The 56,124-nt window shown below is 66.6% G+C and carries 52 protein-coding genes and 2 pseudogenes (1 of these 54 only partly in view); 12 read left to right on the top strand and 42 right to left on the bottom strand.

The genetic code is table 11. From position 1 onward, the window contains the following. Both AC4D2R_RS12895 and AC4D2R_RS12900 read left to right on the top strand, forming a co-directional pair. Window positions 1-111: pseudogene (locus AC4D2R_RS12895) on the top strand (acyl-CoA desaturase); the annotation flags it as partial. A 114-nt stretch (window positions 112-225) separates the two neighbouring features. Further along, entirely contained in the window at window positions 226-474 is a 249-nt protein-coding gene (locus AC4D2R_RS12900) for a zinc-ribbon domain-containing protein (RefSeq protein WP_490940349.1), read from the top strand. Here the strand turns inward: AC4D2R_RS12900 and AC4D2R_RS12905 are convergent. From AC4D2R_RS12905 to AC4D2R_RS12925, 5 genes are all read right to left on the bottom strand, one after another. Beyond that, on the bottom strand, window positions 453-1,298 hold the full coding sequence (locus AC4D2R_RS12905) for an HpcH/HpaI aldolase/citrate lyase family protein (protein ID WP_490900512.1): 846 nt from the start codon (window positions 1,296-1,298) through the stop codon (window positions 453-455). The genes AC4D2R_RS12900 and AC4D2R_RS12905 overlap by 22 nt on opposite strands. A gap of 138 nt (window positions 1,299-1,436) precedes the next feature. Beyond that, the gene (locus AC4D2R_RS12910) at window positions 1,437-3,350 is read right to left on the bottom strand and encodes a Na+/H+ antiporter (protein WP_490940350.1); all 1,914 of its coding nucleotides are present in this window, start codon (window positions 3,348-3,350) and stop codon (window positions 1,437-1,439) included. After that, the gene (locus tag AC4D2R_RS12915) at window positions 3,347-4,819 is read right to left on the bottom strand and encodes an ATP-binding protein (RefSeq protein WP_490940351.1); all 1,473 of its coding nucleotides are present in this window, start codon (window positions 4,817-4,819) and stop codon (window positions 3,347-3,349) included. The genes AC4D2R_RS12910 and AC4D2R_RS12915 overlap by 4 nt, the downstream gene beginning before the upstream one ends. After that, window positions 4,816-6,516 carry an NAD(P)/FAD-dependent oxidoreductase gene (locus AC4D2R_RS12920; RefSeq protein WP_490940352.1) on the bottom strand — a complete coding sequence of 567 codons (1,701 nt, stop codon included), beginning with the start codon at window positions 6,514-6,516 and terminating at the stop codon, window positions 4,816-4,818. Before AC4D2R_RS12920 ends, AC4D2R_RS12915 begins: the two co-directional genes overlap by 4 nt. A gap of 268 nt (window positions 6,517-6,784) precedes the next feature. Beyond that, window positions 6,785-7,540 (bottom strand): MerR family transcriptional regulator, encoded by a 756-nt coding sequence (locus AC4D2R_RS12925; RefSeq protein ID WP_490940353.1) that lies wholly within the window; start codon window positions 7,538-7,540, stop codon window positions 6,785-6,787. 513 nt (window positions 7,541-8,053) lie between these two features. Between AC4D2R_RS12925 and AC4D2R_RS12930 the strand changes: the two genes are divergently transcribed. Next, window positions 8,054-8,434 carry a helix-turn-helix domain-containing protein gene (locus AC4D2R_RS12930; RefSeq protein ID WP_490940354.1) on the top strand — a complete coding sequence of 127 codons (381 nt, stop codon included), beginning with the start codon at window positions 8,054-8,056 and terminating at the stop codon, window positions 8,432-8,434. Here AC4D2R_RS12930 and AC4D2R_RS12935 read toward each other — a convergent pair. Then, on the bottom strand, window positions 8,431-9,645 hold the full coding sequence (locus AC4D2R_RS12935) for a PucR family transcriptional regulator (RefSeq protein ID WP_490940356.1): 1,215 nt from the start codon (window positions 9,643-9,645) through the stop codon (window positions 8,431-8,433). The two genes, AC4D2R_RS12930 and AC4D2R_RS12935, sit on opposite strands and share 4 nt — an antisense overlap. Window positions 9,646-9,974: 329 nt before the next feature. Here AC4D2R_RS12935 and ald point away from each other — a divergent pair, with 329 nt between their 5' ends. Continuing rightward, on the top strand, window positions 9,975-11,087 hold the full coding sequence (gene ald, locus AC4D2R_RS12940; protein WP_490940357.1) for an alanine dehydrogenase: 1,113 nt from the start codon (window positions 9,975-9,977) through the stop codon (window positions 11,085-11,087). A gap of 37 nt (window positions 11,088-11,124) precedes the next feature. Here the strand turns inward: ald and AC4D2R_RS12945 are convergent, their stop codons facing one another. The 5 genes from AC4D2R_RS12945 to AC4D2R_RS12965 all read right to left on the bottom strand — a co-directional run bounded on the left by AC4D2R_RS12945 (window position 11,125) and on the right by AC4D2R_RS12965 (window position 14,561). Continuing rightward, a complete protein-coding gene (locus AC4D2R_RS12945; RefSeq protein WP_490940359.1) occupies window positions 11,125-12,156 on the bottom strand; it encodes a Gfo/Idh/MocA family protein in 1,032 nt (343 codons plus the stop codon). A gap of 44 nt (window positions 12,157-12,200) precedes the next feature. After that, entirely contained in the window at window positions 12,201-12,884 is a 684-nt protein-coding gene (locus AC4D2R_RS12950) for a GAF and ANTAR domain-containing protein (RefSeq protein ID WP_490940360.1), read from the bottom strand. Between the two features lie 229 nt (window positions 12,885-13,113). Further along, window positions 13,114-13,305 carry a hypothetical protein gene (locus tag AC4D2R_RS12955; protein WP_490900501.1) on the bottom strand — a complete coding sequence of 64 codons (192 nt, stop codon included), beginning with the start codon at window positions 13,303-13,305 and terminating at the stop codon, window positions 13,114-13,116. 51 nt (window positions 13,306-13,356) lie between these two features. After that, window positions 13,357-14,319, bottom strand: a complete 963-nt coding sequence (locus AC4D2R_RS12960) for a lantibiotic dehydratase C-terminal domain-containing protein (protein WP_490940361.1) — start codon at window positions 14,317-14,319, stop codon at window positions 13,357-13,359. A 104-nt stretch (window positions 14,320-14,423) separates the two neighbouring features. Further along, window positions 14,424-14,561 carry a hypothetical protein gene (locus AC4D2R_RS12965; protein ID WP_490940362.1) on the bottom strand — a complete coding sequence of 46 codons (138 nt, stop codon included), beginning with the start codon at window positions 14,559-14,561 and terminating at the stop codon, window positions 14,424-14,426. A 428-nt stretch (window positions 14,562-14,989) separates the two neighbouring features. On the opposite strand from AC4D2R_RS12965, the gene AC4D2R_RS12970 reads away from it, so the two are divergent. Further along, complete coding sequence (locus tag AC4D2R_RS12970; protein WP_490940363.1) at window positions 14,990-15,958, top strand: helix-turn-helix transcriptional regulator; 969 nt, start codon at window positions 14,990-14,992, stop codon at window positions 15,956-15,958. A 46-nt stretch (window positions 15,959-16,004) separates the two neighbouring features. Continuing rightward, the gene (locus AC4D2R_RS12975) at window positions 16,005-17,318 is read left to right on the top strand and encodes an aminotransferase-like domain-containing protein (protein WP_490940365.1); all 1,314 of its coding nucleotides are present in this window, start codon (window positions 16,005-16,007) and stop codon (window positions 17,316-17,318) included. Between the two features lie 162 nt (window positions 17,319-17,480). Here AC4D2R_RS12975 and AC4D2R_RS12980 read toward each other — a convergent pair whose 3' ends face one another. The 5 genes from AC4D2R_RS12980 to AC4D2R_RS13000 are packed head-to-tail and all read right to left on the bottom strand — an operon-like array spanning window position 17,481 to window position 22,164. Next, a complete protein-coding gene (locus AC4D2R_RS12980; protein WP_490940367.1) occupies window positions 17,481-18,233 on the bottom strand; it encodes an ATP-binding cassette domain-containing protein in 753 nt (250 codons plus the stop codon). Then, the gene (locus AC4D2R_RS12985) at window positions 18,226-19,191 is read right to left on the bottom strand and encodes a PfkB family carbohydrate kinase (protein WP_490940368.1); all 966 of its coding nucleotides are present in this window, start codon (window positions 19,189-19,191) and stop codon (window positions 18,226-18,228) included. The genes AC4D2R_RS12980 and AC4D2R_RS12985 overlap by 8 nt, the downstream gene beginning before the upstream one ends. After that, the gene (locus tag AC4D2R_RS12990; protein WP_490940369.1) at window positions 19,167-20,153 is read right to left on the bottom strand and encodes a sugar phosphate isomerase/epimerase family protein; all 987 of its coding nucleotides are present in this window, start codon (window positions 20,151-20,153) and stop codon (window positions 19,167-19,169) included. Before AC4D2R_RS12990 ends, AC4D2R_RS12985 begins: the two co-directional genes overlap by 25 nt. Further along, complete coding sequence (locus AC4D2R_RS12995; RefSeq protein ID WP_490940370.1) at window positions 20,153-21,175, bottom strand: ABC transporter permease; 1,023 nt, start codon at window positions 21,173-21,175, stop codon at window positions 20,153-20,155. The genes AC4D2R_RS12990 and AC4D2R_RS12995 overlap by 1 nt, the downstream gene beginning before the upstream one ends. Before the next feature lie 44 nt (window positions 21,176-21,219). Next, window positions 21,220-22,164 (bottom strand): sugar ABC transporter substrate-binding protein, encoded by a 945-nt coding sequence (locus tag AC4D2R_RS13000; RefSeq protein WP_490940372.1) that lies wholly within the window; start codon window positions 22,162-22,164, stop codon window positions 21,220-21,222. Between the two features lie 455 nt (window positions 22,165-22,619). Between AC4D2R_RS13000 and AC4D2R_RS13005 the strand changes: the two genes are divergently transcribed. Then, window positions 22,620-23,621, top strand: coding sequence for a sugar-binding transcriptional regulator (locus AC4D2R_RS13005; protein ID WP_490940373.1), 1,002 nt, complete (start codon window positions 22,620-22,622; stop codon window positions 23,619-23,621). A gap of 18 nt (window positions 23,622-23,639) precedes the next feature. On the opposite strand, the gene AC4D2R_RS13010 is transcribed toward AC4D2R_RS13005, so the two are convergent. The 9 genes and pseudogenes from AC4D2R_RS13010 to AC4D2R_RS13050 form a co-directional block, all read right to left on the bottom strand. Continuing rightward, window positions 23,640-24,665 carry a hydroxyacid dehydrogenase gene (locus tag AC4D2R_RS13010; RefSeq protein ID WP_490940374.1) on the bottom strand — a complete coding sequence of 342 codons (1,026 nt, stop codon included), beginning with the start codon at window positions 24,663-24,665 and terminating at the stop codon, window positions 23,640-23,642. A 33-nt stretch (window positions 24,666-24,698) separates the two neighbouring features. Continuing rightward, window positions 24,699-25,340 carry an HAD family hydrolase gene (locus AC4D2R_RS13015; RefSeq protein ID WP_490940376.1) on the bottom strand — a complete coding sequence of 214 codons (642 nt, stop codon included), beginning with the start codon at window positions 25,338-25,340 and terminating at the stop codon, window positions 24,699-24,701. A 54-nt stretch (window positions 25,341-25,394) separates the two neighbouring features. Beyond that, entirely contained in the window at window positions 25,395-26,906 is a 1,512-nt protein-coding gene (locus tag AC4D2R_RS13020) for a dihydrolipoamide acetyltransferase family protein (protein WP_490940378.1), read from the bottom strand. Between the two features lie 9 nt (window positions 26,907-26,915). Then, a complete protein-coding gene (locus tag AC4D2R_RS13025) occupies window positions 26,916-27,890 on the bottom strand; it encodes an alpha-ketoacid dehydrogenase subunit beta (protein ID WP_490903295.1) in 975 nt (324 codons plus the stop codon). Then, entirely contained in the window at window positions 27,890-29,071 is a 1,182-nt protein-coding gene (pdhA, locus tag AC4D2R_RS13030) for a pyruvate dehydrogenase (acetyl-transferring) E1 component subunit alpha (protein WP_490940380.1), read from the bottom strand. Before pdhA ends, AC4D2R_RS13025 begins: the two co-directional genes overlap by 1 nt. 129 nt (window positions 29,072-29,200) lie before the next feature. Beyond that, on the bottom strand, window positions 29,201-30,346 hold the full coding sequence (locus AC4D2R_RS13035) for a histidinol-phosphate transaminase (protein ID WP_490940381.1): 1,146 nt from the start codon (window positions 30,344-30,346) through the stop codon (window positions 29,201-29,203). An 85-nt stretch (window positions 30,347-30,431) separates the two neighbouring features. Then, a pseudogene (locus AC4D2R_RS13040) lies at window positions 30,432-30,863 on the bottom strand (ABC transporter permease); the annotation flags it as partial. Window positions 30,864-31,020: 157 nt separating this feature from the next. After that, window positions 31,021-32,457 (bottom strand): hypothetical protein, encoded by a 1,437-nt coding sequence (locus tag AC4D2R_RS13045; RefSeq protein ID WP_490940382.1) that lies wholly within the window; start codon window positions 32,455-32,457, stop codon window positions 31,021-31,023. After that, the gene (locus AC4D2R_RS13050) at window positions 32,454-32,795 is read right to left on the bottom strand and encodes a hypothetical protein (RefSeq protein WP_490940383.1); all 342 of its coding nucleotides are present in this window, start codon (window positions 32,793-32,795) and stop codon (window positions 32,454-32,456) included. The genes AC4D2R_RS13045 and AC4D2R_RS13050 overlap by 4 nt, the downstream gene beginning before the upstream one ends. Window positions 32,796-32,962: 167 nt before the next feature. Between AC4D2R_RS13050 and purB the strand changes: the two genes are divergently transcribed. After that, the gene (gene purB / locus AC4D2R_RS13055) at window positions 32,963-34,393 is read left to right on the top strand and encodes an adenylosuccinate lyase (protein WP_490940384.1); all 1,431 of its coding nucleotides are present in this window, start codon (window positions 32,963-32,965) and stop codon (window positions 34,391-34,393) included. 68 nt (window positions 34,394-34,461) lie between these two features. Here purB and AC4D2R_RS13060 read toward each other — a convergent pair whose 3' ends face one another. From AC4D2R_RS13060 to AC4D2R_RS13075, 4 genes are all read right to left on the bottom strand, one after another. Further along, window positions 34,462-34,986: a 2'-5' RNA ligase family protein gene (locus AC4D2R_RS13060; RefSeq protein WP_490940386.1), complete on the bottom strand. Its 525-nt coding sequence runs from the start codon at window positions 34,984-34,986 to the stop codon at window positions 34,462-34,464. Between the two features lie 4 nt (window positions 34,987-34,990). Further along, window positions 34,991-35,908, bottom strand: coding sequence for an FHA domain-containing protein (locus tag AC4D2R_RS13065; RefSeq protein ID WP_490940387.1), 918 nt, complete (start codon window positions 35,906-35,908; stop codon window positions 34,991-34,993). A 9-nt stretch (window positions 35,909-35,917) separates the two neighbouring features. Continuing rightward, a complete protein-coding gene (locus AC4D2R_RS13070) occupies window positions 35,918-36,178 on the bottom strand; it encodes a hypothetical protein (RefSeq protein WP_490903282.1) in 261 nt (86 codons plus the stop codon). A gap of 117 nt (window positions 36,179-36,295) precedes the next feature. Further along, window positions 36,296-37,279, bottom strand: a complete 984-nt coding sequence (locus AC4D2R_RS13075) for an aldo/keto reductase (protein ID WP_490940389.1) — start codon at window positions 37,277-37,279, stop codon at window positions 36,296-36,298. A 111-nt stretch (window positions 37,280-37,390) separates the two neighbouring features. Between AC4D2R_RS13075 and AC4D2R_RS13080 the strand changes: the two genes are divergently transcribed. Beyond that, entirely contained in the window at window positions 37,391-38,902 is a 1,512-nt protein-coding gene (locus AC4D2R_RS13080; RefSeq protein ID WP_490940390.1) for an FAD-dependent oxidoreductase, read from the top strand. A 38-nt stretch (window positions 38,903-38,940) separates the two neighbouring features. Here AC4D2R_RS13080 and AC4D2R_RS13085 read toward each other — a convergent pair whose 3' ends face one another. From AC4D2R_RS13085 to AC4D2R_RS13095, 3 genes are all read right to left on the bottom strand, one after another. Beyond that, window positions 38,941-39,963, bottom strand: a complete 1,023-nt coding sequence (locus AC4D2R_RS13085) for a hypothetical protein (protein WP_490940391.1) — start codon at window positions 39,961-39,963, stop codon at window positions 38,941-38,943. A 293-nt stretch (window positions 39,964-40,256) separates the two neighbouring features. Further along, the gene (locus tag AC4D2R_RS13090) at window positions 40,257-41,612 is read right to left on the bottom strand and encodes an NAD(P)/FAD-dependent oxidoreductase (RefSeq protein WP_490940392.1); all 1,356 of its coding nucleotides are present in this window, start codon (window positions 41,610-41,612) and stop codon (window positions 40,257-40,259) included. Between the two features lie 419 nt (window positions 41,613-42,031). Then, the gene (locus AC4D2R_RS13095; RefSeq protein ID WP_490940393.1) at window positions 42,032-42,604 is read right to left on the bottom strand and encodes an NADPH-dependent FMN reductase; all 573 of its coding nucleotides are present in this window, start codon (window positions 42,602-42,604) and stop codon (window positions 42,032-42,034) included. A 675-nt stretch (window positions 42,605-43,279) separates the two neighbouring features. Here AC4D2R_RS13095 and AC4D2R_RS13100 point away from each other — a divergent pair. Beyond that, complete coding sequence (locus AC4D2R_RS13100; RefSeq protein ID WP_490903273.1) at window positions 43,280-43,693, top strand: winged helix-turn-helix transcriptional regulator; 414 nt, start codon at window positions 43,280-43,282, stop codon at window positions 43,691-43,693. Between the two features lie 39 nt (window positions 43,694-43,732). On the opposite strand, the gene mscL is transcribed toward AC4D2R_RS13100, so the two are convergent. Continuing rightward, window positions 43,733-44,149 carry a large conductance mechanosensitive channel protein MscL gene (gene mscL, locus AC4D2R_RS13105; protein WP_490940394.1) on the bottom strand — a complete coding sequence of 139 codons (417 nt, stop codon included), beginning with the start codon at window positions 44,147-44,149 and terminating at the stop codon, window positions 43,733-43,735. Then, window positions 44,142-44,708, bottom strand: coding sequence for a TetR/AcrR family transcriptional regulator (locus AC4D2R_RS13110; protein WP_490940395.1), 567 nt, complete (start codon window positions 44,706-44,708; stop codon window positions 44,142-44,144). The genes mscL and AC4D2R_RS13110 overlap by 8 nt, the downstream gene beginning before the upstream one ends. 62 nt (window positions 44,709-44,770) lie before the next feature. On the opposite strand from AC4D2R_RS13110, the gene AC4D2R_RS13115 reads away from it, so the two are divergent. Beyond that, a complete protein-coding gene (locus AC4D2R_RS13115; protein ID WP_490940397.1) occupies window positions 44,771-46,327 on the top strand; it encodes an MFS transporter in 1,557 nt (518 codons plus the stop codon). A 64-nt stretch (window positions 46,328-46,391) separates the two neighbouring features. After that, window positions 46,392-48,002: a peptide chain release factor 3 gene (locus AC4D2R_RS13120; protein ID WP_490940399.1), complete on the top strand. Its 1,611-nt coding sequence runs from the start codon at window positions 46,392-46,394 to the stop codon at window positions 48,000-48,002. A gap of 128 nt (window positions 48,003-48,130) precedes the next feature. Here AC4D2R_RS13120 and AC4D2R_RS13125 read toward each other — a convergent pair whose 3' ends face one another. The 8 genes from AC4D2R_RS13125 to AC4D2R_RS13160 all read right to left on the bottom strand — a co-directional run. Next, window positions 48,131-48,721 (bottom strand): hypothetical protein, encoded by a 591-nt coding sequence (locus AC4D2R_RS13125; RefSeq protein WP_490940401.1) that lies wholly within the window; start codon window positions 48,719-48,721, stop codon window positions 48,131-48,133. A gap of 198 nt (window positions 48,722-48,919) precedes the next feature. After that, on the bottom strand, window positions 48,920-49,888 hold the full coding sequence (locus AC4D2R_RS13130; protein ID WP_490940403.1) for a PQQ-dependent sugar dehydrogenase: 969 nt from the start codon (window positions 49,886-49,888) through the stop codon (window positions 48,920-48,922). A 292-nt stretch (window positions 49,889-50,180) separates the two neighbouring features. After that, window positions 50,181-50,837 (bottom strand): thioredoxin-like domain-containing protein, encoded by a 657-nt coding sequence (locus tag AC4D2R_RS13135; RefSeq protein ID WP_490903264.1) that lies wholly within the window; start codon window positions 50,835-50,837, stop codon window positions 50,181-50,183. 79 nt (window positions 50,838-50,916) lie between these two features. After that, on the bottom strand, window positions 50,917-51,567 hold the full coding sequence (locus AC4D2R_RS13140; protein WP_490940405.1) for a DUF305 domain-containing protein: 651 nt from the start codon (window positions 51,565-51,567) through the stop codon (window positions 50,917-50,919). A gap of 226 nt (window positions 51,568-51,793) precedes the next feature. After that, complete coding sequence (locus tag AC4D2R_RS13145; protein ID WP_490940407.1) at window positions 51,794-53,092, bottom strand: ADP-ribosylglycohydrolase family protein; 1,299 nt, start codon at window positions 53,090-53,092, stop codon at window positions 51,794-51,796. 104 nt (window positions 53,093-53,196) lie between these two features. Beyond that, complete coding sequence (locus tag AC4D2R_RS13150) at window positions 53,197-54,474, bottom strand: ABC transporter substrate-binding protein (RefSeq protein ID WP_490940408.1); 1,278 nt, start codon at window positions 54,472-54,474, stop codon at window positions 53,197-53,199. A gap of 76 nt (window positions 54,475-54,550) precedes the next feature. Further along, window positions 54,551-55,312 carry a ThuA domain-containing protein gene (locus tag AC4D2R_RS13155; RefSeq protein ID WP_490940410.1) on the bottom strand — a complete coding sequence of 254 codons (762 nt, stop codon included), beginning with the start codon at window positions 55,310-55,312 and terminating at the stop codon, window positions 54,551-54,553. 26 nt (window positions 55,313-55,338) lie between these two features. Continuing rightward, window positions 55,339-56,124, bottom strand: the 3' portion of a protein-coding gene (locus tag AC4D2R_RS13160) for a TIM barrel protein (protein WP_490940412.1). The gene runs 9 nt beyond the window's last position; only the last 786 of its 795 coding nucleotides appear in the window; the start codon falls outside the window, past its right edge — the gene reads right to left on this strand; the stop codon is at window positions 55,339-55,341.

Below are 56,124 nucleotides of genomic sequence, written 5' to 3' on the forward strand. Positions count from 1 at the left end.
GTCGGCGTCGGCGCTTCTTACGCCGCCGTGGTCACCTACCTCAACCGGGTCGGCCTTGCCGCCCGCGATCCGTTCGACTGCCCCATGGTCAACCGGTTCCGCAGGCAATAGCCGTAACGCCCGCCCGGCACATCGGCAGGTCGCGCGTCCGCCCCCGATCCATCCCGATGGCCACTCGTTAGTAAGCATGCTGTCTAATTCCCGCCAAACGGGTTACTGTGAAGTATGTTCTTCCTCTTTGGCCTATCAACCCGTGAAAACCTCCGCTTCACGAGCCCGGCATCCTGCCGCTACTGCGGCATGCACGCCCCCCAGCAGGTGATCGAACGGAAAACGAAGCTGTCGGTGTTCTTTATCCCGCTGTTGACGGTGAGCAGGAAGCGCCTTCAGGTGTGCACCAACTGCGGCGGGGCCTCAGGCATCAGCGGCGCTGAGGAACGCGCCCTCGCGGGTCAGGCGTTCCAGAGCCCGTAGGAGTCGGCGAGCGAGGAAATCTTCTGCGCACGCGCCAGGCGGGGCAGGTAGGAGCCATCGCCCACCACGGCGCCTGCGGCATGGGCGTCGAGGAGCTCGACGGCCCACTGGATCTCCGAGTCGCTGGGCGAGAGCCCCTTGTTGATCGTGTCGGCCGCTTCGGGCATAAGGCACAGTTTCCCGGTCATGCCCATCGACGCGGTCACCCGGCAGGCCTCGAGGAGTTTCTCACCCAGCGCCCCCACGGTCGGCCCGTCGATGGGGCCGGGGAGCTTCCCCACGCGTGAGGCAACAACAAGCTTGGACCGGGCGTAGGCCAGCGCCATCGGGTCGTCCGAGGCGCCCGTGTCCCTCCGGAAATCACCGACCCCGAATGCAAGGCGGAAGGTCCCGGGAGCGCTTGCGATCGCGGTTGCGTTCTCGATGCCCAGTGCCGATTCGACGAGCGCCAGGACTGGGGTTCCGGCCTTCAGCCGCATTGCCGTATGGGTGACCTGTTCGGGTTTCTCGGTCATGGCGAGCATGACGCCGCGCAGCCCCGGCGCCCCCGACAGCGCCGCAAGGTCATCGGCCCAGTACTCGGTTTCGATTCCATTGACGCGCACCCATGCGGTCATGCCGGTGGACAGCGCATTGACAACGCGGTCGCGGGCTTCCGCCTTGCCGTCGGCGGGCACGGCGTCCTCCATGTCGAAGATCACCGAGTCCGCTTCCGAGGTCAGCGCCGGAACGAAGTTGGCCTCGGATGCCGCCGAGGCAAGCAGCCAGGAACGGGAGAGCTTGGCGGGGAGCGCGGCGGCGCGGCTGTTTCTAAGTGAGGCCATAGGGAAACAGTACTTAGGGGGGCGGCCCATTATCCAACGGGGATGCCCCAAGCCGCCCAATTCGGGCGCCCGGCGCCCGATCCGCTACAGACTCGGTGGCATCATTACGCACCGATCTACAAGGGCGTCGGCCGAGGATCAGCCGAGCACCTCATCCATGTAGCACCAGCGCCACGATTCACCGGGCTCGACGCTGCGCATCAGCGGATGCCCGGTGTTGCGGAAGTGCCGGTCGGCGTGGAGGCCGGGCGAGGACTCGCAGCACCCCACTTCACCGCACTCGAGGCACATGCGCAGGTGCACCGGCGTTGTCCCTTCCCGGATGCAGCCGAGGCACTGGGGATCCTCCGGCGCGCTCCGCTGCGGCGCGACCAGCAGGTGTGCGCATCCATCAAGCGCGGGGCCGCTACGGCGCAGGGGTTCTCCCCGTGCCGAGGGCAGCCCCATCAGGTCGTCCGCGTCGTTGAAGTCGTCTGCTTCGTCGGCAAGGAAGGTCTCAAGCATCGCCTCCTCCGAGTCAAGGCGCTCGAGGACCTCATCCACCACCTCGGGGGCATACAGCCCGTTGCGGCGCAGGTTCAGCACCTCCCGCCGCTCGGCGTCGAGCATTTCCATCCGTAGTTCGAAATACCGCTGGCTCGGGGTCTGCATTAGATGCTCCGGCCGGCCGAGCCGCTCCCATGCCGCGCTGCTCCACTCCCTCGTGCGTCGGCGGAGCATCACCAGTATTTCGGGGGGATCCTCGGCACTGACGCGCCCCTCGAGTGCATGAAGGCCGGCTCCCGTGGATTGCCGGACCAGCAGCGCCCGCTGCAGGGCGTCCTCCCGCCGGTCCGGGCCGCGCAGTTTCAGCCTGCGCACCACCCAGGGCAGGCTGAAGCCCTGGATGGCCAGAGTCCCGGCGGCCACAACGAGCGCGGCAAGGATGAGCACCGGCCGGTGCTGGATGTCCTCGGGAAGCACAAACACAGCCGCGAGGGTCACCACGCCCCGCATCCCTGCCCAGGAGACGACGGCGGGCAATTGCCACGGCAGTGGCGGCTCGGATCTCTTGATCCGTGGCAGAAGCCGCGGCAGGTAGCTTGCCGGGAACACCCAGACCGGGCGCAGGAGGATCACCGCGAGCAGGATCGCACCGCAGACAATCCAGACCCGCTGTGGGCCGAGCGGGTCCTTCATGGCGGCGTCGATGATCGAGCGCACCTGGAGCCCGATCAACAGGAACACCGCGTTCTCCAGGAGGAACTGCACCGTTGCCCAGTTGGTGCGCTGGCTCAGCCGGGAGGCGCTTCCGGGCATCGCCGGGGTCCGGGTGCCGATGATGAGGCCGGCCACGACGACGGCGAGCACCCCCGAGGCGTGGACCGCTTCGGCCGGGAGGAATGCCACGAAGGGCGCCGCAAGCGAGATGGCGGTGTTGATTGAGACGTTCCGCACCCGCTTGCGGATGTGCAGCAGCAACAGTGCAGCACCGGTGCCGATGAGCGCTCCGCCGGCTGCCGCCACCACCAGTTCGAGGGCCACCTCCAGAAGGCTGAAACCTCCCGCGAGCGCGGCGATTGAGGAGCGCAGGAGCACCAGCGCCGTGGCGTCGTTGACGAGGGACTCGCCTTCAAGCAGCGCGACCGCGCGGCGGGGCATCCCGACGCGGCGGGCGATCGAGGTTGCGGCCACGGCGTCGGGGGGCGCGACGACGGCCCCAAGGGCGAACGCCGCGGGCAGGGGCACTTCGGGGATGAGCCAGGCGACGAGGAATCCCACGGCGACCGTCCCGAAGATGATGTAGCCGACGGACAGCATTGCGATCTGCCGTTTGAGGGTGCGGAACTGGACGACGGAGCTGCGCAGGGCGGCCGCGTAAAGCAACGGCGGCAGGATCCCGATCAGCACCAGTTCCGGAATGAGGCGCACCGGAGGGATGAAGGGAAGGTAGGACCCGATGACCCCGACCACAACGAGCAGGAGCGGGGCCGACATCCTCCACCGGCTGGCCAGGGCGCTGCCGGCGCAGATGACGGCAACGATCGTGAGCAGGCCCAGGGCGAGGTTCACCTGTCCGCGACCTCGGGACCCTCCACCCCCGCCCCCGGGGGCGGGACCTCCACCGCCTGGTTCAGCGGCAGCCGCACCTGGAAGCGGGTGGGTCCGGGGCCGGGGACCAGCTTCAGAGACCCGTGGTGCTTGTTGACGACAATCCGCCAGGAGATATCGAGGCCCAGCCCGGTTCCGCTTCCCACGGGTTTGGTGGTGAAAAACGGTTCGAAGATCCGGTCCTGGATGTCCTTGGGCACGCCCGGCCCGGTGTCCCCGATCTCCACCATGACCGTCTCGCGTTCGCGGACGGCGGTGACTATCAACGTCCCGTGCCCGTCCATTGCGGCAACCGCATTGTCGATGAGGTTGGTCCACACCTGGTTGAGCTCCGCCGGATAGCACTGGACCAGGGGCAGGTCCGGGTCATAGGTCCGCTCGACCGTGATTCCGCTGCCGATCCGCCGGTTGAGCATGACGAGCGTGCTGTCGAGCAGCGTCCGCACGTCCGCCTCCTGGTAGGGGGCCCGGTCGAGCTGCGAGTACTGTGAGGCGGCCACAAGCAGGGACGAGATGCGCGACGTCGAGTCCTGGATCTCGTCCATCAGCTGCTCGGTGGCGATGACGTTCGCGAGCCAATGGAGCACCCCGCTGACGTCGCCGTCCGGGGACCACCGCGCCGCTTCCGCCAGCCAGTCCACTTCGATGCCCGCCTGGACGAATGTCGCAGCCAGGTCCCAGCTCCCTTCGACGCCCTGGTCCTCGAGCCAGTCGGCCAAGGCGTCTTCCTTGTCGGAAACCTCGAGCGGGCCCAGATCCGACCTGTGGTGTGCCCGCTTGAGGATTTCATCCTGCAGTTCAACGAGCCGGGCCAGCACCTCCGGGGAGACGGTCAGGCCCCCCGCGAAGTGGATGGTGTCGCGGAGGTCCGCCACCCGCTCCCTGAGGATTGAGGTGGCCCGCAGCGCCGACGCCGCAGGGTTGTTAAGCTCGTGCGTGAGGCTGGCGGAAAGGGAGCCCAGGGCGATCAGGCGCTCCCGCTGGCCGATGACCTCGCGGGTGTTTTCCATCCCCAGGAACAGCCCTTCAAGCAGGTGCAGCGCCATCGGGAACCAGTCGGCGATCAGATTCCCGAAGTCCGCGGCATCGATCTCAAGGAACGTGCTGGGAACCGCGGCAAGGAACGACGTCGGATACTTCTGCGGAACCCGGTCTCGGAGGTACGCCTGCGTTGCGCCGGCGTACACCCCGCGCTGGCTGGTGCGCACGAGTTCGACGTCGTCCTCGCCAACACGCCGGGTCAGGACCACCTCGCCCTCGAGCAGGACGTAGAACCGGACCGCCGGTGTGTTCTCGCGGTAGATGGTCTCGGCCCCGTAGGAGTGGACGCTGCCGATTTCGCAAATCCAGGCCAGCTGCTCGTCGGTGAGTTTTTCGAAGAGGAAGAGGGTGCGCAGCTCCTCGGGGCTGCAGCGCCGGGACCCGTTCACTGCGGAGCCAGGTAGCGGTGAGCGAGGGTGACCGCCATGGCACCTTCCCCGACGGCGGAGGCGACGCGCTTGACCGATCCTGCCCGCACGTCGCCGGCGACGAACACCCCGGGGATGCTGGTTTCCAGGGGGAAGGGCATGCGGTCCAGCGGCCAGCCCGGCGGCGGCTTGCCGTCGATGAGGAGATCGTTGCCGGTCACGATGAACCCGCGGCTGTCACGCACGAGGACCCCTTCGAGGTTCTCGGTGTGCGGGTCGGCGCCGATGAAGACGAAAAGCCAGTTGGTTGCGACGTCCTCGGTGCCGCCGGTCGCGCGGCTCCGCAGCGTCAGCCCCTCGAGGTGTTCCTCGCCGCGGGCCGAAACTACCTCCGCCTCAAGGAGGACTTCGATGTTTTCTGTGGCCTCGATCTGGTCGATGAGGTAGGAGGACATCGAGGTGCGCAGGGTCGAGGAACGGATGAGCACCTTGACGGAGCGGGCAGTGCGCGCGAAGAAGATGGCGGCCTGGCCCGCGGAATTCGCTCCGCCCACGATGTAGACGTCCTCGCCGGCGCATTCGGCCGCCGACGACGTGGCCGCACCGTAGAACACGCCCCGGTCGGTGAGGTTCGCGAGTCCTTCTCCGGCCAGGGTCTTGTAGGCGACGCCCATGGCGAGGACGATGGCGTGGCCTGCGATCTCCGTCCCATCGGCGAAGGTGACAACGCGCGCACCGCCGCGGGCCTGGAGGCCGGTCATGTTGCGGGTGGTCAGCACCTCGGCGCCGAACTTCGAGGCCTGGCGCCTCGCCCGGTCCGCGAGCTGTGCTCCGGACACGCCGTCGGGGAACCCCAGGTAGTTCTCGATGCGTGAGCTCTGCCCGGCCTGGCCGCCGGTGGCGCTCTTCTCGATCAGGACGGTCCGCAGCCCCTCGGAGGCACCGTAGACGGCGGCCCCCAGCCCGGCCGGCCCGCCGCCCACCACGACGAGGTCGTAAAACTCCTCGAGCGGGGCGGTGCTGAGGCCGACGCGTGCCGCGAGTTCGGCGTCGCTCGGGGCGATAAGCGCTTCGCCGGTGTCGGTGACCACCACCGGGAGCACCGAGGCATCGGCGCCGGCCGCCGCAAGCACGCGCAGCCCCTCCGGTTCGGTGGAGGACAGCCACCGGTACGACACCTGGTTCCTTGCGAGGAATTCACGCACTTCGACGGAGCGGGCCGACCAGCGGTGCCCGATGATGGTTGTGGTGCGCACCGGACGGCGTTCGGCGGTGCGCCAGGACTCAAGAAGCGAATCGACAACCGGATACAGTTTCTGCTCGGGCGGGTCCCAGGGCTTGAGCAGGTAGTGGTCGAGGTCGACAACGTTGATGGCGTCAATGGCGGCGCTGGTGTCGGCGTAGGCCGTCAGCAGCATGCGGCGTGCGGCCGGGTAGATGTCGAGCGCTGCTTCAAGGAACTGGATGCCGTTCATTTCGGGCATCCGGTGGTCGGCGATCAGCAGGGCCACCTCATCGCCGCGGAGCTTGAGCTCCCGCAGCGCGGTGAGCGCCTCGGCACCCGAATCGGCGCGTACTATCCGGTATTCCTCACCGAAGCGCCGTCGGAGATCCCTTGCGACGGCGCGGGACACGCTTGGCTCGTCGTCGACGGTGAGGATCGCGACAAGCCCCCTCGCGCCGGTTCCCTGGCGCTGGCCGTTAGACAAGGCAGTCACGGCGCTCCAGAAGACAACGGCCCGCTGGTCCGGCACCTAATACTTCGGCAGCTTTTCTGCTCCCGCCCCCTGAAACAACAGCTGATCCCGTCACAGGGCCTCCTGCATTCGGTGCGCGTCGAAGCACACGCGCTTATCGAATCACCTGTTTCAACCGGGGGTCAATACCCCCCTCCTCCGGTGGGAAGCGGGGTCAGGGTTCCGGGGCTCCGGCGGGCGAACCCGGGCGGGCACGGATCGTCGCTCCACGGGTCCGCCCGGTACCGGCTCAGAGGTTGGCGTCGGCGAAGGTCCGCAGCGCGTCGCGGACGAATCCGGCACCGGCGGCACCGCCGTAGACGGCGCTGAAACGGGGATCTGCGACGTACATCTCACCGAGGCCGATGACGTAATCCTTGGCCGGCATGCCACCCTCACGCGGAATGCCCGGCGCCTCCGCCAGCCACCGGTAGTGCTCGTCGGCGAGCGCCTGGGCGTGGACGCCGTCGGGCCGCTCCCCGGATGATGCAGCGGTGATCCATCGATCGGCGAGCCGCTTGGCCGCCGCGGAGTACTCCTTGCGTTCGGTATCGCTCTTGGCCCTCCACCAGGCATCGGCCGACGCGTAGGCGTCTGCACCCCACCGCTGCTCCACCTCCTCCTTGTACTGGGTGTGGTCGAAGCCCTCGAACATGTTCTCCGCCATGAGCGGTTCTCCTCTCTCTAGATTGCGCACGGTGCCAAGCACCGATTCGATCTGCTTGCCGATCCGCTGTTGTTCGCGGCGCAGCTGCCCGAGATGGGCACGCAGCGCCGCGGCGGGCTGTTCACCGCCATCGAGGATGTTCCTGATGGCGGGCAGCGCAAGCCCGAATCCGCGCAGGAGGAGGATACGTTGGAGGCGCACCAAGGCGTCGTCGTCGTAGTAGCGGTAACCGTTGGCGCCTACCCGTGAAGGATTGAGCAGGCCCATCGCGCCATAGTGGCGGAGGGTCCTGCTCGTCGTCCCTGCAAGGCGGGCGACATCGTGAATCGACCTTTCCACAGCGTTTCTCCCTGTTCCTTTTTCCTGCGGAATTCAGTCTAGGAATTGACGCTGCGTCAAGGTCAAACGCTCATTCAGGCCCTCCGGGCCTGCGGCGTCAGCTGTACCAGAACCAGTGCGGCGGCCGCCAGGTAGAGGGCACGGCGTGCGCGTTGAAGCTCCCGCACTCTGAGCAGGAGTATCCGGCGCTTGCGGAAAGGAAATTGCCGGCATCCGGCTGGCGCGCTGGAATGAACTCTTCGAAGATCAGGAACTGGTCGGTGTTGCAGACGGGGCACCACGGCATTTCGCCGGGATCGCCGGGCCGAACCGCTGGCCGTGCTGAGCCCAGCGCGGCACCATGATTGATTGTTGTCATTGTCTTCACCATTTCAAACCTTGGCGGAGCCTACGCTGGCTTCGCGCGACGGTAAGGGTACTTCCAATATCCAGAATAGGCCCGTCTATACCACGTGGAAACCCTGCTGCGTGCAAGTAGTCGGGCGCGGCGCGGATGTTTGGCACAATGTCCTCATGCCGCCGAACGCTCCACGCATAACCGGACCGCTGCCAACAAAGGAAGCGGGCGCCCTCAACCGAGCGCTGGCGGACAGTGCCGACGTCACCGTGTTCGTGGACGGGACGGCGTACCGGCTCCCGCCGGCGGCCCGCGACGGCGTCCTTGACCTGCTTCAGCGGCTGGCCGCCGGAAGCACGGTGCAGTGCTCGTCGGTGGCCGATTTCCTCACCACCTCCCAGGCCGCCGAGCTTGCGGGCATTTCGCCGACCTACCTCCGCAACCTGACCGACGCCGGGGACATCCCCGTCGAATACCGGGGCTCCCACCGGCGCTTCCGGCGCGGGGATATCGAGGAGTGGCTGCGGCACCAGGGCAGGAGCGCCGCGGGCAGCTAGAAGCGGGGCCGGAGCATCCAGCGGCGGGCCTTCAGCGCCAGGTGCAGCTCAAGGCGCACTCCACCGGCCAGCGGATCGGCTCCGATGATCGAGCGCATCCGGGCCAGCCGGTTGTAGACACTGCTGCGGTGAAGGTGCAGCTGGGTTGCAACGTCCTGGACTGATCCGTTCTTGTCGTAAAGCAGTTCAAGGACGGGCAGCAGTTCGCCGTCGCCGTCCTGCTCCTCGAGTTCGGTGAAGTAGACGCTGTGCGCCGCCGAGAGCTGCCATCCCATCGCCGCCAGGAACTGGTAGGCGCCGATTGCCCGGTATTCGACAACTTCGCCCAGTTGCTGGTCGACCGCGCCGGCCTGGGCCGCCTGCCCGGCCTGGGAGTATGCACCGGGCAGTCCGCGGAGGTCGGTGAAGGTCTCACTGATGCCCAGCACGAGCCTCCCGGGGTGCCTGCCGGTGCGCTGGGCAAGGCCCTGGCGGTAGCGCTCCAATACCGTCGCATGGGTGGCCCGGCCGATTCCCGTTGCGAGGAACACCGCGTGGGAGGCGGCACCCGCGCTGAAGAGGACCGGCACCACGCCCACCGTCGCCTGGAGTGCGACGGTGCTGTGCTTCAGGGTGTCGGCCTGCGGGTCGGGATCGACCCGGCGCAGGCCGCCGGTCTCGACCACGACGGCGAGATGCCAGGGGCCCGCGGCGTCGTCGATATCCCGCCAGCCGCGCAGCTCCTCGACGGCGGGGACGACGCCGCTGCAGGCGGCGAGAAAGGTCGCCTCGCGTCCGCTGCGGTGCTGGGAGTCGGCGGTGTTGCCTTCAAGGAGCAGCTCGGCGAGCCGGTCGAGGCCTGGACGGACAGTGCGCAGCGCTGCGAGGATCGCTCCGGCCGAATCCTCCTCGGCATCCTGCTGGACCCAAAGGTAACCCACCCGGAACCCGCGCACGAGCAGCGGGACGCACACCCGCCCAAGCATGCCGAGCTCGGCATTGGCCGGAACGGCGACGGGCCGGACGGCGCTTCCGACCCCGTGCCGCATCTGCCATGCGTGAACGTCCGCCGGGACCTTCTTGCTCAGGAGGAAGTTCACCCTCACCCGGTCCGCGGCACCCTGGTGCCGACTGTAGGCGATCAACACTCCGTCCAGGTCCTCAAGGGAGAGCCCCCTGCCGAGGGCGGTCGCGATGTCCTCGACGGCGTCTTCAATGGCGGGGGTCTGCACCGATCCAGCTTAGGGTGTGGGTGCGGGGACGGCGACAATTGCCGTCCCCGGACTCGACACCTGTCGATTGCAACAGGGGGGCGGCACTGCTAGTGAGCGCGGTCACAACAGCGGACCGCAGAATCCGGATCCGGGGAAACGTCCCCGGCTGCCCCGGCGCTGCGCATCCAAGGTGGCGGCCACGCGCGTTCCCGGCTCCGCGGGGGACCAGCAGCCCTCTCCGCGTGCCGCCGCCGGCGTTGTTCCACCGGAGACAGCACCGCCATTGAGCGGCCATACTGTGGAGAAGCCTGATCGGCGCCTTTCCCTTATGTGCTCTGGAGAACCCCATGATCATCGGTGTCCCTAAAGAAGTTAAGAACAACGAGTTCCGCGTGGCCATCACCGCCTCCGGTGTTCACGAATTCAAGGCACACGGCCACACCGTGCTGGTGGAGCGCGGCGCCGGTGCCGGCTCGAATATCACTGATGTGGAATATGGATCCGCTGGCGCGGAGATCGTTGATGCAGCCGACGAGGTGTGGGCCCGCGCGGACATGGTGATGAAGGTGAAGGAGCCGATCGCACAGGAGTACCCGCGCTTCCGCAGCGGGCTCATCCTTTTCACCTACCTTCACCTTGCTGCAGAGCCCGCGCTCACGAGGGCCCTCCTGGAATCGGGAGTGACGGCCATCGCCTACGAGACCGTCCAGGACGGGCGTTCCCTCCCCTTGCTCGCCCCCATGTCGGAGGTCGCGGGCCGGCTCTCCGTGCAGGTCGGAGCGCAGGTCATGACCGCGCCCGCCGGCGGCCCGGGCCTGCTCCTGGGAGGAGTCGCGGGCGTGCGCCCGGCGAAGGTCACCGTGTTGGGCGCCGGCGTTGCCGGGACGAACGCCACGGCGATGGCAGTGGGAACCGGCGCCGACGTGACGATCCTCGACATCAACATTGCACGTCTGCGCGAGCTCGACGCCCTCTACTCCGGGCGGGTCAAGACCGTCGCCTCGAACGCCTTCGAGATCGAGAAATCGGTGCTTGAGGCCGACCTCGTGATCGGATCGGTCCTGATCCCGGGCGCGAAGGCACCCAAGCTTGTCACCAACGACCTCGTGGCGCGGATGAAGCCCGGGAGCGTGCTGGTGGACATCGCAGTCGACCAGGGCGGCTGCTTCGAGGACTCCCGGGTCACAACCCACGAAGACCCAACCTTCCGGGTGCACAACTCCCTGTTCTACTGCGTCGGCAACATGCCCGGGGCCGTGCCCAACACGTCGACCTACGCATTGACCAACGTCACCCTGCGCTACGCAGCGGCGCTTGCCAACAAGGGCGTGCGCGCGGCCTTCGAGGCGGATCCCGCCCTGGCGCGCGGACTCAACATCGCCGCCGGGCAGGTGGCACACTCGTCGATCTCCGAGGCGCACGGGCTTGAGCTGGCCGAGGACTGGCGCGAGCTGGTTTAGGGACGGGTGTCCTTCGGCGGGATGCTAGGGGTTCGCCCTAGAACCGCGAGGCAACCCGGTGGGCCCGCTCGATGAGCCGCAGGCCCGCCAGCGATTCCTGGGGATCGACCGGCGCTGGGCCGCCCTCGAGCAGGGCGGCCGCCAGCCCCCGGTAGAACTCCGCGTAGTCGCCTTTTTCGGTGGTGACGGGGACCGTTGCGCCGTCATGGCCAAGACGTCCCTCCCGGCCCTGCGGCTCCACCCCGTAGTCGGCATCCGTGGGGCGGGCACCGGAAACGATTGAGGCCTCCTGCGGATCCATCCCCCACTTCGTGAAAGATGAGCTTGTCCCGGTTACCCGGAAACGGGGACCAGCCTGCGGCGCCAGCGAGTTCATGGCCAGATGGGAAACCACTCCCTCCCCGTGGAGCAGGACAAGGAACGCATCGTCGTCGGGGCCGCCCCCTGCCCTGCCCGTGGAAATTTCGGCGTGCAGCAGGTCGGCCGGCCCAAACAGCCGCAGCGCCTGATCGATGAGGTGGGGGCCGAGGTCATAGAGGATGCCGCCGCCCTCGGCGGCCCCTGCACTGGCCTTCCAGGGTTTGGAAACGGCCGGCTTGAAAGACTCGATGCGGGATTCAAACCGCCGAATCCGCCCAAGGGCGCCGTCGCGCACCAGCTTTTCGACGGTGAGGAAGTCACCGTCCCAGCGCCGGTTCTGGAACACGCTCAGGGCCTGCCCCTTGGAGGCGGCAAGGGCGACGAGCCGCTCACCGGCCGCGCTTTCGACGACGAAGGGCTTGTCGACGACGACATGGTGCGATGCAAGGAGTGCCCCCTCCGCCAGTTCCGCGTGGGTGGCCGGCGGAGTGCTGATCACGGCGAGGTCGGCCTGGCCCGCGGTCAGCGCCTCCCCCGCGGAGGAAATGACCGAGGCCCCCGGATGGTCCCGGCGGGCGGCCGCGGCCCGCTCCGGATCGGCGGTGACGATCGCGGTGAGTTCGTAGCGCGGGTCGGCGGCAATGAATGGGGCATGGAAGACCCTGCCGCCCAGACCGTACCCCAGGAGGACCACTCGGATTTTCTGCATTGCCCCAGCCTACCGGGCGGGGTCAGCGTGCCGGCGGCGCCCGGTCAGGAGTGGTCGAAGTGGGTGTCGGGGGTTGACCCGTTCAGGGTCCGGACGATGTCCGCCGCGAGGCTGCGCACCTTGATGTTCCGATCGTTCGATTGCTTGCGCAGCAGGTCGAATGCCTCCTCTTGGGAACAGTTGTTGCGTCCCATGAGGATGCCGACGGCGAGGTCGATTTCGGTGCGGGTTTCGAGGACCGCCCGCAGGTCTTCGGCGGCGGCCGCGTGGTGGGCGACGCGCACTGTCATGCGCAGGGCCTGCGACGCCTGGAGGGCGAAGGAGCGCGCCAGAACCTTGAAGGGGCCGGTGAACACCGCGGCGTCGTCAGCGTAGAGGTTCAGCGCAGCGCGGGCGGAGCCCTCGAGCCGCAGCGGAAGGCAGAACATCGCACCAACACCGTGCTGGGCGATGTGGGTCATGAATTCGGGCCAGCGCCCGTCCCGGGTCACGTCGGCGATGAAGACTTCGCGGTCGGTCCGCAGGGCGCTGAGGCAGGGGCCGTCGTCGTGGTCGTACTGCACCTCGTCCATGTGCCGGGCCAGATCGTCGCTGCTGGCCACGGTGAACTGCTGGCTGCGGTTGCGCTGCAGCGTTATTCCGCAGTAGGTGGTGCCGTAGGCACTCAGCGTTGACCCGGCCAGCTCGGCGAGTTCCTGGAGGAAGGTGCGCACGTCCGGCTGGTCCACCAGCAGATCCTGCAGCTGCGCCGCGGTTTCCGGATCGCTCCGCGACCCGTCATCGTCCGCAGAGCCCAAGGAGCGGGCGGGGTGCCGCGCTGACCCGTGCCCTGTTTGAACTACTTCCCGCATTCCTGCACTTTCCCGAGATATCCGACCGGGCGGCGCACCCGGATTCTCGCAAAAGTCTACCGGGGCGGGAAGTCTCCGCCGCGCTTGTCGGGCCGGGCCTGCGGGCCTAGTGCCAGAGGTTGTCGGCCCACGCCGCATCCCGAAGGTAGTCCCGGGCAGGGCCGACCTCCCAGAGTTCGCCATGGCGCGCAAGGACCCCCCGGTCGTGAAGATCCTCGATCACCGCCGGCGTGCAGCCCAGCGCGATGGAGAGCTCATCGCTATCAGAAGCAAGCACGATGTCCTTACGAGTGCTCATGATGTTCCTCATCCTGGTGTTGAAGGAACGCCGTGGGATGGCGCATTCCAGTCAGATCGAGCTTCGGCTTCGGACGCCGCGGCTGGGGGGCTGCCAGGTGCGTGCGTAAAGCCCGAGGGCGGCTTCCTCCCGCGGCAGGAAGCCAAGGCGGTTGATGGTGCCGTGCGCCTGATGGACGGTCAGGTGCTGGGCGGTGCGGCTGACTCTGGCCTTTTCCGCCCTTTCCAAATAGGAGTCGAGGCCGCGGAACCACCGGCGCCGCCACGCTTGGACGGCGGCCTCGGCGGTCGTTGCGCCCATCAAGGCGTGGAAAGGCGGGGTTTTCACGCTCACCTGCTGCCGCATTGCTTCACGCACCGAACCGGCCCGTGGCCCCACCTCGGTTGTGCAGATCTCGAGATGGTTGTCCCAGTAGGCTTCCCACGTCTGCCTGCGCCGCTGCGGCCACGAACCGGAGCGGGGGCCGCGCATCATGCTCTGGGCCGCGTCGAAAAGCAGCAGCGCTCCAAGTGCGGACCGGCTCTGTGTCTTGGTGAACCGCTGGGTGGCCCACGCAGCGAGTTCGGAGCTCAACTCGAAGACCTCTTCGGCAAGTTCGAGTCCTTCGATTCCCCCGTAACGGAGGACATCGGATTCAAGCTGGGGATCGGTGGGCAGCGGGCTGCCAAAGGAATAGAGGGTGCTGACCGGGCTTGAGAGGTGCTGCACGACCGTGATTTTCGGGAGCACGCCGCCCCTCCGTGACTGGAGGGCGCGTTGGAACATGCGCAGGCGCTCAATGACGCGGGGATGGGCCTGGATGTTCAGGCGGACCTGGTCACCGCTTTGGGTTTTGGCGCGCGTGAAGTACCACCGCTTCGCTCCGAGAGCGTGCGCCTGCGCCACCAGGGGGGTAACCAGCTCATCAACGATGCCGTCCGCTACGTCGAAGCCACCCGTTGAGAGGGAGAGATGCCACCATTGAGTGCTTCCGACCGTTCGTGAGGCGGTTCGAACGGCGGTCAGCTGACTCATTGGCCCTCTCCTTCAGGGTTTGTGGTTACCCCCACTGGGGGCGGGATCTGGGGGAGCAGCGCCGGCGCTTCCTGCCGGGCCGCTCCGTTTTGTGGAGAACGGCCCTACTTGGGCCAGTCCCAACTGCTTGTCACGACCCGACCGGTGGAGTCCGCGCCTGCCGCTGCCATCGCCGGCGTTGCCGGTGCGGCCATTGCGAGCAGTACAAGTGCTCCGGCGGTCGCGCCCAATATTCTCTTCATGAATGTCACCTCTCGAACTCAGCCAGTCCCCCACAGGAGCGGCGGGCATTGGATCGTGTCTATCAACGGGGCCGCCTGCGCTCTCCCACTGCGGCTCCGGCTCTCTTAGAATGGACGCCCCGGAGATTCGGTGTCCACTCCCTCGGATGACCGCTTCAGGACATGGCCGTTTACTGACGTGGCGCCCTGAAGCGATAGGCGTGGGGCCGGTGGGCATTACCCTCCCCGCCGCGTGATCGCGCTTTTTCCAGCCGTTTTCGATGCTCAAGATTGCTCATTTGCGGGCCGTGTCATTAACTGGACATGTCCTATTTTTCCCGAGGCTGCGGCATTACGCCTCTATTTTTTTCAGAGGTGCCGAAGGTCGGGTCGGAGGCTCTGTAGTCTGTGGAGGAGTGCTGTCCGGTATGCACCTACAAGGAGGCCCAATGCTCGACGGCACGTGTCTGGAGCTGTACCGCTTCGCCGTGGAGAACCCGGGATGGACACGCAGCCAGGCATCGGAGGCGCTGGGCTACACCCTGCGGGATATCGACGAGGCGGTGCTTGAACTGTCGAGCCGGAGGCTGATCAGCCCCCGCACCTTCGGAAGCGACGGCTATGTCGCGGTCTCCCCCGATGTCGCCCTCGCCGACCTCGTCGATGCGGATGAGCGTGCGCTGCAGGAGCTCAAGACCAGGATCAGTGCCCGGCGCAGGGAACTCTCGAGCCTTGTCCCCACCTTCCTCGAAGCACGGAAGCACAGCGCATCGAGCACCTCGGTCGAGACCCTTGAGGATCCGCACCTGATCCACCGTGTCCTGATCGACTACGGCCGTGACGTTTCGGAGAAGGTCCTCATCGCCCAGCCGGGCCAGGGGTCGACGGCCGACGTGCACGAGGAGAGCATCCGCAAGGACCTCGAACTGCTGGCCCGGGGCGTGCGCCGCAAGACCCTCTACGACGTGAGCACGCGCGACCATGTGCCCACCCGGAAGGCGGTGGTGGCGATCCAGGCCGGGGGCGGGGAATTCGGCGCCCTGCCGTTCGTGCCGCTGCGGATGATGATCTTCGACCAGAAGCTCGCGCTTGTGGCGCGGCAGCTCGACGCCAAGGACAAAGCGGCACTGGTCATCCGCGACCCCAACCTGATCCACATCTTCACGCTGCTGTTCGATGTGGCGTGGGAGCTGAGCACCCCGTTCCTCGACGCGGAGCCGAGCCCCTCGCCCCTGAACAGCATCCAGCGCTCCATCCTCCAGGGCCTCGCCGCCGGACTCTCCGACGAGTCGATCGCACGGCGGCTGGACATCAACGTGCGCACCTGCCGGCGGCACATCGCTTGGATGCTCGAGACGCTGCATGCGGAAAGCCGCTTCCAGGCGGGCCTCAAGGCTCGCGACGCTGGGTGGCTTTAGGCAACAATTGTTGCCTACCGGTGAACGCGCCGCCTACACTCGGGATGTGACGTTTTCAAGTGATCCAGCCCACGAAGTAATCCCGGCCGAGACCGAAGCCGCGCTGGAGCGCGTTGCCGAGTACGCCGCGCGCCACGATGTCCTGTATTCGGCCCGCGCCGCGAACATCAAGCAGTCGGCCGTCCGCGACGTCTTCGACATCTCGATCCGCCCCGGCCTCGTCTCCCTGGCCGGAGGGAGTCCCTACCTCCGTTCCCTGCCCCTTGAGGACCTCGGCCGGACCGCGCAGAAGATCATTGCCGAGCACGGCCTCGAAGCCCTCCAGTACGGCGGCGGCCAGGGCATGGAGGAGCTGCGGGAACTGATCTGCGAGGTGATGGCCGCCGAGGGCATCACCGATGCGGATCCGGCCGACATCGTCGTCACCACCGGCTCCCAGTCGGCGCAGGACGTCGCGGCCAAGGTCTTCTGCAATCCCGGTGACGTGATCCTGTGTGAGGACCCGACCTATGTCGGCGCCCTCAATACCTTCGAGGCGTATGAGGTCGACGTCGTCACGGTCCCCATGGACGAGCAGGGCCTGATTCCCGACGAACTTGAACGCACCATCCTCCGGCTGAAGGAGGAGGGACGGGCTATCAAGCTGCTCTATACGATCCCCAGCTTCAACAACCCCAGCGGGATCACCATGGAGGCGGGCCGGCGCCAGCGGGTCGTTGACCTCTGCAGGGAACACAACATCCTGGTGCTCGAGGACAACCCCTACGGCATGCTCCGGTTCGACGGCCACCCGCTCGCCCCGATGCGTGCCGGGAACCCCAACGACGTGATCTACCTCGGCTCCTTCTCCAAGATCTTCGCCCCGGGCGTGCGCCTGGGCTGGGCGCTGGTTCCGCGCCACCTGCACCGCCGGTTCTACCTCGCCTGCGAGGCCGTTGTCCTGTGCCCATCGCCGCTGACCCAGATGCTGGTGAGCGCCTACCTGACCGAGTACGACTGGCGCGGACACCTGGACACCATGCGGGTGCTGTACCGGGAGCGGTGCGAGGCGATGCTTGCCGCGCTCGCCGAGCACCTTCCGGAAGGCGCGCACTGGACCACCCCGGACGGCGGGTTCTTCGTCTGGGTCACGCTCCCCGAGGGGATCGACACCTATCCCCTGCTCTATGAAGCGATCGACGCCGGTGTTGTGTTCATCCCGGGGGCGGCCTTCACCCCGTCGGACGACGCGTCGAACAAGCTCCGGCTGGCTTTCAGCGCGGTGTCGCCCGAGGACATCGCCGAAGGCGTGCGCAGGCTCGCGCCGATCCTGCAGCGCGCCATCGGTGCCGCGGATCTGGCCAGCACGGTCAACCAGTAACTGCATCTATCACCGTTGTTAACGGTGATAGATGCTGCCGGCCGGTTCATCCCCGCCGGCTGATGCTTTGACCGGTTAGTCCTCGAAGTGGAAATGCGGAGGTGCCGGGCCCGTTGCGGGCCCGGCACCTCCGCGTTTTGTCTGCTCAGTGCCGCGGTGCTGCTATTGGGCTGCGATGTCGGCTCCGGTCAGGAGCGCCACGAGTTCCCTCCCTGAGGTTTCTGTTGCCTTGCGGCTGGCGATGGCGCGCCCCTGCCGCATGACCCAGATGAGGTCGGCCAGGCCCATCACTTCCTCGAAGTTGTGGCTGATGAGGATGACCGTGATGCCCTGGTCCCGCAGGGAGGAGATGAGCCGATGGACTTCGGCGCTCTCATTGGGTCCGAGTGCCGCGGTGGGCTCATCGAAGATGACAGTCTTGGCGCCCCAGGCAACGGCGCGGCAGATCGCCACTGCCTGCCGTTGTCCCCCCGACATGCCGCCTACTTCCTGGGTGAGGGACAGCGTTGTGTTGCCGATACGGGCGAGCATCTCCCTGGCTCCGCTCTTCATCTTTCGCCGATTGAGCAGCCGGAACGGCCACGGCCCCATGCGGAGTTCACGCGACAGGTAAAGGTTCTGCATCACGTTGAGTGTGTCGATGACGGCGAGGTCCTGGTACACGGTCTCGATGCCGAGTTCGCGCGATGCGTGTGGTGAGGGAATTTCCGCAGGAACCCCGTCAACGAGGATCCTGCCGCTTGTGGGCTGGTGGATCCCGGACAGGCATTTGATCAGGGTGCTCTTGCCGGCACCGTTGTCACCGATGATCGCGGTGACCTGCCCGGCAGGAATGTGCATTGAGACGCCGCGGAGGGCGTGGACTCCGCCGAAATACTTCTCGACGTCGATGAGTTCGATCATGTTCTCAGCCATGAGTTGATTCCGATACTTTCGAGGTGGAAGAGGGACGCCGTTGGGGAACGGCGGTGAGGTGTTCAAGTTCCTGACGGTCCGAGTCCGTCAGGTAGGAGGACGCTTTGCCGCAGACGATCCGCCCCGCGGCGTCGGCGTAGGCCAGTGCGTCATGGAAGCCGCGTCCTGATGCAAGGGCGGCAACGAGACCGCCGAGGAAGGTGTCGCCCGCCCCGATGGTGTTGACGACCGGAGCCGGCTTGCCGGAAATCAGGCCCGCCCTGCCCTCATCGTCGATGTAGGCGGCACCATCTGGGCCGAGCGTCAACACGGTAGCTGCGGCCCCCGCCTCCCTCAGTCCCGCAAGGAGGGAATCCGGATCCTGCGGGTGCGGCCGTCCCAGCACAAGCTGGGCTTCCTCCTGGTTGAGGACGACCACGTCCACGAGGGGGAGCAGTTCCTTCGCCCCGTCCTGTACTGGTGAGAGGTTCAGGACCACCGTCGTGCCGAGTGCCCGGAACCGCCGGGCCGCATGGAGTGTTGCGGGAAGCGGCACCTCGAGGTTGAGCACCGCATAGTCGGGCGCGCCGCCGGTCTCAAGGAACCGGTCGACGTCAACAGGGGAGAAGTTGCCGTTCGCACCCGGGATGACGACGGTGTCGTACTCTCCCGCCGCACTGACCCTGACATGTCCGACGCCGGTTCCGGCTTCCTGGTCAACCACAAGCCCCGCTGCGTCGATCCCCGCAGCAGTGAGGGTGCGGGAGATGAAGGCACCGAAGTCATCATTCCCGACCCTGCCCAGCAGCTGGACTGGTCCGAGGGCGGCGATGGTCATTGCGGTGTTGAGGCTTTTCCCGCCGGCTGACATTTGGAAGCCGCGGCCGCCTCCGTATCTAGCGGCATCCTGGGATGCGTTGAGATAGGCGACCAGGTCGACGTTGATCGAGCCGGCTACGCAGATACGGTGTGGACGCACTTGTCCCCCAGAACTGTCTCCCACAGGATGGGAGCGGAATCCATGGCGTGTCCGGTCGGCAGGTCGGGGTGGTCCCTGACCAGCTGGCGGGCCATGTCGATGATGGCACCCATGCGCGTGATGTTCATGCCGCATTCCTGGACCGGGTTCTCGCGCACTGGGTCGGTATCGAAATAGTACGTGCCGGCGTAGCCTTCGCGGACGAGGTAGTAGGCCAGTTCGACGGTTTCGGCGAGATGGATGCTTCCCACCATGAGGCCGTCGTCGGCCGCCCCGTGGGAGTCGTTGAGCTGCAGGCCGAACAGTTTGCCGCCGCGCAGGCACATCGCTGCCGACTGTGCCGGGTTCTCTCTTGCCATGAGCAGGTGTCCGAAGTCGAGGGTCACGCCCAGGTTCGCCCTGTCGCAGTCATTGATGAGGTTCATGACCGCGCCGGTCGTATTAAGGATCGTGCGCCCCCGGGGATCGGCTGGCTTGTATTCGATCGATACCCGCACCTCGGGATTGAAGTCGGCCACAGCCTGCAGGCTTTCGACCATCCAGGACCAGGACTTGGTGTAGTCCATCTGCAGGGGGTATTCGTAGCCGTCGTGTGCAGGCCAGAGCAGGACGTGGTCCGCTCCGAACACCGAGCACAGCTCGATCGCTTCGATGACCATCTGCACTGCTTCGGCCCGGATCTCGGGGTCGGCGTTGGTGAAGGCCCCGTTGGCGAAGCGGGGTGAGGGCCAGCGCAGCTGAATGGCCGGCACGTCCAGCCCTGCCTGGGCGAGGGCGTCCTTGATGTCTTCAATGGAGTCCCGCTTGAAGTGCTCCGGGTAGTTCAGTTCAAGCGAGGTGAGGCCGGGAACGGTGCCGGCCGTGGCAATGAGATCCAGGACGGGCTCGTCTCCGGTAGGCAGTTTCCTTCCCTGGCCAAGGGCGAAGGAGTTCAGGCGGGTTGAGAATTTGATCGGGGGCATTAGCGTTTCGCTTTCGTTCGTGAGGCGAACCGGTCCACAAGGACTGCGAGCAGGATGATGAGGCCGGTAATGAGGAGCTGGAAGAAGGGGTTCACGTTGAGCAGGGTGAGTCCGGTCCGGATGGAGCCCAGGAGGAGGGCTCCGAGGACGGTGCCGATGATTGAGGCCCGGCCGCCCATGAGGCTCGTGCCGCCCACCACCACGGCGGCGATCACCGTCAGTTCGTAGCCGGTGCCGGAGATGGGTTCGGCGGCGCCGATGCGGCTGATCAGGAGGATCGCTGCGAGACCGGCGAGCCCACCGGAGATGACGAAAGCAGTCACCTTCGTGCGTTTGACCGCAATACCGCTCTTCAGTGAGGCGTCAGCGTTCGTGCCGACCGCCTTCAGGTGCACGCCAAGGCGGGATCGGTTGAGGAGGAGGTAGCAGAGGACGGTAACGATGACGAGCAGGATGATTGGGTTGGGAATCGGCCCGAGGGTGCCGCTGAGGATGTTCCGGAAGCCCTGGTCCAATCCGAAGATGGGCAGTCCGTCGGTGTAGAGGAAGGCAAGCCCCCGGTACACGTTCAAGGTCGCCAGGGTCACCACGAACGACTCGAGGGAAAACACCGCGGAGAACGAACCATTGATCAGTCCCAAGAACGCGCCGAGGAGGATTCCAATGATGATCGTGGGGATGGCCCCCCAGGTGTCGAGGTTTGCCGCGCAGACCACGCTTACCAGGCCAACGATGGACCCGACGGAGAGATCGATGCCGCCGGTCACGATCACAAGGGTCATACCCAGGGCGATGATCGCGATGATGGCCGACTGGACTCCCATTTCGAGAAGGTTCGTGATGCTCAGGAAGGAGGGAACAAGTGCTGTGAAGACTGCGAAGGTCACTACCAGGGCGCCGATGACGCCCAGGATCCGGTGGTTCGCGAAATCGGGAAGGGATGGGGAACGCCGCTTGGCAGGAACCGCACCGCTGGGACTATCCGCAGTGACGGGCGGGGGTTGCTTGATCGGAAGAGTCACGCCGGGAACTTTCTGCTGGGAATGGGCGGGGGGCATGGAATGCATCAGTCAAGGGTCGGCGGAGCATCGTCGACGTTCTCCGACGTGATCAGCGCCTGCGGGGTGTAGACGGCCCGCGGCACGTCCTGCCCGCCGAGGAGGCGCAGGGCAACGTTCACCGACACCTGGCCGGTGAGGTAGGGGTAGGAGTCGACCGTCGCGGTGAGGTCGCCGGCACGGATGGCGTCGTAGGCGGCTTCGATGCCGTCGGTGCCAATGACAAGGATCTCGCCCTTCTTGCCGGCCGCGTTGACTGCTTCTGCAACGCCGAGGGCCATGCCGTCATTGTTCGCGTAGATGGCCGTCAGGTCTGGATACTGATCGATGATCGTTGTGGCGGCGTCGCGGGCCTTGGCGATGTCCCAGTCCCCGGGGACGCTGGCAACCACCTCAAGTCCGCCCTTTTCCGCGGTATCGGTGAAGCCGGCGGTGCGCTGCTTGGCCGCGTAGACACCGGCCTGCCCTTCGATGACGGCGACCTGCGCACCTTCATCGGCGGATTCGAGGACGAACTCCGCCGCGCTGACGCCGTTCTGGATCTGGTTCGGCCCCACCCACTGCCGGGCTCCCGGAAGGACCGCGTCATTGACGTTGATGACCAGAAGATCGGACTGCTCGGCCTTCTCGACGGCGGGGCACAGGTTCGTGTCCGTCTGCGGCGATACAAGCATCGTGTACTTTTTCTGCAGCATGGTCTCTGCAGCGTTCAACTGGCCTACCTGGTCGGACTCGGTGGCGGCAGCCTGAACTTCCACCTTCACGCCGTAGGTTTCCGCGGCAGCGCTCTGGCCTTCGGAGAGGGCAAGCCAGTACTGGTTGCCGAGGAACTTCATGATGGAGCCGATCTGCGTTCCCTCAGCCGGCTCAGGAACGGCTCCAAGGGTACTTTCGAGCTCGGTGTACTCGACGCTGTCTTCGGCATCGTCGGTGCTGAACGGCTCGCCGTCCACTGAACATGATGTGCCTTCCGCTCCGCCCGCGGAGGAACCACCCGCGGAGGGTGGAGCTGCCGGGCCACAGCCTGAAACACCAAGTGTGAGAGCAAGGAGGGATAGGACGCCTGCGAGCTTGGGCGCGGATGCTGCTGTCTTCGTTGACTTCATTTTCTCTCCCAGGATCGGGTTGATCAGCCGAGGAAGTTCTATGCGGAACTTCGGCGCTGAAGTTGGATGAGTGCTTGGAGTCTAGGAGCCGAAACGCCCAAAAATGGGCGTGAAAGAAAATATTGATAACGATTAGTCGGGCCTGAATCTCCATTCAAAAGCCGTAAATCGGCGTAGAGTCGAGGTGCCGCGCGGCACCGTTGGCATCCTGCGCCTTCGGCGAAGCGGCTGGAAAAACGCCGTTCAATCAGCCTTGGATATATATTCAGTAGGACGACGCCCGTATGGAAAGGTAATGGTCTATGACACCTTCTGTGGACCCCGTATCACTCTCCACAGCGAGCCCGGATCAGCTTCGCCTGCTGACGAAGATTGCTGTCCTGTACCACGAGGAAGGACTCGCGCAGTCGGAGATTTCCGGCCGGTTGAATCTTTCACAGGCCCGGGTGTCCCGCTGCCTGAAGCTTGCAGCCGATCTCGGCATCGTGCGGACCTCCGTCGTGCAGCCGCCGGGTATCTATGTCGGTCTTGAGAAGGCTCTGGAGGAGAAGTACGGGCTGCAGGAGGTTGTCGTGGCCGACATGGTGGACGACGCCTCCCTGGGTATGCGGTTGGGATCGTGTGCCGCAACCTACCTTGAAACGACGATCGAGGTGAACGACGTCGTGGGGATCTCATCGTGGAGCACCACCCTGCTGCAGACCGTTGAGGCGATGCGCTCGCGGCCCCGGAAAATCCTCAGCGAGGTGATCCAGATGATCGGAGGAGTCGGCAGCCCCCAGGCGCAGATCCAGGCAACCCGGCTGGTGTCGCACCTCGCTGAGCTCACTTCGGCAAAGCCGTTCTACATGGCGGCACCGGGACTGGTGGCCAACCATGGGATCCGACAGGCGTTCCTCGATGACCCAGCCGTGGCCAGCACCGCGGAAGCGTGGCAGCGGGTGAACACCTCCCTTGTCGGCATCGGTACCTTTCCCGCCTCCCCGCTCTGGCAGGCCAGCGGGAACGCCCTGACCCGGGCGGAGGAAAAAGCCCTGCTCGATTCCGGGGCTGTGGGCGAGATCTGCCTCCGCTACTTCGACATCGACGGTGCACCGATGAATTCGGAGATCGAGGAACGGATGATCTCCATCGACTCGGAGGCGATGCTGCGCATTCCGAGAAGGATCGGGGTGGCCGGCGGCATGCGCAAGTTGGCAGCCATACGAGGAGCGATCAACGGTGGCTGGATCAACGTCCTCATCACCGATTCCGAGGTGGCCCGCCAGCTCCTCGAACCTCCCCGGCTTGGCGCTCTGGGCTGAGGGCGGTCAGAAGGCAGGTCAGGTGACGGGCTTGTTGCGGTATCGGCCGACGAGTTCGGGGGCTGCTGCCTGAAGCCGGACCGGGGCCAGCCCCCGGGCCATCAGCGCCAGGTCATCGACGACCATCTCTCCGATCGAGTGGAACGCTTGGGCAATTCCGCCCGCCCTGTGGGGCGAAAGCACGGTATTGCCGAGGGTCCGGAACGGACTGTCGTGGGGCAGGGGTTCAGTCGGCCAGACATCGATGGCCGCGAAGAATCTGCCCTGTGAAAGCCGCTCGAGGAGCGCATCGTAGTCTACGACCGCTGCCCTGCTCACGAGGATCAACCGGGCGCCGTGCGGCAGGAGGTCGAGCGCCCGGCCGTCGAGAAGGTGGGCACTGTCAGCGGTTGCCGTCGCGAAAACGAAGACGAACTGGCTGGAGGACAGGGTCTCTTCAAGTCCGGCAGCCCTACCGCCTGTGTCTTCGATGACGGCGGCGGGCAGCCAGGGATCGTAGATCCGTACCGTGTTGTGGAAGGGCTGGAGCAGCCGGTGCATGCTTCGCCCCAGATTCCCGTACCCGAGGATTCCTACAGATGCGCGGTGCAGCAGCACCGCGTCGGTGTTGGACTCGCTGACGTACTTCTCGTTTCCGGCGCGCATCGCGCCGTCCTGATTGCTGATGCCGCGGGCGAGGTCGATCGCCAGCCCCAGAGAGTACTCGGCGACCGCCTGTGAGTAGGCGGATCCGCTGCCCAGCACGCGCACGCCCTGGGCGAAGGCGGCGGGATAGTCCACGTTCGGGAAGAAATTGCCCTCCACGTTGATCAGCGCCTTGAGCCGCCGTGCCTTGCCCAGCCTTCCCGCGTCCAGGTCGGGCTGCCCGATGATCGCGAAGGCGTCCGGCAGGTACTTCTCGAATGCCTCGTCATCCGGTGCGTCTTCAAGATCGATCACGGTGAACAGGTCATTGAGGGCGGCGAGGGCTTCGGCGGTGAAGATGCGGTCGCGCTTTTGGGGCGCGGGTCGAAGCAGTACAACCGGTTTCGTCAAGGGCGCCATCAACATGTCCTCGCTAGGAGCTGCCGGATTCGGTCACAGGTGTGTGGTCAGGTCTGCGTCAAGTGCGGCCCGGGGATTATGGGAGTGGCGGACCCCCACCGTGAAAGCACCCAGCTCCTTGCCAAGCTCGAGGTAGGTGTCGCTGTCCTCAAGCACGACGCACGGCGGTATGCACGCCGCCCGAAACAGCGCTTCCTTGTCCCGGCCGGGGGCCCTCCGTGCAACGCTGACGAAGGAGTCGAGCTTCCACGAGGCCAGGAGCGCCGTGATCAAGTCCGGGTCCCCGTTGGAGACGACGACCTGCTCGACGGCGACGCCCGCCAATTCCGGCATGAGGCGGGCTGCGAGCCATGAGGGCTGCAGGCTGCGCAGGGCAACCGCTGAAACAACTTCTCCCCGCTCGCGGTGCAGGTCCTGAATGTCGGCCACCGTCGAGGGAAACCCCTGGGAGATGAGGCGCTCCCAGATCCACTTCTCGGTGTGCCCCACAAGATCGTCGAAGAAGCCCTCGCCCAGACCGTAGCTGCGACGCTCCGCCAGCTCGCGGTAACTGGCCTCGTGAAGTGGTTCGGTGTGCCCGACAACGCCGTCAAAATCCCAGATGACCCGCGCTCCCGCTGCTTCCTGAAGCAGCCGGGCGGACACCCGGGCTGATTCTTCCTCGCCATCAACCATGTTTTCCCCTCGTTCCGGTGTCGGTCCCGCGGTCAAAGGCACGTGCGCCCGGTTTCAGTCGAGCAACAGTGCTGGTTCCTCAAGGATCGACGCGACGTCGGCCATGAAGCGCGCGCTGAGGTCGCCGTCGACGACGCGGTGGTCGAACGACCCACCAAGGGTTGTGATCCAGCGGGGAATGACCTCGCCGTCAAGGACCCAGGGCTTCTGCTTGATCGTGCCGAAGGCAACGATCGCCACCTCGCCCGGATTGATGATCGGCGTTCCCGTATCGATGCCCAGGGCGCCGATGTTGGTGATGGTGAGGGTTCCGCCCTGCATTTCGGCCGGCTGTGTGCGCCCGGCCCGCGCCGTGGTTGCGAGCTCGTTCAAGGCGACAGCCAGCTCCTTCAGCGAAAGGTTCTGGGCGTCCTTGATGTTGGGCACCATCAGTCCGCGCGGCGTCGCCGCGGCGATGCCGAGGTTCATGAAGTGTTTGACGAGGATCTCCTCATCGGTCCAGGTGGCGTTGACCGAGGGGTTGCGGGCCGCGGCCCAGATGACGGCCTTGGCAAGGATCAGCAGCGGGGACACCTTGATGCCCTCGAAGTCCCGCGATGCCTTGAGCCGCTTGACGAATTCCATGGTGCGGGAGGCATCGACGTCAACGAAGATGCTCACGTGCGGCGCCGAGAACGCGCTCTGAACCATCGCCTTGGCGGTGGCCTTGCGCACTCCCTTGACGGGGATCCGCTCGATCCGGCCCGCGCCGTACTTTTTCTTGTCGGACCAGAACGTGTCGGCGCCGTCCTGCTCGGCGTCGCGCTGGGCCTGGTAGCTGATCAGGTCCTGTTTGGTCACTTCGCCGGAGGAACCCGTTGCGGGAACGTCGGCGAGGTTGATCCCGAGGTCGCGCGCCGCCTTGCGCACCGGCGGTTTGGCAAGGACCCGGTGGAGCAGCTGGTTGAGGGTGCCCGGCCGGGCTCCTGCGGCCCCCGCTGCCCCCGGCGCGGGGCTGCCGGACACTCCATCGTCCTGATGGGCGCGCACCGGTCCGGGCGCGGCCGCGGGCTGTGCGGGGGCTGCTGCCTGGGCCGGCGCTTGCGGCCGGACGGGCGCGGCGGCGCCGTTCGAGCCCGGCCCGGTTTCCACGGTGCGGCGCTGCCTGCGTTTGACGGCATCGGGCTTGGGGCCGGTGCCGACGAGCGGGCCCCCGGCCTCCGGACCGGCGGCCGGCGCGTTGGGCCGGGGCGGGGTCGAGAGCTCTCCGGGCATGTCGGGTGCCGGGACTTCGCCGTCGGCACCGGCGGGCGGCTCGGTCCCCGGCGCCGTTGCCGCATCGGCGACCGCGTCTTCGACCGAGATGATCGGGGTTCCCACCTCGACGGTCTCGCCCTCCTTCACCAGCAGCGCCGAGACGACGCCCGCGAAGGGTGAGGGCAGCTCCACGAGGGATTTCGCCGTCTCGATTTCGACGATCGTGTCATTGAGGGCAACAGTCTCGCCGGGCTTGACCTTCCACTCGACGATCTCGGCTTCGGTGAGACCTTCGCCGACGTCGGGAAGATGGAAAGTATTGAGGGTCATTCGAATTCCTTAGTAGGCGAGGGACCGGTCGAGGGCCTCAAGGACGCGGTCGATGTCTGGCAGGTAGTGCTCCTCGACCTTCGCCACGGGATAGGGCATGTGAAACCCGCCTACGCGGATCACCGGCGCCTCAAGGGAAAGGAAGGCCCGCTCCGAGATCCGGGCCGCGATTTCCCCGCCGATGCCGCCGAACGTCGGGGCTTCGTGGGCCACGATGAGGCGGCCGGTCTTCGCCACGGAGGTGGTGACGGTGTCGAAGTCGATCGGCGAGATCGAGCGCAGGTCGATCACCTCGACACTGTGTCCGTCCTCTTCGGCCGCATTGGCCGCGGCAAGGGCGACGGGCACGAGGGGACCGTAGGCGACGATTGTCGCGTCGGTTCCGGCGCGCACCACCTGGGCCGTGAAGGGATCGGCCGACGGCGCCGTCGTGTCCACCTCGCCCTTGAGCCAGTAGCGGCGCTTGGGCTCGAAAACGATGACCGGGTCCTGGCTGTCGATGGCCTGCTGGATCATCCAGTAGGCGTCCTGCGGGTTGGACGGGGTGATGATGCGCAGGCCCGCGGTGTGCGCGAACAGCGCTTCCGGGGACTCGGAGTGGTGTTCGACGCTGCCGATGCCGCCCCCGTAGGGGATGCGGATGACAACAGGGGCGCTGAGCATTCCATCGCTGCGGGTGTGAAGCTTGGCGAGCTGGGTGGTGATCTGGTTGAACCCGGGGAAGACGAATCCGTCGAACTGGATCTCGCAGACGGGCCGGTACCCGCGCAGCGCCAGCCCGATGGCGGTGCCGATGATTCCCGACTCCGCCAGGGGCGAGTCGACAACCCGGTCTTCGCCGAAGTCGCGCTTGAGCCCGTCGGTGACCCGGTACACGCCGCCGAGGTCGCCGATGTCCTCACCCATGAGCAGGGTCTTGGGGTTATTGGTGAGCGCGGCGCGCAGGCCCTCATTGATCGCCTTGGCGATTGTCATAACGGCCATCAGAGTGCTTCTCCGTTCCCGGCGAAGCCGGCTTCATAATCCCGCCAGGCCTGGAGTTCCTCCTGCACGAGCGGGTGCGGCTCGGCGTACACAGTGTTGAAGCGCGACTCCATGCCGGGTGACTGCATTGCCTTGACGTCGCGGCGCAGATCGGCCGCCATCGCGTTCCCCGCACTCGTCAGTTCCTCGAAGAAGGTGTCGTCGGCCTTGCCCGTGTCGCGCAGGTGCCGTTCGAGGCGCGCCAGGGGATCCCGCGGATGCCAGTCCTCCTCCTCCCGGGCGAGCCGGTATTTGGTGGGATCGTCGGCGGTGGTGTGGGCGCTCATCCGGTAGGTGAACGCCTCGATCAGCACCGGGCCCTTGCCGCTGCGGGCGTGTTCGAGCGCCCAGTTGGTCACCGCTTCGACGGCGACGACGTCGTTTCCATCAACCCGGATGCCCGGGAAGCCGTAGCCCTCGGCGCGCTTGGCGAGGGGGATGCGGGTCTGCACCGAGGAGGGAACGGAGATGGCCCAGTGGTTGTTCTGGCAGAAGAAGACAACGGGCGCGTTGAAGGACGATGCGAACACCATTGCTTCATGCACATCGCCCTCGGAGCTCGCACCGTCTCCGAAGTAGGCAACGGATGCGGCGCCCGGGAGCTCGGGATCCGCGGCGCGGTCGCGCTGGATGCCCATCGCGTACCCGACCGCGTGCAGGGTCTGGGCCGCGAGCACGAGCGTGTAGAGGTGGAAGTTCCGCTCCCGCGGATCCCATCCGCCGTTGGTGATGCCGCGGAACAGGCCCATGATCTGTGAGAGTTCGACGCCGCGGGTCAGGGCTACCCCGTGTTCCCGGTAGGTGGGGAAGGCGTAGTCCTGCGGCTGCATGGCACGTCCCGAGCCGATTTGTGCCGCCTCCTGGCCGGTCAGCGGCACCCACAGTGCCAGCTGTCCTTGGCGCTGGAGGGCGGTTCCCTCCTGATCCAGGCGGCGGACCAGGAACATATCGCGGTACAGGGTCTTCAGGTGGGCCGCATCGGTGCCGCCGGAAAAGGCGGAATACTCGGAGTTGTCGGTCAGGACGCCGTCCTCGTTGAGGAACTGCACCATCGCCGGCCCTGGTGAAGGGTCGGGCTGCTGAAGGGACAGCGCGATTTCCTCCGACTCGAACTCGGCTGCGGGCAAACGGGCGCCACTCATGTCCACTCCTAATTCGACGCATGCTCCCTTCGGCATATTTCGAGGAGGCATACACCGGGATACATATGTTCGTTAAACGTTCGCTCCCCAGCGTAGCCAGTGGTACCGCTCGAACCTATTTAAGTCTTCCTAGCAGGGGCCGGGCGCGTGCCGGTATCCTGCGCACAACTCAAGGAACCGGCTGTTGGCCTCGGGCTCGCCGATGCTCACCCGTACCCCCTCGGACCCGAAGGCCCGGACTGAAAGCGCCTGCTGTTCGGCCAGCAGGGCGAACTCCCCCGACTGTTCTCCGAGGGAGAGCCAGATGAAGTTTCCTGCAGGTTCGGGGACGGTCCAGCCGAGCCCGCGCAGGCCCGTGAGCACCCGCTCACGCTCGGCCACGATGTTCTCCACGCGGTCCGCCACCTCGTCGAAGTGCTGCAGGGAGGTCACTGCGGCCGCCTCGGCGATCTGGGAAACAGCGAACGGCACGGCACTGACCCGCAGGTGCTCCGTGAGCACCGGGTTCGACACCGAGTAGCCGACGCGCAGGCCGGCGAGCCCGTGGGCTTTGGAGAACGTCCGCAGCACGATGACGTTGTCGTGGCGCCGGTAGACCGAGATGCCGTCCACCGCCCCGGGCGTCCGCACGAACTCCTGGTAGGCCTCGTCAATGACGACCACAACCGATGCCGGCACGCGATCGAGGAACCGCTCGACCTCCTCCTCGGTGAGGGCCGGCCCGGTCGGGTTGTTGGGGGTGCAGAGCAGGATGACGCGGGTCTTGTCGGTCACGGCATCGGCCATCGCGTCGAGGTCGTGGGTGCCATCCTCCTTCACGGGGATCTGGCGGCCCACTGCGCCGGCGAGCCCGACGCAGATCGGGTACGCCTCGAAGGAGCGCCAGGCGTAAATCACCTCGTCGGGGGCGTCGAAGTCGTTCTGGCCCGCGAAGGCCGCGAGGATCTGATTGAGCGCGCCGAGGCTGCCGGCGCCCGTGACGATGTCCGCCGCCGGCACAGCGAGGAAGCCTGCGAGCTCCGTGCGGAGGGCGGTGGACAGTGGATCCGGGTACCGGTTGACGTTGATTTGTCCGCTGATCGCCTCGAGCACGGCGGGCAGCGGCGGAAGCGGGTTCTCGTTCGAGGACAGCTTGTAGCTGCGCAGGCCCTCGACGACCACCGGGGGCTTGCCGGCGGCATAGCGGGGAAGCCGTCCGAGCACTGCTCGGGGGTGGACTGTCGGTTCGGTTTCCGCGGCGGGAGCCTCAACGCTTTCGTTCTCAATGGACGTCATGGCCCTAGCCTAGTGCCGGGTACTGGAACTCCTACAGGTCCGCCGCGGTTCTCACTGCGGCTTTTGCCGCCTTCCCCGCCCGACCTCAATCGGCAGCGAGTCCCGTGACAGGGGACTGGCGCGCCGCCCGCCGTGCAGGGAGAACGGAGGCCAGGAGGGCCGCCATCAGTACGCCGAGGACCTGGAGCCAGGGAACCAAAGGGACGACGTCGGCGATCGAGCCGATTGCCGCCTGCGTTCCGAGCCAGCCGTAGGGGAGGCCAAGCACAATGCCGAGTACTGCTGCGACTCCCGCGATGAGCACCGCCTCAACGGCGAGCATCGCGCGCAGTTGCCGGCGGGTCAGTCCAAGCGCCCTCAGGAGGGCCGACTCCCGGGTACGTTCAAGCACCGAAAGCGAGAGGGTGTTTGCCACGCCAATGAGGGCGATCAGCGCGGCAACGGCAAGCATCGCCGTCACCACGAGCAGCAGTACATCGATCACCCTGTCGTAGGCGGCCCGCTCCAGGGCGGCACCCGGGTGTAGGCCAGGTCGACCTTCCCCGGGTTGCCCTGTGCCCACCCGGCGAGGCGGTGGTGAATATCCATGGGTACCAACTCTAGGGCTGGGCATCGCCGTGGGCTCAGTCCACGGGTGGAGATTGGCGCTCGGAAGCCCCGGGATGCGGGCTGGTTCATCGCCTGCCGCGCTCTGTCCGCGGCGGGTTGCCCGAAGGGCCTCCCCGCCGGCGGACGGGGTCCGACGCCGCGTCGGGCGGAGGCTGGGGAGGAGGAAGCTGGGGAACCCGCACGGCCTGGTAGAGGTACCGCCGTGCGGCTCCCGATGTGCCCGCCGCCGCGAGAATGGCGGCCGAGGGCGCAAGTGATGCGAGGGAACTCGCGTCGACGAACCGGGCGCCGTCCTCATAAGCGGCCAGCTTATGGGCCGTCCCAAGGCCCTTGCCCTCGGTGCGGCCTTCTGCGTCGGTGCCGCGCGCGGGCACCGCCGAGTCGAGGGTGACCGTGACCCGCTGTGTTTCGTCGGGGTTGGCGGCGGCGTCGACAAGCGGCACCGCGTCCTTCCGGTGTTCGAGGTGGAGATATTCGGCCTCCGTGGACCCTTCCCACCCCGTGGGGGAACCGGCTGTGACAACCAGCTGCACGTCGTACTCGCCGCCGAGGGCTGTTTCCGCCGCAAGATTCATTGCGTGAAGGCCGCCCTGGCTGTACCCGGCAATCACCACCTGATCGCCGGTGGACGCCCCTGATGCCTCCAACGCTCGGGCCACCGCTGCCGCAACGAATCGGCTGTCCTGGTTCACCGCTTCCGCATTCCCGGAAAGGTCGAAGGGGTTGAGGGAGTCCGTCTCGGTCCCCTGGGTGCCGGGGAGCACCACGATGTAGACGGGGCCCTCGTCCGGCCCGGTGCGCAGGATTTCGAAGGATCCCGGGGCTTCTGCCTCGACTGCTTCGATCCGGGTGATCAGCGCTCCGACCGTTCCGGCGAACGGTACGTCCCCCGGCGGGCCAGGGTGTGGGCGCAGCTCAAGGGGCCGGGGAACCAGCAAACCTTGCCGCCTTGAGGCCTCGGCCGCCGCCCGGGCAACACCCTCGGCGCTTCGTGAGGCAGAGAGGACCGCCGCCGCCGCGAGCGCCTCCGCGATCTCGTAGGCGGTGCGGCTTGCCCGCAGCCTGTCGGCCGCCGTTTCGAGTTCCCGCGCGGTGTAGGCCACCGACGCCGAAGCCTCGGTCACCGCGGCAGCCGCCGCGTAACCGGCACGCATGGGGTCGACGCAGCCGGCGCCCGGCCCGGCCAGGAGATCCACTGGTATGCCGGCCGGTGATAAGGCCCCGAACCGTTGCCGATCAAGGTCTGCCGCAATGTAGAGCAGGGAGCTGCACACAGCGCCGGCGGCCTCGGCAAGGATCCTCAGAGTTCCCTCGGCCCGCTCGAGTTCCTCCCATTGGAAGTGGATGCCCCCAATGCCGCCGCGCACGCTGAACCACCGGTCGGTCTGGGGCACCGGCGCCAGGTCCGGCTCCGTCCCGGCCGCCGGCCCCGTCCCGGGTGCAAGCCATGCACCGCCGACATCGCGGGCCTGTGCAGCAGAGTTGGTCGACGGGCGCCTCACTGGAAGCTGAACCCGCCGGCGTCAGGGGTCGGCTTCGATGAAAGCAGGGCGTGTTCGTAGAGTTCGGCCAGCCGTGCGGCAGTGCGCAACAGCTCCACCGACTCCGCCAGGGCGCGGCTGCGGCGCCCGAGGTAGTCCCGGAAATTCCTGCCGGCCGGCGACTCCCACTCGAGGAAGGCAACCCGGGTGGCTGCCGCCTGGACCTCCTCGAGTTGAAGAGCCTGTTCCCGCAGGCGGGCGGCGGTTGATGAACCGGTCGACCTGGGGAACGGGCCGACACTGGGCGCAGTGGATGCGGACGAGTCGAACCCATACTCAAGGAACTCCCCTCGCACCACGGGCACCTCCTCGGCTGCGCACCTGCCGGGCCGCCGGTGTTGGACCGGCTTGCCTCGGACCTGCTTCCTCAACGGTATTGGGCCGCTGTGGCCGGGCACGCCGGCGGCCCTGCATGTGGATATCCGCCGTGGCACGGCCCGCCGATGCCGCGTGGAATGATTGAGCCATGGCTGATATTTCACCGTCCCGGGTTGACCTTGCATCCATTCCCCAAGGAGAAACGCCATCGTTGGCGTTGGGGCCGCTTGACGGAAGGTACAGGGAAAGCGTTGTCCCCCTCGTCAACTACCTCTCCGAAGGCGCGCTGAACCGCGACCGCATCCATGTGGAAGTCGAGTGGTTCATCCACCTCACCCATTCGTCGGTGCTGCCCGGAGCCGGACCGCTTGAGGCGGACAAGGAAGACGCCCTCCGGGAGATGGTGCGCACCTTCGATGCCTCCTCCGCGGCGGAGCTCGCCGACATCGAGAAGGTCACGGTGCACGACGTGAAAGCCGTCGAGTATTTCATCGGCCGCCGCCTTCCCGCCCTGGGCCTTGAGCGGCTCAAGCCGCTCATCCATTTCGGGTGCACCTCCGAGGACATCAACAATCTTGCCTACGCGCTCGGCATCAAAGGCGCGGTCCAGGACGTCTGGCTTCCCGCGGCGCGCAGGCTCGTCGGGGCAATTGAAGACCTCGCCCGCGGCTCGCGGTCGGTGGCGATGCTCTCCCGCACCCACGGACAACCGGCGACGCCGACAACCCTGGGCAAGGAACTCGCCGTCACGGCACACCGGCTGAGCCGCCAGCTCCGGCGCATAGAAGCCACCGAATTCCTTGGGAAGATCAACGGGGCAACGGGCACCTACGCGGCGCATTACGCGTCGGTTCCCTCGGCGGACTGGCAGGACGTGGCGAAGTCCTTCGTCGAAGGACTCGGACTGACGTGGAACCCGCTGACCACCCAGATCGAGTCGCACGACTGGCAGGCCGAGCTGTATTCCGACGTCGCACGGTTCAACCGGATCCTCCACAACTTCTGCACCGATGTGTGGAGCTACATCTCAATCGGATATTTCGCGCAGGTCCCCGTTGCCGGGGCCACCGGTTCCTCGACCATGCCGCACAAGGTGAACCCCATCCGCTTTGAGAACGCTGAAGCGAACCTCGAGATCTCCTCATCGTTCCTTGATGTCCTGGCGTCTACGCTCGTCACCTCCCGGTGGCAGCGCGACCTCACCGATTCATCGAGCCAGCGCAACATCGGGGTGGCTTTCGGGCATTCCCTCCTTGCCCTGTCGAACGTGGAGAAGGGCCTTGGCCGTCTCGATGTCGCCGAAGGCGCGATCGCCGCGGACCTCGAGCACAACTGGGAGGTCCTCGGAGAGGCCGTCCAGATGGTGATGCGCGCCGAGGCCATTGCCGGGGTCCCCGGCCTCGACGACCCGTACGAGCGGCTCAAGGACCTCACGCGCGGTCAGCGTGTTGACGCCGGCCGCATGCGGGAGTTCGTCTCGGGGCTGGGCTTGAGCAGCGAAGCAGAAGAACGGCTCCTGAAACTCACCCCCGGAGGGTACACGGGTATCGCCCGGGACCTGGTCGACCACCTGGGCTGACGCCAGCCGCTCCGCTCCGCCGGCCGCGGAGCGAGCACGCGGGTGAATCCCTTCGGAAAGGACCGCGGTCAGCCCGGACCCAGGTGGACGGTGCGCTTTGCGGCACTGTCCCAGCGCCGGGCCTCAACCGCGCGGGGCGTTCCGGCGGCGCCGTGGACTGCCGGTATGGCGGTCCCAAGCTGCTCCTGCGTCACACCGCGGGCGAGGGTCACGTGCGGGCTCCACTGCCCGGGCCGGGTTGTGGCAAACGCGGTGTCGAGGTCGGCAAGCACGCGCCAGACCCTGCGGTGGAGTTCCGCCAGCGCCTCCGAAAGCACCACCTGGCGTGTCAGCACGTATTTCCCCTGGTGCCCGCCGAAAAGCAGCAGCCCCCCAAAGCACAGCTTCAGAGGGAGGCCTGCGACGGCTTCCTCAAGGGCGTCGTCGTACTGGCCGCCGATGGCCGGTGCCGCCACAAGGGTGATGTGGGGACGGTTGCTGGGCGCGGTGTGCCGCGACTGGCTCGGAAGGCCAAGGCCCTCGAGCCGGAGCCAGTCGCCGCGCACCGCGTCCTCGGCCCCGGCGTCGAGCAGGAGTTCAACGCTGTCGGCCATCCGGTCAGCGCGGCGGCCGCCGCGGTCCGCCGATCCCCTCCGAGCCGTCCCGCTCGGTGGCACCCGTCCGCGGATTGCGCTGCGGCCGCTGGTAGGCGAATTCGCCGCCGCTCCGCCCGCCGAAGGGCCGCCCGTGGTCCGCATACTCCTCCCGGAAGAATGCAAGGCACCACCCGCCGAGCTGGATTCTTGCCCCGGTGCGCAGGACCGACGACCCGGTGCCGTTGACGCTGCCACTCACCTTTGCGTGCGGCACGAGGACGTATTCGTCGTTGGCGTCGTGCACAACCTCGGCGTGGAGGCCCTCGATTCCGTCGAGCCGCAACGAGGCGTCCTCGGCGCTGCCGATGGTCGTCCTCTCGGCGGAAAGCTCGAACTGGCGTGGAATCTGGCCCTCCCACCGCTCGGTGTCCCGCACGAAGATCAGGCGCGGACGCCCGCCGCCCGGAGCGTAGTGCGTGGTGGTGATTTTGCGCCGGATGCGCCGGTTGACGGTGGGGACGAGGGGAAGCGGCGTCGACGGGGGCACCAGCGCAACCGCGCCGCCGCTCTCCACAACACGCCGGCCGACGTGCCACAGGGGCGCGAGCGCCGAGGCGGATCCCAGCCGGATGTGAGGCGAGCGGGTCAGCAGGCGCTGCGCCATCGAGGTTTCGACGGCACCGAGACTGAAAAGGTCGCCCTTGGGCCCGCTCACTGCCACCGACAGACCGAGTCCGGCCAGTGTTTTCGCGAACGCGCGCACGCCGCCAACCGAGGGAAGGGCGGCACCCCTGAAGGCCCCCGGGTTGTCGCAGTAGATTTCCACCCTGGACCCCGCGGCGCGGACGGTTCCGCTGAGACGGGCCGGCGGCCCGTCGGCGGTGCCCGGTTCGGTCAGTGAGAAATCGAGCTCGATGTCGAGCCGAAGACGCTGCTCCATCTCGGGCCGTCAGCCGCGGTGGGAGTCGGAGCCCGGTGCATCGTTGTCGCTTGTGGTGATGCGCAAAGTGCCATTGAACTTCCAGGTGGCGCGCGGCGCATCGGGCCCGATATCCCGGGGAACTTCGACCGTCATGTCGATGAGGCTGTAGTTGACGGCGGCACCCTTGCCGGTGAGGTAGGACCACATTTCCTCGGCGAGGTCGGCCCAGTCCCGGATCGAGTGGCTGTCACGCCCAGCGGCGGAAAGATTGGAGGTTGATTCAGTCATGGTCGATTCCTTAAATGGATGATTCAACAATGACAGACGCCCTCTAACACCGTCTGACTTAGGTGCATTCAACCTTAGCCGAGGGGCCGGGATACCGGAACCCTGCCGAAGGACCTCTTACCAGCGCGGGTGGATGGCCGCCCTGAGCCGCTCGTCGTAAATGTCCTGGACTCCGCCCTGGAGTGCTGCGCCGAGATCGGCGAGGTCGGCCGCTGCCGCGTTGTCCCGGGCCTGCTGCGGGGTGCGGGCACCGGGGATGACGGTGCTGACGCCGTCCTGGGCCAGAATCCAGGCCAGCGCCGCCTGCGGGGTGCTAACGCCGTTCGGCACGAGCCGCGCGAACTCCTGCGCAGCCGCGACCCCGGTCTCGAAGTCGACGCCGGAAAACGTCTCCCCGACGTCGAAGGCCGCGCCGTTCCGGTTGTAGGTGCGGTGGTCGTTTTCAGCGAAAACTGTGTCTTTGCTGTACCTGCCTGACAACAGGCCCGACGCCAGCGGAACCCTCGCAATGATGCCGACCCCGGCCGCCCGGGCAGCCGGGAGCACCTCGTCGAGGGGTTTGAGGCGGAAGGCGTTGAGGATAATCTGCACCGTTGCCGTGCCCTCCCGTGCGATCGCGGCGAGTGCCTCGTCGGTGCGCTCCACGCTGACGCCGTAGTGCCGGATCGCCCCGTCCTCGACGAGGGTGTCGAGCGCGTCGTACACGGCATCGGTGCTGTAGACCTCCGAGGGAGGACAGTGAAGCTGGACGAGGTCGAGAACATCGACCCCAAGGTTGGAGCGGGACCGGTCCACCCACCTCCGGAAGTTGTCCAGGTGGTACTGCCCGGGCTCCTGCTCCACCCGGCGGCCCATTTTCGTGGCGACGGTCATCTCGAGCCCCGGATTCGCCGCAAGGAACGCTCCGATGGTCTTTTCGCTCCGGCCGTCACCGTAGACGTCGGCCGTGTCGAAAAAGGTTGTTCCGGCGGAGGCGGCGGCGTCGAGGACCGCCATGGCCTGCGCATCGGTGACGTTGCCCCAGTCCGCTCCGAGCTGCCAGGTTCCCAGCCCCACTACGGAAACGGCGCGTCCGGTCCTGCCCAAGATTCGTTGTTCCATAGACCGACTATAGGCGCGCGGGGGCGCGAAACGCCGCTGCGGGCGGGGCGGCACGCCTTGACTGTAAGCATGATTAGTAGTGGGGTGGGATTCACCTACGGAGGGAACACTATGAAGTCACTGTGGCTTGACACCGCCCCGGGAATTCCAGCCGCGCCTTTCACCCCGGGCGCCGAGTACGACTCCGTTGTGGTGGGTGGCGGGCTGACCGGCATCACCACGGGCCTGCTGCTGGCACGGGCCGGGCACCGGGTGGCGGTGCTTGAGGCACGCACGGCGGGAGCGGTCACCACGGGCAACACAACCGCGAAGCTCTCCCTCCTGCAGGGCACCTCGCTTTCCCGAATCCTTTCCCACCACGACGCTGACCTTGCCCGCGCCTACGTCACCGGCAATCAGGAAGGGCAGAGCTGGCTGCTGCGGTTCTGCGAGGAGAACGGTGTCGGCTACGAACGGCGCGACGCCGTCAACTACGCCACCACGGACAGCGGCGCGAAGAGCCTCGACGCCGAGCACAAGGCCTGCACCGCGGCCGGGCTTGAGACCGAGTTGGGCCGGGCGGCGTCCCTTCCGTTTCCCGTGCGCCGGACGCTGCGGCTCAAGGACCAGGCCCAGTTCCATCCCCTGGAGGTGCTCGCGGCGCTTGCCTCCGAGCTGCGCCGGCACGGCGGCAGCCTGATCGAGGGCGTGCGCGTCCAAGGGGTCGCGAAGACAGGCGCCGGAGGGGTGGAGCTGAAGACCGACGGCGGCGCGGTGTCGGCACGCAATGTGGTGCTGGCGACCGGCATCCCCATTCTCGACCGGGGCGGGTACTTCGCCGTACTCAAGCCGATGCGCTCCTACTGCATTGCGCTTGAGGTCTCCGACGCAGTGCCCCAGGAGATGTACCTGTCGGTTGATTCGCCGACACGCTCATTGCGGACCGCCCGCGCGAACGGCAAGGACTATCTGATCGTTGGCGGCAATGGCCACCAGGTGGGCCACCACTCCAACACGCAGGGCCTTGTCGATGACCTGACGCGCTGGGCCGCCGAATATTTTCCCACCGCCCGTCCCGCCTACGCCTGGTCGGCCCAGGATTACCAGCCCGCGGCCGCCGTGCCGTACGTCGGGAAGGTCGCAGCAGGCGGCGGACACATCTATGCTGCCACCGGATACAACAAGTGGGGCATGACGAACGCCGTCGCGGCCTCGCTCGCCCTCGCCAGCGAGATTCTTGGCGGAAACATGCCCTGGGCGGACACCCTGTACAAGACCCGGGTGAGCCCGGTGGACGTCCTTGCCACCGCGCAGACCAACGCCAAGGTGGGCCTTGAGATGGTCTCCGGGTGGCTGTCCGGCCTGGCGAAGACCGGCGCCCCGGCCCCTGCGGAGGGGCAGGGAGCGGTGGCAAGGGAGGGCGGCGGCCCAGTGGGCGTGTGCAGGGTCGACGGCGTGGAGCACCGCGTGTCGGCGGTGTGTACGCACCTGCGCGGGATCGTGAGCTGGAACAATGCCGAGCGGACGTGGGACTGCCCCCTGCACGGCTCCCGCTTCACCCCGGCGGGTGAGGTGCTTGAGGGACCGGCGACATCGCCCCTGGGCACCGCGGTGCGGGGAGGCGCGCCCGCGGCGAATAGCTGAGCCCGGGGGACGGCGCTGTTTCGCCGTCCCCCTGCCCGCTAGCTCCGGCTTGTTGCCCTGCGGTGCAGCCCGGCTGCGCCAGCCAGCCCGGCCATTCCAGCCAGCACAGAGGTGATCACCAGGGCGGCGCCTCCGGATGGCTCGGAATCGGCGGCGGTCTGGACGTTCAGCCCCCGGTTCACGGCCGGTGCGGGCGCAAGCGGCAAGGCAGCCGGTGCCGCGCTGACCGGGGCGGCGTCAGGCCCGCACGCCGCGAGGAACGCCTGGAAGAGCCTTGTGAGTTCCTGCGCCGCCGCATCGTCGAGCTTCACGGTTTCCATAAGCGCGAACAGCCTCATTGAGGCAGCCTGCCAGGCCGCCTCTGTCTCGCGGATGGCGGGCGTATCCAGTGCTGCTTCCCAGGCTTCCTGCGCCTTTTCCACTGCGGCTTCGGCCTCGTCGAACACGATTTTTGCCTTGCCAGCGGCCTCGTCAGCGGCCGGCACGGCGTCAGCGACAACCTTCAGTGCCGCTTCAGCGGTGGCTTCTTCATCCCGTGCACGCTTGAGCATCCCGGTCGACAGATCCACAGCCTCCTTTGCTGCTTGGATGGCGTCGGGATCTTGAGGAGATGCAGCGACAAGCTCGTCGTAGGCCGCTTGGGCCCCCTTCAGGGCATCGTCCGCACCCTTCACGAGGTCCCGCTTTACTGTGAGCGCTGAACCGAGTTCCTCCTTCTTGCGCAGCAGGCCCACGAGGGCATCATCTGCCGTGGTGTACGCGATGTCGGCGGCCTCGTAGGGAATCATGGCCCGCTCGAAGGCGAGTCTCAAGTCGTTGGTTTCTGCGTAAAGGCCGGCAAGGCGGGCGTCGAGCCTGGTCAGCTCGGCAATCGCGGCGTCGAATTCGGCGACGAGCCCGGCCGTGATCCCTGCCCGGTTCAGCGCGCCGGTGAACTGTGCCGTTGCCTGGGTGCACGCACCGTCACCCGGTGCGGCGGCGGCCACCGGCGCGCCAAGGAACATACCTCCCGCGAGAAGCACCGCGGTGGTTCCGCTCGCCAGCAGTTTTGCAGCATTCATTAGGTTTCCCCCAAGCCAGATCGGACCTCCAAGCGGTCGTTGGAGGGCGCAGCACGGAGTCGTGATTTTCCCCGCGCTTTTCCAACGGTCCAATGCTCCGACTGGGAAGAGAGGTGATTGCCACACCGCCGGCACGCCAACGGCTTAGGAAGCCCGCGGTCCGCGGGCGCCTGGAAGCCTCAAAGTGCTGCAACAACCCAAAATTACAACAGAAACTCCTGTTAACAAAGGGGCGCATGAGGAATGGGCCGACGCCGGACCCGGGCGGACTCGTAGTTGCCCAACCGGTGCTCCTACTTGGCTCCTGAGCCCTGCGGTTCGTCCTCCACCGCCCTTGGCCGGACGGCGAACTCTTCGAACACAGCGCGGGGCGTTTGGAGCCCTCGCAGACCGATGATGTCCCGGCCCAGCCAGAGGTTGTGCCACCAGCCCCACAGCACCCTCCATTTGCGCTCCCAGGTGGGAATGGCGAGGGCGTGGTAGCCGCGGTGCATGACCCAGGCGGGGAACCCTTTGACGACGATTCTTCCCGACTGGAAAACCCCGGTTCCGAGTCCGAGGGTCGCGACCGCGCCAAGGTTCCTGTGGAAGTACCGTTTCACTGGGCGCCCGCGCAGGTCCGCGACGAGGTTCTTTGCCAGCAGCTTTCCCTGCCGGACGGCATGCTGGGCGTTCGGCACCGTGTAGCCACCGACCCCTCCTCCGGAAAGGTCGGGGACCGCGGCATTGTCTCCACCTCCCCAGGCATCAGGGACCGCCGCCTCCTCCGTACCGACGCGTAGGTCGGCCCGGACAACCAAGCGGCCGCGCTCCTCGATCGGGAGGTCGGTATGGCGCGTGATGCTCGGGTTGGCCATCACGCCGGCGGTCCAGATGATAATTGCCGATTCGAAGGTCTCCCCGGTGGAAAGCTTGATGACGCCGTCGACCGCGGACATCAATTGCGTGTTGAGGTGCACCTGGGCCCTGCGCGCCGCGAGCTGCTGCAGCACCCACTGGCTGGTTTCGACCGAGACCTCCGGAAGGATCCGCCCCGTGGCCTCGATGAGGTGAAAATGTGTGTCCTCGAGAGTGAGCTCCGGATAGGAGCGCAGCAGCGCCGTGGCGAGTGCCCGCAGCTCTCCAAGGCCCTCGATGCCCGCATACCCGCCTCCAATGAACGTAACCGTCAGCAGGCGGTCCCGCTCCGGGCCGGCGGGAAGTCCTGCCGCTACATCGAAGTTGTTGAGGAGCCGGTCACGGATTGCCACCGCCTCCTCGATGTTCTTCAACCCGATCGCCTGCTCGGCGATCCCGGGGATCGGGAAGGTTCGGGACACTGCGCCCGCAGTGACGACCACGGTGTCGTACGTGAGCTGGGAGGTCATTCCGGTGTGGCGCCTGATCGTGACCGTCTTCTTGGCGTGGTCGATGTAGGTGACCCTCGCCGTCACGATCTGCGTCTTCTTGAGGTGCCGCCGGAACGAAACGACGCTGTGCCGGGCCTCGATCGAGCCGGCTATGACCTCCGGCAGGAAAGGCTGGTAGGTCATGTACGGGAGTGGGTCTATGAGGATGACCTCGGCTTCCTTCGGCCTGAGGCGCTTCTCCAGCTTCCACGCCGTATAGAAGCCCGTGTAACCGCCACCCACAATGAGAATCCTGCCCATTTCGTTGCCTCCGTCGCTGTCGGAAATGACGATGAATCAAGTAATGCGCCGTGACGGGCGGTCCGGTACAGCTGATGGTGCTGGTGCATCCCAGTGCGAAACCCGTCGGAATTAAGTTTCTGCGCATTCAGAACCGGTGCCCAGTGGGTGGGACGAATCGATGCCGATTGTTTCACCCGTCCACGGCGCAGCCGGGATAGCTCCGGTTAAATGCCTGAAGCCCGGTCCGTGGACCGGGCTTCACTCGCGGGATGCCGTGGAGCTCGCCGCGTCGCCTGCCCGCCGCAGGAGCGGCGGGCAGGTGCGAAGCGTCTGCTGGTGTGGCGTAGTGGGAACGCGCTACGTTTCCTAATTCCAGCCTTGAGCCATCGCGTGTGCGGTCAGGCTCTGCCGATCATCGGCCGAACTGCCGAAAGCACTTAGGCGACGGCGACCGCGGCGCGCAGCGGCTCGAGTGCCTTCGCCCACGCTTCGAGCTGCGTGAACATGTTCTCAAGTGCCTGGAGCTGGTGGGGGCCGGGCTTTAGGGTCGAGAAGTTCTCGAAGTCGGTGTACAGCGACAGCGCTGCCTGGTCCCGGACGGTTGCGAGCTGCAGTTCGGCGGCCACGAGGCGGAGGTGCTCTACCGCGCGCACGCCGCCGGTGGCTCCGTAGCTGACGAAGCCGGCGGCCTTGTTGTTCCACTCCGCGGACAGGAAGTCGATTGCGTTCTTGAGGACGCCGGAGGTCGAGTGGTTGTACTCAGGGGTGACGAAGACATAGCCGTCGAATTCGGAGATCTTCGCCGCCCAATCCTTGGTGTGGTCCTGCGAGTACTGGCCCATCAGCGGGGGCATCGGCTCGTCGAAGTGCGGCAGCGGGTAGTCCCGGAGGTCGATGATCTCGTAGCTGGCATCGTCGCGGCCCGCAGCCTTCTCGAATACCCAGTTAGCGACGGCTTCCCCGTTGCGCCCGGGGCGCGTGCTTCCAAGAATAATGGCGATCTTAGTCATGATGTTCCCTTCCAGGACCAGTTGTTACGTGCGCTTATCAGCAACGTCTACAACTCGCGTGAAGTGGGTAATATTTCCGCCTGCCATACGCACTTTAAAGTGCGCTACGCACCTTTAAATAACCAAGGGATCGACCTTCCGGCCCTGCCGACGAGGTTCACCAGGAGTTCCCGGACGGTGCAGGATGCCCGGAAAACCAGCTATCTGGGGCGGTCGAGCCGCTGGGAAAGCACAGCACCTAAAGGCTGGTGAACTGTTCGGAAGAGAGAAAAGACGCTTTCGAATTTGCGCGCATGCCGTCCCGCACTATTCCGCCCCCCCGCTGAGCCGCAATTCGACTGAAGACACAATTTGTTTTCAATATACGGTTCAGGATTTATTCGAATTCCCGCAGTGCCAGCCGCACTGCGGGAGTGCGTGACGGGCAGGCCGTTCGATGTGCCGATCAACCTGCAGCCCACGCCGGAGCAACCTGTGCTTTGGACCACACCCTCGGTTAATGCACAGGTTAATCCCGCATAATTGATAAGCGCGTCCTTCGGACGGCCCCGGCCGTTTCCGGGCCACGGGGCGGCTCCAGCACCCCGCGGCGGCAGGTCATCACCGGCCCGTGTTCCCCTGCCGCGGCGGCCGGCGCGCAACGGTCAACAGGAGAAATCCGGAAAGTCGGCGGCCATGGAACAAACAATCGAGAAGACACCTTCCCAGCACACTCATGTTCTCTGCGACCGGGACGGAGACACCATCTCTTTCGTCCGCGAACTGGTGAGCCGCTTGGGTGACAAATGGTCGATGCCCGCCCTCGATGAGCTCTCAGCCGGCCCGCTGAGGTTCACGGCGCTGCAGGCTGCCCTGGCCCCCATCTCCCACCGGGTGCTTACCGCAACGCTCCGCACGCTCGAGAAGGACGGCATGGTCACCCGCACCTCGTACCCGGAGGTTCCGCCGCGCGTTGAGTACGCCCTGACGCCGCTGGGTGCGGGCTTCCTGCAGCAGGCCATGCCGCTCGTCAGCTGGGCGCAGGACCACAAGGCGGAAATCGAGGGGAACCGGAGCAGCAACGACGCCGCGCCCAGTGCGGCGAGCTGACCGAATCTGCAGGACCGCCTCGCGCACCGGCCCGAACCCTTAGCGGCGGTCGCTGTCCTGGGCGATCTGACGCAAGAGGTCGCGCATCTCGGTCAGCAGTGCCGTGTCGACCGGCACCGGATTTTCAGCGGCCTCGACGGCGGCCCTCGCCACCGACCGCGCATTGATCCTGTTCATGGGCAGGACGAAGACGAAGTAGACCACGGCCGCCGTAATGAGGAACGTGATCACCGCGGTTATTACGGCCCCGACATTCACGAAGGTCGCGGGGTTGCCGGGCCAGATTCGGAAACCAAGCCCGTCGGCGTCAACTCCCCCGGCGGCCGCAATCACCGGATTCACGACATTTTCGGTGAAGGAGCCGACAAGGGCCGTGAAGGCGGCGCCGACCACGACGGCGATCGACAACTCAATGACGTTGCCGCGAAGGATGAAGTTCCGGAAGCCCTTAAACACGCGGCCGCCCGACTTGGCCGGTGCAGTACTGCTCGACGATGAGATCCACAACCGAAAGGATCTGTTCCAGGTCACTTTCGGTCCTGCCCGAAGTTCCGTCTCCGGAGAAGAATGCGGCGTCATAGTAAAGGCCGTCACCCAGCAGTTTGACCGCCATGGCGGCCGTGCGGCTTCCCAGCCGGTCCTCAAGCGTGCTGAGCCACAGTTCCTGGATGCGGGAAAGGGTAAGGCGCGCGGTGGGGTGGCCCTGCTGGGCCAGGCGGGCCATCGACACAAGCGCACGGTCAAGAGCGCTGTCCTCGTAGACCGACGTGCGCACGTAATACCGGGCCGGGCCATCGGGGTCGCCGGACATCTGCTCGCGATCCCGTTCGACAAGCGCGAGGAGCCTTTCGGCGAGCGCCTCAACGAGGGCCTCCTTGGAGGGGAAATGGTAGAGCAACCCGCCCTTGGAGACGTCTGCAGCGGCGGCAACAGCCTCCATGGTTGCAGCGCGTTCTCCGTCGCGGATCAGGATGTCCTCGAAGCTGTCGAGGATGCGTTCTCGTGAACTTGCCATGCACTTATGATAGCCGTCACGGAAGTTGCACTGTACCGGCTGGACGGTATAGTCTCCCGGTTATGACATTGCTTTCCCGGCCCTCTGTTGCCCTGCCAGGGGCAAAGAACCTTGGATCATCAACTCCGCGCGCCGGCATCAGGGACTGGATCTCACTCGCCGTGCTGATGCTGCCGGTCTTGCTGGTGGCCGTTGACAATACGGTGCTGAGCTTTGCCCTGCCCGCAATCTCCCTTCAGTTCTCCACCAGCGGGACCACCCTGCTGTGGATCATCGACAGCTACCCCCTCGTGCTGGCCGGGCTCCTCGTCGCCATGGGAAGCCTCGGTGACCGCTTCGGACGGCGTCGCCTGCTGATGATCGGCGCCTCCGGCTTCGCCGTGTTCTCGGTCGCAGCGGCCTTCGCCCCTACTGCGGGATTCCTGGTGGGCGCCCGTGTGGGCCTCGGCGTCTTCGGAGCCATGCTGATGCCCTCGACCCTGTCCCTGATCCGCAACATCTTCACCGACCGCGACCAGCGGCGCGTTGCCATTGCGGTGTGGGCTGCAGGTTTTTCCGCCGGAGCCGCGCTCGGCCCGCTGCTCGGGGGCGTCCTGCTTGAACACTTCTGGTGGGGTTCGGTGTTCCTGCTCGCCGTCCCCGTCCTCGTGCTGATGCTCGTCCTGACCCCCTTCCTCGTGCCCGAGTCACGCGACCCGAGCCCCGGCCGGGTGGACATCCTCAGCATCGCCCTGTCGATCACGACGATGCTTCCGGTGGTGTTTGCCATCAAGAACTTCGCCAAGGGCGACAGCCCTGTTGTGACCGTGGCGGCCGTCGTCGTCGGGCTCGTCGCGGGAGCTGTGTTCGTCTCCCGCCAGCTTCGGCGCAGCAATCCGATGCTGGACGTGCGTCTGTTCACGGTGCGCGCCTTCACCGGCGCGGTGCTGGTGAACCTGCTGGCGATCTTCTCCCTGGTCGGGTTCCTGTTCTTCGTCTCGCAGCACCTGCAGCTCGTCCTGGGCTACAGCCCGCTTGAGGCCGGAGTGATCCTCCTTCCGGGGCTGCTGATGACGATCATCGCCGGCTTCGCTGTGGTGCCCGTGGTCAAGCGCGTCCCGCCGCACATTGTGGTTCCCGTGTCCCTGCTGTTCTCGGCGGCCGCCTACGCGTTCGTGGCGCTGACCGGGCAGACAGGTTCCGCCATGGACCTCCTTGTCGCGTTCGTGCTGCTCGGCGTGGGCGTCGGCGCTTCGGAAACCGTGTCGAACGACCTGATCCTCACGACGGTTCCCCCGGCCAAGGCCGGATCCGCATCGGCAGTGTCGGAGACGGCGTACGAAGTCGGGTCGGTCTTCGGCACGGCCATGCTCGGCAGTATCCTGCTCGCCTCCTACCAGCAGCACCTCGTGCTGCCCGCCGGACTGACAGCTGACCAGGTGACGACGGCCACCGAGACGCTCGGCGGTGCGGTGAGCACGGCCGGCCAGCTTCCCGCGGCAGGCGCCGCCCAGCTGCTCGAGTCAGCGTTCAGCGCGTTCGACAGCGGTGTTGTCCTGACCTCCGGGATCGCTGCCCTGCTGATGCTCGCCGCTGCGGGGCTTGCCCTGTGGAGCCTGCGGCCCATCAGGACCCGATAACCGAAGTTACGGCCCGGCAGGCCTGCGTGTCTGCCGGGCCCGCGCCATCGGAGACAATGGAAGAGTGCCCCTGATTACCGATCTGCCAGTCACCGACCCCCAGACAATCCGCCGGGAGGCCGGGCGCCGCCGCACCTTTGCCGTCATTTCCCACCCCGACGCGGGAAAATCGACCCTCACCGAGGCCCTGGCGCTGCTGGCCCGCGCCATCCAGGACGCAGGGGTGACGCACGGCAAATCCAGCCGGCACGCGACGGTGTCCGACTGGATGGGCATCGAGCAGGAGCGCGGGATCTCGATCAGCTCCGCCGCCCTGCAGCTGACCTACAAGGACACCATCCTCAACGTCGTCGACACCCCCGGGCACGCCGACTTCTCGGAGGACACCTACCGGGTGCTGGCCGCCGTCGACTCGGCGGTCATGCTGATCGACGCGGCGAAGGGCTTCGAGCCGCAGACGGTAAAGCTGCTCGCTGTCTGCAAGCAGCGCAATATTCCAATCGTCACCGTCATCAACAAGTGGGACAGGCCCGGCCTTGACGCGCTCGGCCTGATCGACGATGTCGGGGAACGCACCGGCATGGTGCCCGTGCCGCTGACCTGGCCCGCCGGCATCGCCGGAAACTTCAAGGGGCTGCTGGACATGCGCGAGGGCAAGGCATTCCGCCTCGAGGCGGTTGACGGCGGAGCCCAGGCCGCCACGCAGACGGAAGTCTCGGTTGAGACCCTTCCCCCGCTCGACGCGGCAATCTGGGAGGAGGCCCAGGAGGAATCCGGCCTCGTTGAATCCTCGCACGGCGCCTTCGACGCCGTGGAGTTCGCGGCAGCCCGGCAGACGCCGGTGTTGTTCGCGGCGGCGGCGAAGAACTTCGGGGTTTCGCAGCTGCTCGACATCCTTGTCGAACTGGGGCCGTCGCCGACGCCCCGCGAGACGGTTTCCGCCGATCGCCGGCCGCTTGAGGCCCCGTTCTCCGGTTTCGTCTTCAAGGTTCAGGCGGGCCAGGACAGCTCGCACCGCGACCATATCGCCTATCTGCGGATCTGCTCCGGTGCTTTTGAACGAGGCATGGTGATCACCAACCAGCGCACCGGCAAGCCGTTCGCCACCAAGTACGCGCACCGCGTGCTCGGGCGCAGCCGCGAGGTGGTGGACACCGCGTGGCCGGGTGACGTCGTTGGCCTGGTCAACGCCACCAGCCTCCGGGTGGGCGACAGCCTCTACGCCGACGAACCGGTGCAGTTTCCGGAAATTCCGCGCTTCTCCCCCGAACTGTTTGCCGTGGCCCGGGCGAAGGATCCGGGACGCTACAAGCAGTTCCGGCGCGGCATCGAGCAGCTTGAGCATGAAGGTGTGGTGCAGGTGCTCCGCTCGGACCTCCGCGGAGACCAGGCACCGGTTCTTGCCGCGGTGGGCGCCCTGCAGTTCGAGGTCGCGGTCCAGCGGCTCGGCACCGAATTCAACGCGCCGACCGCACTCGATAACCTTTCGTACACCCTCGCAATGGCGGTGGGACCCGGGAGCACCGGGGTCCCCGAAACATTCCGCGGGGGCGAGATCCTCCGCCGGGCCGACGGCGAGGCGGTCGCCGTGTTTGGCGACAAGTGGAAGGTAGGGCACTTCCGCAAGGACTTCCCCGGCGTCGTGCTTGAAACCATCGGCGCGACCCCAGAGTAACCCCTTCAGAGCGACGGCCGGCCCGCTGTCCAACGTCCGCTTTACCAACGATGACGGACAGCAACACACGAGGGGCACCCACCGCTGCTGCGGAGGGTGCCCCTCGTGTGTTGGTTGGCTTGGAGCCGTCAGGCCTCCGGAGCCGGCTCGACGGGGGCCGGCTCGACGGGGGGCTCAACGGGCTCGGGAGCCGGTGCGGGCTCCGGAGCGGGTGCGGGCTCGGGCTCCGGAGCGGGTGCGGGCTCGGGAGCCGGTGCGGGTGCGGGCTCGGGAGCCGGTGCCGGAACGGGCTCCGGAGCGGGAACGGGTTCCGGAGCGGGAACGGGCTCCGGCGCCGGAACGACAACGACGGGTGGCTTCACGGGCTTGTCCAGGTGCTTCTGGTAGCCCTTGGAGTTCTCGTGCGCTGCGGCGGAATTGGACGTGCCCGGCGCCTTGGCCTTGGCTGCTGCGGCAACCGGGTTGGTCTTCGCGGCGGCGGGCGCCTTGGCCGCGGTGGCCTTGGCGGCAGCCGGTGCCTTGGCCTTGGCTGCTGCGGCGACCGGATTGGCCTTCGCTACGGTGGAGTTGGACGTGCCCGGGGCCTTGGCCTTGGCTGCTGCCGCGACGGGGTTGGTCTTCGCGGTGGCTGACGGAGCAGCGCTGGCAGCACCCGCACCGACACTCAGTGCGAGCATGCCGGCGAGGCCGGCAGCGGCGATTTTCTGTACAACGTTCACAATTACCTCAATTCGACGGAACCGGCCCAGCGCCGGCTCCTGATCCGACGGTACAAGCCGGTTTCCGGCAGGTCAGCGGTCTGCGTGAATCCTGTGCAGTTACTCGGGCAATCTTTCCGAACCTGCGTTTTTCCTGCGCTTGGGGGCTGCACTGAAGCACCTTTAGGCGGGAGGAATGCGGTCCGACCGTCGGCACCCTCAGTCGGAGTCCAGTTCCACGCGCAGGATCCGGTCGTCCCCGGACCGGCGCTCACCCCATGAGCCATCGGTATTGGACGTCGTGATCCACAGCGCACCATCCGGGGCTACCTCGACGGTGCGGATCCGCCCGTATTGGCCAACGAAATGGGCCACCGGCTCTCCTGCCGCGCTTCCGTCCTCGACGGGAAGTTGCCACAGCCTTTCACCCCTGAGCGCGGCCATCCACAGGTGACCGTCCGCGTAGGCGATTCCCGACGGCGAGGCGTCCTCGGGGCGGAAGGTGAACAGGGAAGGTTCCCCAGTGGATCCTTCGATGCCTTCGGTCTCGGGCCAGCCGTAGTCCCGCCCCGGGCGCAGCGCGTTGACCTCATCCCAGGTTCGGTGGCCCAGTTCCGATGCGTACATCGTGCCGTCCGGTCCGAAGGCCAGCCCCTGCACATTGCGGTGGCCGCTCGAATAAACCGCGGTCCCCGACGGGTTGTCTTGGGGGATCGTGCCGTCCGGGCGCACCCGCAGGATCTTTCCGTTGAGGGAGTCGTCGTCAGCGGCGTTTTCGGGAACGAAGGCGTCGCCGGTGCCGATCCACAGATTGTCATCGGGTCCGAAGCGCAGCCTGCCCCCGTGATGGCGCTCGGCCGTGTCGATGCCGTCGATGACAACGCGCCGCTGCCGCAGCGACCCCAGATCCTCGGCGATCGAAAGCGCGACCACTCGGTTTGTGGGGGAGGAGGAAACATAGGCATACACCTGGCGGTCTTCGGCGAAGTTCGGTGACGCCGCGAGTCCGAGGAGGCCGCCTTCGGCGCTCTGCTCGACGCCGGGAACAACACCCACCAGGGCGGTGTCTCCACCGGCGGCCGGGACGTGGCGGATCTCGCCGGTGTCACGGCTTGAGACGAGCGCCGATCCGTCGGGGAGGAAGGTCAGTCCCCACGGCGTGGTGAGCCCCCGAGCAATTTCCGTCACCTCACCGAGCGGAGGCGCGGGGTCTCCGGCAGGAGGTGCTGAAACTGTTGGAGTCGGCGGAGACGTGCACCCGGCAAGGCTCAGGGCCGCAGCAACAGCGAGAACCGCGCGGCATCGGACGGTCGGCCTTTTCATCTCTGCCTCCCCTGCTTGAACCGGTATCAGCACTACCGGTTTGGGCTTTGAGGCTAGGGTAGCGCCTCGTCAGGATCCGGGGCGTGCTGGCGGGCCCCCGGATCCTGAATAGAGCGCCCTGCTCCGGTACCGGAGCGCAGTACCGGAGCAGTACCGCTTAGGCGTTGGGGTCGAGCCCGCCCGTGCAGGGGGCGCCTGGCTCGGGGGTCTGTTCGCCTTCGATGTACTTCTCGAGGAACGCGGCGAGGCGGGCGTCGTCCGGTGCGTCGACCTTCAGCTGAAGGCCCCACGCGTTGGCGGCGATGGGAGTGTCCTGGCCCTTGTAGGGGCTGAGCACCACGTAGCTGCGGTCACCGACGAGCTCGGTGAGCTGGTCGATCTGGGCCTGCGGGAGGTCGGGCTGGTAGGTGATCCACACTGCGCCATGCTCCATCGAGTGGACCGTGTTCGTGGCGGGAATCTCTTCGGTGTAGATACCGCAGTTCGTCCATACCGGGCTGTGATCTCCCCCGACGGGCGGGGACTGCTCGTAGGTCACCGGATCTTCGGTGTGTTCCTGGCTGGCGATTTCGTAGGTCTGGACGCCTTCGATCGGCCGTGCCGCGGCGTCTTCCACGGCCTGGTTGGTCTGGATCTGGTTCACGATGACGAGCGTGACCGCGATGATGATGGCAAGAATCACAGCACCGATACCGCCGAAGATCAGCGCATTGCGCTTGCGCTCGCTCGCCCGCTGCTGCGCCTGTATCGCGGCGAGCCGCGCCTGACGGTCCGTGTTCTGCTGAGCGTTCTGCTGAGCTCTTTTCTTATTCAACGATCGATTCCTTCGTAGCGGTTCTGGAGAAATGCTCCGCTGTGCTGCGCGGCATACACCAATCTACCGGCGGCGGGCGCTATCGCTGCTCAAGCAGTTTCTGCAGCGCGCTGATTTCGGAACGCTGCGCAGCGACCATCTTCGACGCAAGCTCACGCACCTTGGCCGTGTCGGCCAGTTCCATTCCGGCCTGGGCCATCTCGGCACCGGCCTCATGGTGGTCGATCATGAGCGTCAGGTAGAGCCGCTCCGCCTCGACACCCGAGGCGTCGGTAAGTTTGGAGATCTGGTCGGCGGTGGCCATTCCCGGCATCAGCGCACCGGCGGAGCCGGACGAGTGGGTGCCTGAGTCTCCTCCGTGGTGGTCGGCTCCCCCGGCTGCCATCCACGCCATCCTCGGCCCGGCCGGGCTCTGGGGCAGGTTCCACTCCTCGAGCCATGCATACATCTGGCCGATCTGCTGCTGCTGGGTAAGGGCGATGTCGTAGGCGATCAGCCGCACCGCCTCGTCCTTCGAGCGGTCACGGATCAGCAGCGACATCTCAACCGCCTGCGCATGGTGCACCTGCATGTCCCGGGCAAACCCGGCGTCGGCGCTTGCGGTGTCCGGATGGTCGGGGCCGGCGGAAACCCGCCCGGCGGTGAAGGCGAGTCCGAACAGGGCAAGAACCGCCACGCCGGCCAAAACCAGGAGCAGCCGCTTTTGCCAGACGGTGAGGGTGGTGATCATTGGGTTCCTCTGGGCAGGTGGGCTTTCAGCTATCCACGGTAGGGCATTGTGCTGAACGTTTCCTCAAGGGCACCGTCTCCTGCGTCCAAGGCCACATCCAACGCCGCAGGCCCCTGCATCCAGCTGTGAACGGAACCGACGTGCGGGAGCCCCGGGCTCCCGCCTGCCCGGGGCTCCCCGCACGCGCCGCCTGCGGGGGAGCCGGCCGTGGGTTGCCGGGGCGGCGTCAGGGCTGCCGGCGGACCAGGTGCAGGGTCCGCTCGGCCAGTTCCTCGATGGTCACGCGGTCGAAGTCCCGGACGTCGCTGCGCACGTGAACATGTGTGGTTCCCACCAGCCGTGCCGGAACGGCTTCCGCCCCGTAGAGCGCCCCATAGGCGCTGCCCACCGTTGCGGCGGTGGAGTCGGTGTCCCGTCCTCCCGAAACCGCGGTCGCCACGGCACTGGTGAAGTCACTCCCCCACAGCAGGCCGATCGCGATCAGCGCCGCGTTGTTGACGGTGTGGACCCAGCTGTAGTGCCCCAGCTCGGCGTCAACCCAGTCGAGCGCCGCTTCCGCGCTTGCACCGCCGTCGAAGAGCACAAGCACGTGCGAAAGCGCGTCGGCCAGGCGGGAGCGTTCGGGGATGACCCGCTGGGCCAGGCGCAGGGCGTCGGCCGGTGAATCCGAGACGAGGGCGGCGGAAAGCAGGGCCGCCGCCCACATCTCGCCGTAGAGGCCGTTCCCCACGTGGCTCAGGCGCGCATCGACGAGCGCCAGTCGTGCGGCCTCCGCCGGATCGCCGGGATTGGTCATGCCGAAGATGTCGCCGCGGATGAGCGCACCGATCCACTCCCGGTAGGGGTTGCCCTCGGTGGCGGTCTCTGGTGCCTTGAGCCCGCGGATGAGGTTGCGGTAGGCCGCCCGTTCAGCCGTGTATATCTGGGTGAACGGCAGCCTGCTCAGCCACTCGGCAGCGATCTGCTCGGTGGTCAGCTGCGGGCCGTAGGTTTCGAGCAGCTCAAGCCCGAGGATTGTCCAGTCGATGTCGTCGTCGCGGGGGACATCGGTGAAGCGGCCGGCGGACGCATACGCCGAGGAGGGGTGGAGCCGTTCCACCCCTTCCGGGAGGGGGTCGAGGAGCGGAACGTAACCGGTCTGCGGCCACTGCCCGGCGGCCCGGAGATACGTCTCGACCTCGCGCCGGCTCAGGCCCTCGATGGGTTTGCCCATGGTGTTCCCGACGGCGCGCCCCAGCCAGGCGCCGCGGATCCGCTCCGGCAAGCCGGAGGCGTCGTAACCGACCGGCTCAACCCGGCGGGCAATGGCTAGAAGCTCCGCCTCGTCGGAGGGCTCCTCATGCACCCAGGCCGGACCACGGTCCAGCCCGGCCAGCGCCTCTTCAATGCGGGCGAGGCGCGGCAGGTCGGAGGCGGCGGCCGCTTCGCGGGCCTCGGCTTCGAGGGAGCCGACATCGTAGCCGCTGTGGGAAAGCTGTTCTGCTTCATCGGGAATCAGGTCGCGGGGGTCCAGAACGTCGTGCATCGTGTTTTTCCTTGGTGCTTGTGGGGGGTGGGGGGGCCGTGCTGTCGGGGATGCCGGGGCCCGGGCGGCAATTCGCCGCCCGGCCCCGGCGTCCCCTCGGGGTGCTACTGCTTCGCCGCCTTCTGGAGATCCGCGGCGACGTCGGCCGCGCCCTTCTGGTTGGTCAGCAGACCCTGGAAGCCGTTCCACATTGCGTCATTGAAGACGTCGGTGGCCAGCACGTCGATGTTTGATCCGAACTCTCCGGTGCCTTCCGAGATCTGCGCTGCGTCCTCAACGACCTGGGCGAACAGCGGTGACGCCTCGAGCCCTTCGGTGTCGACGGGGAACGGAGGAATGGTGTTGAAGTTTTCAACGGTCCAGCGCCCGTGTTCGGGGGTGAGCATGTAGTCGACGAATTTGACTGCGGCATCTGTCTTCTTCGAGGTGGCGGAGATGAAGGGGCCCGAGCCCAGGCCGCCGCTGAAGATTCCCGGTCCGTCCTCGCCGGGGAATGGAATGTAGCCGACCTCGAAGTCGGCGTTGTCCTGCATGTCCTGGGTGATCCAGCTGCCGGTGGGAAGGATCGCCGCCTTCCCGGAGTAGAAGAGTGCGTTGGCGCCGTCGTAGGTCAGGGACGTGGGGAAGTCGGGCAGGTAGCCGTCCGAACTGAACTTCGTCCAGGTGTCGAGTGCCGCAATGACGTCCGGGGAGTCCCACGGCGTCTCACCGTCGAGCAGGCTCTTCATGCCCTCGGATCCCACGCGGCTGGACAGCGCCATGCTGAACAGGTGGCCGCCCTGCCACCCCTCCTTGTCGCTTGCCGCGATCGGCACGAGACCCGCCTTCTTGATTTTCGCGGCGGCGGCGTCGAGGTCGTCGAGGTTAGTCGGTTCGGCGATGCCGAGTTCCTTGAAGATGTCCTTGTTGTAGAAGAGGCCGACCGTCTCGATGTCTCCGGGAATACCGAAGACCTTGCCGTCGAAGGTCACGCGCTCCTTGGCGAAGTCGTAGACGGGCCAGTCGTATTTCTCGTAGTCATCGGTCAGGTCGTAGAGGAGCCCGGCCTTTGCCAGGGCGCCGGCGTACCCGGGGCCCGAACCCCAGCTGAAGATGTCGGGGCCTTCGCCGGAGCGGAGCTGGGTCTGCAGCACCGTCCGCATGTTGTCGGTGGGCATGACCTCGAGCTCGACGTCGATGCCCTTGTTTTTCTCCTCGAAGGTGGCGATGTCCTCTTTGATGAGTTCGGTGGTTGCCGGGTCTTCGGGCTGCTCGATGAGGTAACGGATCGACTGGTTGGCGCCGTCCTCGGGGGCCGCCGCCGACGTTCCGGTGCATCCGGTCACGGCGAGTGCAAGGACTCCGCCGACTGCCGATAGTTTCAGAGCTGCGCGGTGTTTCATCTTTTCTTCCTGGTTGCGATCTATGTGGCTGTGGGGGTGGTGCTGCGCGGTCGCGCAGGTCGCTCCTGCTGGAGCTTCAGATGCGGCTTGGCTCGTACCAGCCGCGGGCCGGATTCGCCACCGCCGGCTCTACGCGCAGCGGTGAGGCGGGAGCGGCCCACCGCACGGCGTTGGCGAGCACCTTGCGGATCTGCAGGTTGTGGTACACCGGGTACATCTGGTCGCCGGGGCTGAAGTAGAAGATCCGCCCCCGCCCTCTGGTGAACGTGACGCCGGAACGGAACACCTCTCCGCCCGCGAAGGAGCTGATGAACACCAGGTCGTCGGGCGTCGGGATGTCGAAGAACTCTCCGTACATCTCCTGCTGGTCGAGCACGATCGGGGTGTCGATGCCCTCGCTGATCGGATGCGTCGGGTTGACGTTCCACACCAGTTCCCGCTCGGCGTCGTTGCGCCACAGCAGGGAGCACGTGGTTCCCATGAGCCGGATGAAGATCTTGGAGAAGTGCCCCGAGTGCAGCACGATCAGGCCCATGCCGCCCAGGACGTGCCGGCGCACCCGCTCCACCACCTCGTCGCTGACCTGGTCGTGGGCGATATGGCCCCACCACAGGAGAACGTCCGTCGCGTCGAGAACCTCCTCGGTCAATCCGTGCTCCGGGTCGGCCAGCACTGCGGTGCGGATGACGGCGGTGCTGCCGAGCAATGGTCGCAGCCCCTCGGCAATCGCCGAATGTATTCCCTGCGGGTAATGGATGGCGACCTCGGGCTCAGTCTGTTCATGGATGCCCTCATTCCATACGGTGACGCGGAGCGGGGCGGAGTGCGGGTGCGGCATGGGGGATTCCGTTCTGTGGTGCAGGGCTAGTGTTTGAGCAGTGCCGAAACCTTCGGCAGCACGTCCCGGGACGGTCCGCTGAGGCCGCACTCCATCGCCAGCCAGCCGTCATAGCCGATCTCCGACAGCGCGGCGAGGGTGCCCGGCCAGTCGTAGTGCCCGGCCCCGGGTTCGAGCCGGTTGCTGTCACCGAGCTGCACGTGGCGGATGTGCCTGCCGGCCGCCCGGATCGCCGCGGGGATGTCCGATTCCTCGATCGACATATGGAAGGTGTCGGCGATGACCGCGACGCCCGGGGATGCGACTTCCTCGACGAGGGACACGGCGTCGGCGAGGGTGTTGACCATGAAGTCCTCGTACCGGTTCAGCGGCTCGAGCAGGACGACTGCGCCCTCCCTTGCCGCATGGTCCCCGAGTTCGGCGAGGGATTCGAGAAGCACTGCCCGCGACTCCTCGTCGCTGCGGGGCGGCGCAAAGGGTGGAAGCCGCCGGCTGAACAGCGCGAAGGCGTTGGGCGTGACGGCGCCGAATCCGCCGGCGGCGGCGATACCGGAGAGCAGGTGCTTCATCTGCTCCCGGGCGTCCTTGCTCCTGGCCGGGTCGAAGTCACCGATGAAGTGATCCATCTGCACGCAGACACTCGGCATGACGACGCCGGCCTCGCGGGCCGCCCGGAGTTCCTCGGCGCGTTCCGCGAAGATTCCGTCACCGCGGCCGAGCAGCTCGATGCCGTCAAATCCGCGGTCCTGGGCGAACTGGAACTTCTCAAGGAGTGTTTCTCCTTCGAGCATGTGTTCCTGTGCTGCAAGCTT

The organism is Arthrobacter sp. TJ-217 (assembly GCF_058269255.1).

Bases quoted from the DNA above. Each gene is read 5' to 3' on its own strand.
- AC4D2R_RS13090 (WP_490940392.1), bottom strand. From the start codon at position 41,612: ATGGGCAGGATTCTCATTGTGGGTGGCGGTTACACGGGCTTCTATACG.
- AC4D2R_RS13020 (WP_490940378.1), bottom strand. From the start codon at position 26,906: ATGACCCTCAATACTTTCCATCTTCCCGACGTCGGCGAAGGTCTCACC.
- AC4D2R_RS13025 (WP_490903295.1), bottom strand. From the start codon at position 27,890: ATGGCCGTTATGACAATCGCCAAGGCGATCAATGAGGGCCTGCGCGCC.
- AC4D2R_RS13015 (WP_490940376.1), bottom strand. From the start codon at position 25,340: ATGGTTGATGGCGAGGAAGAATCAGCCCGGGTGTCCGCCCGGCTGCTT.
- AC4D2R_RS12945 (WP_490940359.1), bottom strand. From the start codon at position 12,156: ATGCAGAAAATCCGAGTGGTCCTCCTGGGGTACGGTCTGGGCGGCAGG.
- AC4D2R_RS13155 (WP_490940410.1), bottom strand. From the start codon at position 55,312: ATGCCGCACCCGCACTCCGCCCCGCTCCGCGTCACCGTATGGAATGAG.
- AC4D2R_RS13115 (WP_490940397.1), top strand. From the start codon at position 44,771: ATGACATTGCTTTCCCGGCCCTCTGTTGCCCTGCCAGGGGCAAAGAAC.
- AC4D2R_RS12965 (WP_490940362.1), bottom strand. From the start codon at position 14,561: ATGAAGAGAATATTGGGCGCGACCGCCGGAGCACTTGTACTGCTCGCA.
- AC4D2R_RS12990 (WP_490940369.1), bottom strand. From the start codon at position 20,153: ATGCCCCCGATCAAATTCTCAACCCGCCTGAACTCCTTCGCCCTTGGC.
- ald (WP_490940357.1), top strand. From the start codon at position 9,975: ATGATCATCGGTGTCCCTAAAGAAGTTAAGAACAACGAGTTCCGCGTG.
- AC4D2R_RS13110 (WP_490940395.1), bottom strand. From the start codon at position 44,708: ATGGCAAGTTCACGAGAACGCATCCTCGACAGCTTCGAGGACATCCTG.
- AC4D2R_RS13085 (WP_490940391.1), bottom strand. From the start codon at position 39,963: ATGAATGCTGCAAAACTGCTGGCGAGCGGAACCACCGCGGTGCTTCTC.
- pdhA (WP_490940380.1), bottom strand. From the start codon at position 29,071: ATGAGTGGCGCCCGTTTGCCCGCAGCCGAGTTCGAGTCGGAGGAAATC.
- AC4D2R_RS13095 (WP_490940393.1), bottom strand. From the start codon at position 42,604: ATGACTAAGATCGCCATTATTCTTGGAAGCACGCGCCCCGGGCGCAAC.
- AC4D2R_RS12970 (WP_490940363.1), top strand. From the start codon at position 14,990: ATGCTCGACGGCACGTGTCTGGAGCTGTACCGCTTCGCCGTGGAGAAC.
- AC4D2R_RS12980 (WP_490940367.1), bottom strand. From the start codon at position 18,233: ATGGCTGAGAACATGATCGAACTCATCGACGTCGAGAAGTATTTCGGC.
- AC4D2R_RS13140 (WP_490940405.1), bottom strand. From the start codon at position 51,567: ATGATCACCACCCTCACCGTCTGGCAAAAGCGGCTGCTCCTGGTTTTG.
- AC4D2R_RS12930 (WP_490940354.1), top strand. From the start codon at position 8,054: ATGCCGCCGAACGCTCCACGCATAACCGGACCGCTGCCAACAAAGGAA.
- AC4D2R_RS12960 (WP_490940361.1), bottom strand. From the start codon at position 14,319: ATGAGTCAGCTGACCGCCGTTCGAACCGCCTCACGAACGGTCGGAAGC.
- AC4D2R_RS12955 (WP_490900501.1), bottom strand. From the start codon at position 13,305: ATGAGCACTCGTAAGGACATCGTGCTTGCTTCTGATAGCGATGAGCTC.
- purB (WP_490940384.1), top strand. From the start codon at position 32,963: ATGGCTGATATTTCACCGTCCCGGGTTGACCTTGCATCCATTCCCCAA.
- AC4D2R_RS13080 (WP_490940390.1), top strand. From the start codon at position 37,391: ATGAAGTCACTGTGGCTTGACACCGCCCCGGGAATTCCAGCCGCGCCT.
- AC4D2R_RS13150 (WP_490940408.1), bottom strand. From the start codon at position 54,474: ATGAAACACCGCGCAGCTCTGAAACTATCGGCAGTCGGCGGAGTCCTT.
- AC4D2R_RS13075 (WP_490940389.1), bottom strand. From the start codon at position 37,279: ATGGAACAACGAATCTTGGGCAGGACCGGACGCGCCGTTTCCGTAGTG.
- AC4D2R_RS13145 (WP_490940407.1), bottom strand. From the start codon at position 53,092: ATGCACGACGTTCTGGACCCCCGCGACCTGATTCCCGATGAAGCAGAA.
- AC4D2R_RS13010 (WP_490940374.1), bottom strand. From the start codon at position 24,665: ATGGCGCCCTTGACGAAACCGGTTGTACTGCTTCGACCCGCGCCCCAA.
- AC4D2R_RS12900 (WP_490940349.1), top strand. From the start codon at position 226: ATGTTCTTCCTCTTTGGCCTATCAACCCGTGAAAACCTCCGCTTCACG.
- AC4D2R_RS13060 (WP_490940386.1), bottom strand. From the start codon at position 34,986: ATGGCCGACAGCGTTGAACTCCTGCTCGACGCCGGGGCCGAGGACGCG.
- AC4D2R_RS13100 (WP_490903273.1), top strand. From the start codon at position 43,280: ATGGAACAAACAATCGAGAAGACACCTTCCCAGCACACTCATGTTCTC.
- AC4D2R_RS13065 (WP_490940387.1), bottom strand. From the start codon at position 35,908: ATGGAGCAGCGTCTTCGGCTCGACATCGAGCTCGATTTCTCACTGACC.
- AC4D2R_RS13005 (WP_490940373.1), top strand. From the start codon at position 22,620: ATGACACCTTCTGTGGACCCCGTATCACTCTCCACAGCGAGCCCGGAT.
- AC4D2R_RS12905 (WP_490900512.1), bottom strand. From the start codon at position 1,298: ATGGCCTCACTTAGAAACAGCCGCGCCGCCGCGCTCCCCGCCAAGCTC.
- AC4D2R_RS13035 (WP_490940381.1), bottom strand. From the start codon at position 30,346: ATGACGTCCATTGAGAACGAAAGCGTTGAGGCTCCCGCCGCGGAAACC.
- AC4D2R_RS13070 (WP_490903282.1), bottom strand. From the start codon at position 36,178: ATGACTGAATCAACCTCCAATCTTTCCGCCGCTGGGCGTGACAGCCAC.